The 57,671-nt window shown below is 65.4% G+C and carries 38 protein-coding genes and 1 tRNA gene (2 of these 39 cut by a window edge); 15 read left to right on the top strand and 24 right to left on the bottom strand.

Translation table 11 applies throughout. The annotated features are described in order from the left end of the window. The 4 genes from tolB to DID96_RS20900 all read left to right on the top strand — a co-directional run. Window positions 1-486, top strand: the end of a protein-coding gene (gene tolB / locus DID96_RS20915) for a Tol-Pal system beta propeller repeat protein TolB (RefSeq protein ID WP_124601173.1). 810 nt of this gene lie to the left of the window's left edge; 486 of the gene's 1,296 nt are visible here — the last part of the coding sequence; its start codon lies beyond the left edge, outside the window; the stop codon is at window positions 484-486. Window positions 487-503: 17 nt separating this feature from the next. Then, on the top strand, window positions 504-1,013 hold the full coding sequence (pal, locus tag DID96_RS20910) for a peptidoglycan-associated lipoprotein Pal (RefSeq protein WP_124601172.1): 510 nt from the start codon (window positions 504-506) through the stop codon (window positions 1,011-1,013). Between the two features lie 19 nt (window positions 1,014-1,032). After that, on the top strand, window positions 1,033-1,782 hold the full coding sequence (gene ybgF / locus DID96_RS20905; protein WP_124601171.1) for a tol-pal system protein YbgF: 750 nt from the start codon (window positions 1,033-1,035) through the stop codon (window positions 1,780-1,782). A gap of 55 nt (window positions 1,783-1,837) precedes the next feature. Further along, window positions 1,838-1,913, top strand: a tRNA-Lys gene (locus DID96_RS20900). 339 nt (window positions 1,914-2,252) lie between these two features. On the opposite strand, the gene DID96_RS20895 is transcribed toward DID96_RS20900, so the two are convergent. Beyond that, window positions 2,253-3,194: an AraC family transcriptional regulator gene (locus DID96_RS20895; RefSeq protein WP_124601170.1), complete on the bottom strand. Its 942-nt coding sequence runs from the start codon at window positions 3,192-3,194 to the stop codon at window positions 2,253-2,255. 127 nt (window positions 3,195-3,321) lie between these two features. Between DID96_RS20895 and DID96_RS20890 the strand changes: the two genes are divergently transcribed. Both DID96_RS20890 and DID96_RS20885 read left to right on the top strand, forming a co-directional pair. Continuing rightward, window positions 3,322-3,651 carry a carboxymuconolactone decarboxylase family protein gene (locus DID96_RS20890; RefSeq protein ID WP_124601169.1) on the top strand — a complete coding sequence of 110 codons (330 nt, stop codon included), beginning with the start codon at window positions 3,322-3,324 and terminating at the stop codon, window positions 3,649-3,651. A 243-nt stretch (window positions 3,652-3,894) separates the two neighbouring features. Beyond that, window positions 3,895-4,731 (top strand): class II glutamine amidotransferase, encoded by an 837-nt coding sequence (locus DID96_RS20885; protein ID WP_124601179.1) that lies wholly within the window; start codon window positions 3,895-3,897, stop codon window positions 4,729-4,731. A 47-nt stretch (window positions 4,732-4,778) separates the two neighbouring features. On the opposite strand, the gene DID96_RS20880 is transcribed toward DID96_RS20885, so the two are convergent. The 20 genes from DID96_RS20880 to DID96_RS20785 form a co-directional block, all read right to left on the bottom strand. Beyond that, the gene (locus tag DID96_RS20880) at window positions 4,779-5,402 is read right to left on the bottom strand and encodes an N-acetyltransferase (protein ID WP_124601168.1); all 624 of its coding nucleotides are present in this window, start codon (window positions 5,400-5,402) and stop codon (window positions 4,779-4,781) included. 116 nt (window positions 5,403-5,518) lie between these two features. After that, a complete protein-coding gene (locus DID96_RS20875) occupies window positions 5,519-6,829 on the bottom strand; it encodes an aminotransferase class I/II-fold pyridoxal phosphate-dependent enzyme (protein ID WP_124601167.1) in 1,311 nt (436 codons plus the stop codon). A 73-nt stretch (window positions 6,830-6,902) separates the two neighbouring features. After that, the gene (locus DID96_RS20870; RefSeq protein WP_124601166.1) at window positions 6,903-7,817 is read right to left on the bottom strand and encodes a UDP-3-O-acyl N-acetylglycosamine deacetylase; all 915 of its coding nucleotides are present in this window, start codon (window positions 7,815-7,817) and stop codon (window positions 6,903-6,905) included. Continuing rightward, window positions 7,814-15,484, bottom strand: a complete 7,671-nt coding sequence (locus tag DID96_RS20865; protein ID WP_124601165.1) for a type I polyketide synthase — start codon at window positions 15,482-15,484, stop codon at window positions 7,814-7,816. Before DID96_RS20865 ends, DID96_RS20870 begins: the two co-directional genes overlap by 4 nt. Next, on the bottom strand, window positions 15,481-17,013 hold the full coding sequence (locus DID96_RS20860) for an LTA synthase family protein (RefSeq protein ID WP_124601164.1): 1,533 nt from the start codon (window positions 17,011-17,013) through the stop codon (window positions 15,481-15,483). Before DID96_RS20860 ends, DID96_RS20865 begins: the two co-directional genes overlap by 4 nt. A 1-nt stretch (window position 17,014) precedes the next feature. Next, entirely contained in the window at window positions 17,015-17,800 is a 786-nt protein-coding gene (locus DID96_RS20855) for an SDR family oxidoreductase (protein ID WP_124601163.1), read from the bottom strand. After that, complete coding sequence (locus DID96_RS20850; protein WP_124601162.1) at window positions 17,787-19,013, bottom strand: capsule biosynthesis protein; 1,227 nt, start codon at window positions 19,011-19,013, stop codon at window positions 17,787-17,789. The genes DID96_RS20855 and DID96_RS20850 overlap by 14 nt, the downstream gene beginning before the upstream one ends. Before the next feature lie 270 nt (window positions 19,014-19,283). Continuing rightward, complete coding sequence (locus DID96_RS20845; protein ID WP_124601161.1) at window positions 19,284-21,500, bottom strand: capsular polysaccharide biosynthesis protein; 2,217 nt, start codon at window positions 21,498-21,500, stop codon at window positions 19,284-19,286. Further along, on the bottom strand, window positions 21,497-22,279 hold the full coding sequence (locus tag DID96_RS20840; RefSeq protein ID WP_124601160.1) for an SGNH/GDSL hydrolase family protein: 783 nt from the start codon (window positions 22,277-22,279) through the stop codon (window positions 21,497-21,499). The genes DID96_RS20845 and DID96_RS20840 overlap by 4 nt, the downstream gene beginning before the upstream one ends. Window positions 22,280-22,287: 8 nt before the next feature. Further along, window positions 22,288-23,289: a glycosyltransferase gene (locus tag DID96_RS20835; protein ID WP_124601159.1), complete on the bottom strand. Its 1,002-nt coding sequence runs from the start codon at window positions 23,287-23,289 to the stop codon at window positions 22,288-22,290. 66 nt (window positions 23,290-23,355) lie between these two features. Next, the gene (locus tag DID96_RS20830; protein ID WP_124601158.1) at window positions 23,356-25,875 is read right to left on the bottom strand and encodes a DUF6270 domain-containing protein; all 2,520 of its coding nucleotides are present in this window, start codon (window positions 25,873-25,875) and stop codon (window positions 23,356-23,358) included. 38 nt (window positions 25,876-25,913) lie between these two features. Then, window positions 25,914-29,291, bottom strand: a complete 3,378-nt coding sequence (locus DID96_RS20825) for a heparinase II/III family protein (RefSeq protein ID WP_124601157.1) — start codon at window positions 29,289-29,291, stop codon at window positions 25,914-25,916. Between the two features lie 90 nt (window positions 29,292-29,381). Beyond that, on the bottom strand, window positions 29,382-30,611 hold the full coding sequence (locus DID96_RS20820; protein ID WP_124601156.1) for a hypothetical protein: 1,230 nt from the start codon (window positions 30,609-30,611) through the stop codon (window positions 29,382-29,384). A gap of 564 nt (window positions 30,612-31,175) precedes the next feature. Next, window positions 31,176-36,983 carry an FkbM family methyltransferase gene (locus DID96_RS20815; protein WP_124601155.1) on the bottom strand — a complete coding sequence of 1,936 codons (5,808 nt, stop codon included), beginning with the start codon at window positions 36,981-36,983 and terminating at the stop codon, window positions 31,176-31,178. Window positions 36,984-37,055: 72 nt separating this feature from the next. Then, on the bottom strand, window positions 37,056-38,324 hold the full coding sequence (wecC, locus tag DID96_RS20810; protein ID WP_124601154.1) for a UDP-N-acetyl-D-mannosamine dehydrogenase: 1,269 nt from the start codon (window positions 38,322-38,324) through the stop codon (window positions 37,056-37,058). A gap of 97 nt (window positions 38,325-38,421) precedes the next feature. Then, entirely contained in the window at window positions 38,422-39,603 is a 1,182-nt protein-coding gene (wecB, locus tag DID96_RS20805; protein ID WP_260463966.1) for a non-hydrolyzing UDP-N-acetylglucosamine 2-epimerase, read from the bottom strand. 130 nt (window positions 39,604-39,733) lie between these two features. Beyond that, window positions 39,734-41,488, bottom strand: a complete 1,755-nt coding sequence (locus DID96_RS20800; protein WP_260463965.1) for a polysaccharide biosynthesis/export family protein — start codon at window positions 41,486-41,488, stop codon at window positions 39,734-39,736. Between the two features lie 179 nt (window positions 41,489-41,667). Further along, window positions 41,668-42,774, bottom strand: coding sequence for a lipopolysaccharide biosynthesis protein (locus tag DID96_RS20795; RefSeq protein ID WP_124601152.1), 1,107 nt, complete (start codon window positions 42,772-42,774; stop codon window positions 41,668-41,670). Further along, a complete protein-coding gene (locus DID96_RS20790; RefSeq protein WP_124601151.1) occupies window positions 42,767-43,429 on the bottom strand; it encodes an ABC transporter ATP-binding protein in 663 nt (220 codons plus the stop codon). Before DID96_RS20790 ends, DID96_RS20795 begins: the two co-directional genes overlap by 8 nt. Continuing rightward, entirely contained in the window at window positions 43,426-44,229 is an 804-nt protein-coding gene (locus DID96_RS20785) for an ABC transporter permease (protein WP_124601150.1), read from the bottom strand. Before DID96_RS20785 ends, DID96_RS20790 begins: the two co-directional genes overlap by 4 nt. Before the next feature lie 368 nt (window positions 44,230-44,597). On the opposite strand from DID96_RS20785, the gene DID96_RS20780 reads away from it, so the two are divergent. After that, complete coding sequence (locus DID96_RS20780) at window positions 44,598-45,410, top strand: mechanosensitive ion channel family protein (protein ID WP_124601149.1); 813 nt, start codon at window positions 44,598-44,600, stop codon at window positions 45,408-45,410. Window positions 45,411-45,491: 81 nt separating this feature from the next. Here the strand turns inward: DID96_RS20780 and DID96_RS20775 are convergent, their stop codons facing one another. Continuing rightward, window positions 45,492-46,175, bottom strand: coding sequence for a DedA family protein (locus DID96_RS20775; protein ID WP_124601148.1), 684 nt, complete (start codon window positions 46,173-46,175; stop codon window positions 45,492-45,494). A gap of 172 nt (window positions 46,176-46,347) precedes the next feature. Here DID96_RS20775 and mutL point away from each other — a divergent pair, with 172 nt between their 5' ends. Then, window positions 46,348-48,354 carry a DNA mismatch repair endonuclease MutL gene (mutL, locus tag DID96_RS20770; protein ID WP_124601147.1) on the top strand — a complete coding sequence of 669 codons (2,007 nt, stop codon included), beginning with the start codon at window positions 46,348-46,350 and terminating at the stop codon, window positions 48,352-48,354. Then, window positions 48,351-49,325 carry a tRNA (adenosine(37)-N6)-dimethylallyltransferase MiaA gene (gene miaA / locus DID96_RS20765; protein WP_124601146.1) on the top strand — a complete coding sequence of 325 codons (975 nt, stop codon included), beginning with the start codon at window positions 48,351-48,353 and terminating at the stop codon, window positions 49,323-49,325. Before mutL ends, miaA begins: the two co-directional genes overlap by 4 nt. Window positions 49,326-49,425: 100 nt before the next feature. On the opposite strand, the gene purM is transcribed toward miaA, so the two are convergent. Continuing rightward, complete coding sequence (gene purM / locus DID96_RS20760) at window positions 49,426-50,481, bottom strand: phosphoribosylformylglycinamidine cyclo-ligase (RefSeq protein WP_124601145.1); 1,056 nt, start codon at window positions 50,479-50,481, stop codon at window positions 49,426-49,428. 229 nt (window positions 50,482-50,710) lie between these two features. Here purM and hda point away from each other — a divergent pair, with 229 nt between their 5' ends. Genes hda through panB form a run of 6 tightly spaced genes read left to right on the top strand, consistent with a single transcriptional unit; the run spans window position 50,711 to window position 55,783 of the window. Continuing rightward, a complete protein-coding gene (hda, locus tag DID96_RS20755) occupies window positions 50,711-51,448 on the top strand; it encodes a DnaA regulatory inactivator Hda (protein ID WP_311767760.1) in 738 nt (245 codons plus the stop codon). Between the two features lie 11 nt (window positions 51,449-51,459). Continuing rightward, window positions 51,460-52,137, top strand: a complete 678-nt coding sequence (locus DID96_RS20750; protein ID WP_124601143.1) for an HAD family phosphatase — start codon at window positions 51,460-51,462, stop codon at window positions 52,135-52,137. A gap of 5 nt (window positions 52,138-52,142) precedes the next feature. Beyond that, entirely contained in the window at window positions 52,143-53,672 is a 1,530-nt protein-coding gene (gene pcnB / locus DID96_RS20745; protein ID WP_124601142.1) for a polynucleotide adenylyltransferase PcnB, read from the top strand. A 35-nt stretch (window positions 53,673-53,707) separates the two neighbouring features. Then, on the top strand, window positions 53,708-54,244 hold the full coding sequence (folK, locus tag DID96_RS20740; RefSeq protein WP_124601141.1) for a 2-amino-4-hydroxy-6-hydroxymethyldihydropteridine diphosphokinase: 537 nt from the start codon (window positions 53,708-53,710) through the stop codon (window positions 54,242-54,244). Then, window positions 54,241-54,927, top strand: coding sequence for a deoxynucleoside kinase (locus DID96_RS20735; protein ID WP_124601140.1), 687 nt, complete (start codon window positions 54,241-54,243; stop codon window positions 54,925-54,927). Before folK ends, DID96_RS20735 begins: the two co-directional genes overlap by 4 nt. Window positions 54,928-54,967: 40 nt before the next feature. Further along, window positions 54,968-55,783: a 3-methyl-2-oxobutanoate hydroxymethyltransferase gene (panB, locus tag DID96_RS20730; RefSeq protein WP_124601139.1), complete on the top strand. Its 816-nt coding sequence runs from the start codon at window positions 54,968-54,970 to the stop codon at window positions 55,781-55,783. A 123-nt stretch (window positions 55,784-55,906) separates the two neighbouring features. Here panB and DID96_RS20725 read toward each other — a convergent pair whose 3' ends face one another. Beyond that, window positions 55,907-57,671 carry the 3' portion of a chorismate-binding protein gene (locus DID96_RS20725; protein WP_124601138.1) on the bottom strand. It continues 125 nt past the right edge of the window, so only the last 1,765 of its 1,890 coding nucleotides appear in the window; its start codon lies beyond the right edge, outside the window; it ends in the stop codon at window positions 55,907-55,909.

Raw genomic sequence — 57,671 nt, 5'->3', positions numbered from 1 at the left:
TCGAACGGCGGCGGCCTGCGCCGCCTGACGCAGAGCAGCTCGATCGACACCGAGCCGAATTACTCGCCGGACGGCCGCTGGATCTACTTCACGAGCGACCGCGGCGGCGCGCCGCAGGTGTACCGGATGCCGGCCCAGGGCGAAAGCGCCGGCTCGGCGCAGCGCGTGACGTTCACCGGCAGCTACAACACGAGCCCGCGCGTGAGCCCGGACGGCAAGATGCTCGCTTACATCTCCCGCACGGGCGGGGGCTTCAAGCTGTACGTTCAGGATCTGCAGACGGGCGCGGCGAACGCGATCACGAATACCAGTCATGACGAGTCGCCGAGCTTTGCGGCGAATGGCCAGTACATCCTGTATGCGACGCAGTCGGGTGGTCGCAACGTGCTGGCTGCCGTTCCTTCCGACGGCAGCGCGCCGCCGCAGATCCTGTCCGTCCAGGGCGGCTCCGTACGCGAGCCGTCGTGGGGACCCTTCATGCAATGACCAAAAGGAGAGTAACCATGATGTCGAAAAAAGTTCGTCTGGCCCTGGCCGTGATGATGGTCGGCGCGCTGGCAGCATGCAAGTCGGGCGTGAAGCTCGACGAAAAGGCCAACGCCGGTGCGATGAGCACGCAGCCGAACCCGGAAAACGTCGCGCAAGTGAACGTCGATCCGCTGAACGATCCGAACGGCCCGCTCGCCAAGCGCAGCATCTACTTCGATTTCGACAGCTATTCGGTGAAGGATGAGTACCAGCCGCTGCTGCAGCAACACTCGCAGTACCTGAAGGGCCATCCGCAGCGCCACGTGCTGATCCAGGGCAACACCGACGACCGCGGCACGAGCGAGTACAACCTCGCGCTCGGCCAGAAGCGTGCGGAAGCCGTGCGCCGTGCGATGGCACTGCTCGGCGTGCCCGACTCGCAAATGGAAGCCGTGAGCCTCGGCAAGGAAAAGCCGCAGGCAGCGGGTCACGACGAGGCTTCGTGGGCGCAGAACCGCCGCTCGGATCTCGTCTATCAACAGTAAGTTACGGAAGGGTCGCTGTATGACGCACCGTGTAACCTGGCTGCGCGTAGCCGCAGCCGTCTGCGTTGTCGGCGCGGCGTGGTCGGCCGCGCCGGCGCACGCCGGCATGTTCGACGACAACGAAGCGCGTCGCGCCGTTCTCGACCTGCGCAGCAAGAACGACAGCCTGACGAGTCAGTTGCAGGCTGCGCAGCGCACGATCCTCGATCAAACCGGCCGCCTCGACCAGCTGAACCAGCAGGTCGCGACGCTGCGCGGCGAGAACGAGGATCTGACGAACCGGCTCACGACGCTCGAACGCCAGCAGAAGGAGTACTACACCGATCTCGACACGCGGCTCAAGAAGTTCGAGCCGCAGCAGAAGACGGTGGACGGTGTCGAAGGCACCGTGCAGCCGGGCGAAACGGATGCGTTCAATGCAGCGCAGCAGCAGTTCCGCGACGGCAACTTCAAGGCTGCCGCTGCGTCGTTCCGCAGCTTCATCGCGAAGTATCCCGAGAGCCCCTATCAGCCGACCGCGCAGTACTGGCTCGGCAACGCACAGTACGCACTGCGCGACTACCGGGGTTCGACGGCGACCTGGCAGGGCATCGTGAGCAAGTTTCCGCAGCATCCGCGCGCGGCCGACGCGCTCGTCGCGATCGGCACGAACCAGCTCGAGCAAGGCCAGAAGGCGGCGGCGAAGAAGACCTTCGAACAGGTCGTCTCGCAGTACGGCGGGTCGAGCGCGGCGCAGACGGCTCAAGGCAAGTTGCAGACAATCAAATAATTGTGGCGCAGGTTGTTGACAGGCCTGCAATTCACCATTATAGTTTCGCTTCTTCGGGTCGTTAGCTCAGTTGGTAGAGCAGCGGACTTTTAATCCGTTGGTCGCAGGTTCGAGTCCCGCACGGCCTACCAGATGTAAGAAGGAAGGGCTTCCAGGAAACTGGAAGCCCTTTTTTCTTTGCTGCGCACTTTTGCTCGCACATCCGTGCCCGGCACGAATGGAACGGATGGCGCTGTCCGAACGTGAGCATACGTTAGACATCCGAAGCATTCCGGGACGATTCCGAAATCACGAGAATTCCGATCCGCGCGCCACGACGAAGGCAGGCAGGAAGCGCACCCCGCCTGCCGCTGCATCACTCCTGCGGCGGTTGTACGGGATCGATGTCGGCGAAGCGCGGCTTCGCGTTCTGCAGGTCGCGCGTGTTCTTCTGCACGGTGACCGCGCCAACCGGACAGCGCACGCCCCGCTCACGGCGTGCGTTGCGCGCGCCGCCATCGGCCGGGCGTCGTGCCGAACACGTCGCGAAACGCCTTGCCGAACGCCGCTTCGGACTGGTAGCCGACCGCCTGTCCGATCTCGGCCTGCCCGCGATGCGTGTCCTTCAGCAGCGCGCACGCGCGCATCATCCGGATCTGCGTGACGAACGCCCCGACGCTCATCCCCGCCTTCTCGCGGAAATGCCGCGCATAGGTCGCGCGCGACATCGCCGCTACGTCGCCGAGCGACGCGACCGTCCACGGCTGCGCAGGCGCCTGCAGCACCGCCTGGACCGACGGCCCGAGCCGCGCGTCGGCGGCCAGTGCGAGCCAGCCGGGCGGCACCTGCGCGTGTTGCCCATACGCGCGCAGCGCATACGCGAGTAGCGCCTGCCCGAGCGCGTTCACGATCGCGCCGGCGGCCGGCTGCACGTTCGACGCCTCCGCGCGCAGCACGTCGGTCAGCACCTGCAGCTGCGCCAGCCCCGACGACTCGCGCAACCCGACATGCAGCACGCCCGGCAACGCACGCATCAGCAGCTCGCCGGGGCCGCGCTCGTACACGTAGCGGCCGCAGAGCAGATCCACGCTCGCGCGGTCGGGCGCGTCGATATTGCTCTTGATCGGCAGCACCGCACCGCCCGTCGCGGGCCACTCGCGCACCCGCGCCGACGACGCGCCCGCCGCCGCCGCGGCATCGACGGTATCGTGCGCGTCGCCCCTCGGCAGCAGCACGAAATCGCCCTCCGAAAGATGCAGCGTCCGCCCGCTCGCGGTGCGCAGCCGGCATTGGCCGGCCAGCAGCAGGTGAAACGCCGCTTCGCCGGGCGGCAGCGCGCCGTGCGCGATCGCGAACGGCCCGTCGAGCAGGCAGCGCACGTCCAGCTCGACGTGGCTGTGGCCCAGCAGCAGCAGTTGACTCAATGCATCCATGAGACGATCGCGCTAAAAATTGACGCTTCAGTGTATCGAAACCATCAGCGTGGACGTTCAGAATAACCGTGCATCAACCGAGACCGCGGCACCCGCCGCCGTCACTCAACCCTGAAAAGGACGAGCCATGCTGAACTGGAACGAATATCGCAAGGAACTCTCGACGCGCATCGGCGAAGTGGCGAAGTTGTCGCCTGATACGCTGGCCGGCTACAAGGCACTGTCTGGCGCCGGCGCCAAGACCGGCCATCTGGACGCGAAGACGCGCGAGCTGATCGCGCTCGCGGTGGCGGTCACGACGCGCTGCGACGGCTGTATCGCCGTGCACACGGCCGAGGCGGCCAAGCATGGCGCGACCAAGGAAGAAGTGGCGGAAGCGCTCGGCGTGGCCATCGCGCTGAACGCGGGCGCGGCGCTCGTCTATTCGGCGCGCGTGATGGACGCGATGGGCGACTGAGCGGACGCTACGGTCTCCTCCCGGCGCCGCGGATCGTTCGTGGCGCCGGCTTGCGGGCTTGCGGGCTTGCGGGCTTGCGGGCTTGCGGGCTTGCGGCTACAGGCTTCCGAGCCCCGTGCTTCCCGCCCGCCAGCCTCGCTTTCGTCAGTCCAGACCAACGCGCGCGCCGCCCACCCTGCCCCGTACGCCGCTCCCCGGAAGTCGGCTACCATGCGCAAAGGTCCTATCGCGAAGGAGCGACCCATGTGCCGCTGGCTCGCCTATACCGGCAACCCGATCCATCTCGAGACCGTCCTGTTCCGCGCGAAGCACTCGCTGATCGACCAGAGCCTGCATTCGCAACTCGGTGCGACGACCACCAACGGCGACGGCTTCGGCCTCGGCTGGTACGGCCACCCCGACGAGCTCCCGTTCCGCTATCGGTCGGTGCAACCCGCGTGGAACGACCGCAACCTGCGCGAGGCCGCGCGCGCAATCCGTTCGCGGATGTTCATCGCGCACATCCGCGCGGCGACGGACACGCCCGTGCAGGAAACCAACTGCCACCCGTTCCGTCATGGGCGCTGGCTGTTCGCACACAACGGGCTGATCCGCGATTTCCACAAGCTGCGCCGCGACCTGACGCTGAAGATCGATCCCGCACTGTTCCCGACGCTCGAAGGATCGACGGATTCCGAAGTGATGTTCCGCCTTGCGCTGACCTTCGGTCTCGAACATACGCCGTTGCCTGCGCTCGAGCGGATGGCCGGCGTCGTCGAGGATATCGCCGCGCACCATCGCGTCGCCACGCCGCTGAACATGACCGTATGCGCAACCGACGGCGAACGGATCATCTCGGTGCGATACTCGAGCGAGCAGCAGTCGCGCTCGCTGTTCCACAGCACGTCGTTCAAGCACCTGCACGAACTGTATCCGCACAATCCGCGCATCGCGGAAGCGGGCGACGACGCGTTCATGGTGCTGTCCGAGCCGCTCGTCGACCTGCGCGGCGCGTGGGAGGAGATTCCGGAAAGCACCGCGATCATCGCGCACGGCGCCGACATCGAGCAGTTGCCATTTGCGCCGGCGCGGCGCAGCTAGGGGTCTTTCGCAGCGGACGCAGCACGACGCGCGGCCGGCGCGTCAGGTCAGCTGCGGCGCTCGAGCCGCATCCGGATCGATTCGAGCCCGGCCGGCAACCAGCGCGACGGCTTGCGCGAACGCGCGAGCGCGACGAAGCCGAGCCGTTCGTACAGCGCCTTCGCGCGAACGTTGCTCACCAGCACGTCGAGCACGACGGCCCGGCTACCGTCGGATGGCAGCACGCCGGCGCGCAGCGCATCGTCGAGCAGCGCACTGAAGATGCCGCGGCCGCGATGCGCGTCGCCGGTCGCGCAATGCGCGACCAGGATCTGCGCGCGCTTAGGCGCCGGCAGCTCGGTTTCGAGCACGACGCCGCGCAGCAACCTGCCGAGCGTGCCGCCCAGCCCGAAGAAACGCAGCAGCGCCCAGACCACGTGCACGTCGTCGAGCAGCGTCCGGCTGCCGTCCTGGATCGCCATCACGGCGAGCACGGTACCGTCGTCGGCAACGCCGACCCGATGGCGCCGCCACGAAAAGCGGCCGTGGCGCGACCGGAACGCGTCGTTCAGGAATGCGATGCAGCGCGCTTCCGGCGCGCCGAGAAAGTAGCCGAACTCGCGGATACCGGATGCAAACACGAGCGGCGCGCACGCGGCCGCATCGTCGGGCCCGGCCGCGCGGAACCGCACGCGCGGCTCGCCATAAGGCTCACGATAAGGCTCACGATATGGCTCACCACACGGCTCGCCGGGCGGCGGACCCGCATGACGCGCAGGCGCGTGGACGGCGCGCACGACTGCGCCGCCTAGCGCGCAAGCCGCGACAGCGCGGCGATCGTACGGCTGATCTGTTCGGGCTCGTGCGTCGAACAGATGAAGAAGCGCAGGCGCGCGGCCTTTTCCTCGACGGCCGGATAGAAGATCGGCTGCACGTTGATGCCCTCATCGAACAGCGCGTTCGCCCACTGGGCCGCCTTCAGCGAACTGCCGGTGATGACGGGCACGACCGCGTAACCCGCGCTCGTGCCCGTATTCAACCCGGCCGCGCGCGCTTCGGTCAGGAACTGCCGGCCCCGCGCCTGCAGCTGCGCGACCCGCTCGGGCTCGGCCAGCAGGCACTCCAGCGCCGCGCGCGACGCCTCGGCGAGCGTCGGCGCGAGCCCGACGCTGTACAGGAATCCCGGCGCCAGGTGACGCAGCATGTCGACGAGCGGCTGGCACCCGGCGATGAACCCGCCGCAGCCGGCGAGCGTCTTGCTCATCGTGCCCATCCACAGATCGACGTCGCCGGACGCGACGCCGGCCTGCTCGCGAATGCCCTTGCCGGTCGCGCCGAGCACGCCGAGCGAATGCGCTTCGTCGACCATCAGGAACGCGCCGTGACGTTCCTTCACATCGACGAAGCGCTGCAGGTCCGGGAAATCGCCGTCCATGCTGTACAGGCCTTCGATCGCGATCAGCACGTTCCGGTAGTCGCGGCGCACGCGCGTCAGCAGCTCGTCGAGCGCCTGCCAGTCGTTGTGCGCAAAGCTCAGGCGCTTCGCGCCGCTCAGCTGCGCGCCCTGCACGATGCTGTTGTGCGCGAGCGCGTCGTGGACGATCAGGTCGCCCTGCCCGAACAGCGCGCCGATCACGGTCACGTTGGTCGCATGGCCGCTCACGAACGCAACGCAGTCGTCGGCCTCGTAGAACGACGCGAGCGCTTGCTCGAGCTCGCGCTGCACGGGCCGCTCGCCGGCCACCATCCGGCTCGCCGACGCGGATGTGCCATAGCGGTCGATTGCCGCCTTCGCACGCGCCGACACGACCGGATCGCCGGCAAGGCCGAGATAGTTGTAGTTCGCGAAGTTCACGTATTCGCGCCCGGCGATGCGCGTCGTCGCGCCCGCGACCCCGTCATGCACGCGAAAGAACGGCGAGTCCACCCGCAGTTTCTCGCCCATCTCGCGCATGATCCTGACCTGCTGATAGAGCGGCATCGCCTCGAACCGGCTGCGCGCGGACATCTGCTGCGGCGCGGCGGCAGGCGCCGCAACGACGCCGTCGGCCACGCGGTCCAGCTGCCGCTTCAGCGCCTTCGCGGCCAGTTGCTGCCGAAGATGCTCTCCCAATCCCATCGCTTCGTACGCCTATCTCTAAAAAAACGCCATGTTATGCCGCAAATGCGCGGCGCTCCCGTGCTCGCCGGCATTACGCCGGGAACTCGGCCCACTCCCACGCGCCGGTGTCGGCCAGCAGCGCATCGACGAGCCGGAAATTCATCTCGTGGCTGGGCCGCCATGCGCTGACCCGCGCGAGCAACGGCGCGCCGGCGAGCGCGAGGTCGCCGACGAGATCGAGCACGCGGTGCCGGACAAACTCGTCGGGAAGCCGCATCCCGCCCAGCACGCGGCTGCCGACGATCGACGCGGTACACGACGGCCGCGCGCCGCGCAGGATCGGCACGCCGCGCAGATAGCCGGCGACGATCGCGGGCACCGCCCACTTCACGCGCCCGTACGAGCGTGACGGCGCGATCTCGGCCGCGAACGCGGCAGGTGTCAGCGCGCCGTCCCAATGCATGTCGCCGAAGCCGCGCAGGTCGTTGCGCACGCTCAGCTCGTAGCGCGGCGCAGGCTCGATCCGCATCTCGCGCCGTTCGCCGCCGTCGCCATCCGCGACGACGACGGGCCGCAGCACGCGGATGAAGCGCTTCGGCGCGGGCAGCGCGACGCGCCCGCAGGTGCGGATCGCGTCGACCCACGGCGCGGCGCTGCCGTCGAGAATCGGCACTTCCTCCGCATCGAGCTCGACGATCGCGTGATCGATCTCGCATGCAAGCAGCGACGCCAGCAGATGCTCGACGGTCCGCACGCCGACGCCGTCCGCATTGCGCAGCATCGTGCAGAGCGGCTGGGCGCGGCGCAATGCGGGATCGACCGCTAGCGTCGCGAGCGTGCGGCCGTTCGCGACGCGACGGAACACGATGCCCGTCGCGCCGTCCTCGGGATGGGCCGGCAGGATCCGCACGCCGACCCGCCGGCCCGTGTGCAACCCGTGTCCGGCGATCGTCAGCTCGCGTGCGAGCGTGCCCTGGCTGCCGGTCCAACCGGCCGGCACGCTCACTGGGCGGTCTCCAGCGCAGCCGGCGCCGCGCCGGCTGCCGGCGCAACGTCGAGCAGCGCCTGCGCGTCGCCGTCGAGCGCATGCTTCGCGGCGAGCGCGGCAACGGCATCGTCTGCCGCGCCTTCCGCCGATTCGCCGTCACCATCGACCGACGTCGCGATCGAATCGACGATCCGGCCGGCCAGCGTCGTCACGCTCGCCCCTTCGGCGATCGCCATCACCGACAGCTTCACGTCGAACGCCTCCTCGACCGCGAGCCCGAGCTCCATGCCCATCAGCGAATCCATCCCCATGTCGAGCACCGACTTGTCGAGCGCAATGCGCTCCGGCGTCATGTGCAGGATGCGGGCGATCTGCCCTTGCAGCGTCTCGGCGACGAGCGCAACCGCGTCGCCGCGCGCCAGCGCGAGCACTTCCTCGCGAAGCTGCCCGCCACCGTCGCGCGTGTCGCCGCCGCCCGCATGCGACTGCAGCAGCGCGTAGCGCCGTGCCTTCGCGGCGGGCATCCCGCGCGCGATCGCGTGCCAGTCGAGGCGCACCACCGCTTCGCCTGCCGTGCCCGCCGAGCCCACCGAGCCAACGATAAGCGCGCGCTCGAGCGCGGCCATCGCCTCGTCGGACGTGATCGACGCGCCGCCGATGCGCGCCTGCAACGCCTCGCGCGTGTCCGCGTGGCGCGCGAGGAAACCGACATCCTCGAGCGGCCCCCACGCCATGAACGTGCCGGGCAGGCCCGCCGCGCGCCGGTGCTCGACGAGCGCCTCGACGAAGCTGTTGGCTGCGACGTAGTTCGACTGGCCCGGGTTGCCGAGATACGTCGTCGCCGACGAATAGACGACGAACCAGTCGAGCGCCAGCAGACGCGTCGCCCGATGCAGGTTCCACGCGCCGGCCACCTTCGGCGCGAGCACCGCCGCGAAACGGTCGTCGTCGAGATTGCGCACAAGGCCGTCGTCGATCGACATCGCCGAATGCAGCACGCCCTTGAGCGGCGTGCCGCGCGCGGCGATTGCCGCGACCATCGCGTCGACCGCGGCCGCATCCGTCACGTCGCATGCGACCACGTCGACCGTCACGCCGAGCGTGTCGCGCCAGCGCACGGCCTCGTCCACGGCCGTTGCGGCAAGCGTGCCGGAACGGCTCGCGAGCGTCAGGTGGCGCGCACCGCGCTCGACCATCCGGCGCGCGCTCGCAAACCCGAGCCCGCCCGTGCCGCCGACCACCAGATAGGCGCCATGCGGATCGAGCGCCAGCGGTCGCGGCGCGGCAACGCCGCGCTTCGGCGCCGGCGTGCCGGACGGATAGGTGACGAGCACCTTGCCGATCTGGCGTGCCTGCTGCATGTAGCGGAACGCATCTTCCGCGCGCTCCGCCGGGAACGCGCGATACGGCAGCGGATGCAGCACGCCGGCCGCGAACAGCGCCATCACTTCGCCGAACAGGCGTGCGGTCAGCTCCGGTAGCGCGCCCAGCAGCTGGTCGGCGTCGATGCCGAAATAGCTGATGTTGTTGCGGAACGGCCGCAGCCCGATCGGGCTGTTCTCGTAGAAATCGCGCTTGCCGAGCTCGAGGAATCGGCCGAACGGACGCAACGTGTCGATGCTGCGCACCATCGCCTCGCCCGCGAGCGAATTGAGCACGATATCGATGCCCGCGCCGCCCGTCATCGCGCGGATTTCATCCGCGAACGCCAGGCTGCGCGAATCGAGCACATGATCGGCGCCGAGCAGGCGGACGAACTCGCGCTTCTCGTCGCTGCCGGCCGTCGCGAACACCTCGGCGCCAAAATGACGCGCGAGCTGGATCGCCGCGATCCCGACGCCGCCCGCGCCGCCGTGCACGAGCACCCGCTCGCCGCGGCGCAGGCGTGCCAGCTCGACGAGCGCGTAGTACGCGGTGAAGAACGTGATCGGCGTGGTCGCGGCTTCCTCGAACGACAGCCGCTCGGGCTTGTGCGCCATCGCCGCCGCGCGGGTCGTCACGCGCGTCGCGAACGATGCAGGCGCGAAGCCGAGCACCGCGTCGCCGGGCGCGAAGCCCGTCACGTCCGCGCCGACGCGCACGACCCGGCCGGACAGCTCCATGCCGATCGTCGCGCCCGCGAAGCCGCTCTCGACGGCCTCGTCGGACAGCAGGCCCATTGCGTACATCACGTCGCGGAAGTTCAGCCCGGTCGCCGCCGGCTCGATCTCGATCTCGTCGGCGGCAAGCGCGTGCGCGGGCAGCGCGAACCACTCGAGGTTGCGCAGCGAACCGGGCGCGTCGAACGCGAGCACCGCCGGCTGCGCGGCATCGCGCGCTTCGCGGACCGCCGCATTCGCGGCCGTCAGCATGCGCGGCACCAGCCGACCGCGCGCGGACAGCACGACTTCCTCCTCGAGCGCGGTGCCCGTCATTTCGCGCACCAGCACGTCGAGCGCCACGCCGGCGTGAGGATCGACGTCGATGAGGCGGCAGGCCAGCTCCGGATGTTCGTTCGCGAGCACCCGGCCGAGGCCCCACAGCGTCGCGTGTTCCGGATGCGCGTTCGCCGTGCCGGCGAACGGCGCGCCGCCGCGCGTGACGACGGTCAGCCGCGCCGCCGCACTCGCCTGCGCGTCGAACGCGCGCACGAGCGCCGCGAGCGCGATCGCCCCCGAGCGCTGCGCAGCGAGCAGCTGTGCGCCGGTCGCCGCGTCGTCGAGCGCCGTCTCCGGCGCGCAGAATACGACGTGATACGGCTGCGCGTCGGGCAGCGCGGCGATCGCATCGGCCGCGTGCGCGGTTTCGAGCACGTCGGCTGCGTAACCCGCGCGCACCAGCGCGTCGCCAAGCTGCGCGCCGAACGCACCGGATTCCCGCGCGTGCAGGACGAGCCAGCGCTCGGCGCGCGCGAGCGCATCGAGGCCGTCTGCGTGGTCTGCGTGGTCCGCGGCGACGTTGATGGCGGCGTTCACCGGCTTGCGCGCGATCGCAAACGTCGGTGCGCCTTCGAGGTCGAGCGACTGTTCCGCGTGCCGCGCGACGTCGGCATACCCGGCGCCGGCAAGCGCCGCGCCGAGATCGGCCGGCGTCAGTGCCGTCAGTGGCATCGCCGGCACCGGCCCCGCGCCATCGGCCGACAGCGCCTGCAAGCCGAACACGATGTCCGCGAAGCGGCCGCGGCGCGACTCGGCGAGCAGCAGCAGCCCGCCCGGCACGAGCCACGAATGAATCGCGCGCAGCGCATCGAGCGGATCCTCGCGGCCGCTCAACCCGCGATTGACGACGACCACGTCGTAGGGCCCCGCATCGTCGCCCGCCAGCGCCAGGCGCTCGCCAGGCTGCAACGCGACCGTGCGCACGCCCGCATCCGCATCGGCCTCGAAGCCCGCCAGCTGGCCGGCCGTCGCGGCAATCGCGTAATCGCAGCGCGCGGCCGGCAGATGAAGGCCGAGCGTCTGAAGCACGTCGCCGTCGGTCGCGTTCAGCTCGAGCACGCGCAGACGGCGCGTCGGACGCCACGCGTCGAGCGCCTGTTCGACGCCGGCCTTCAGCAATGCATGCGCGTGGCGCCAGGTCGGCGACGCGGCAAAGAAGTGTTCGACGAGGCTGTGCCCGGTCGGCGACAGCACGCGCGCGGGATCCTGCGTGCCGTTCAGCACGTCGGGCAGCGCCGCGCCGCAATGCGCGAGCAGCGTCAGCTCGGCGACATGCGCGGGCGACTCGGCCAACAGGCCGCGCCACAGCTCGTCGAGCGGCGGCAGCGCCGCGCACGCTTCATCGTCGCGCACGAGACGGCCGCCGTCGCGGTGCGCGAGGCCATCTTCGACCAGCATGTTCGCGAGCCGCCCGGCGAGCGCCGCATGCGCGGGCGCGGGCTGCCACGTGCTGCCGAACACGCCGAGCGTATCGAATGCCCGCAGCGCGTAGAGGCTCGCCAGCACGTCGAGCAGCGGCACGATTTCGGTGAGGTGCCGCGCACGCTCGCCGCCGTTCTCGACCGCGGCAAGCCGGGCCGCCGCCTGCTCCAGCAGCGCGCCGGGCGCCGGCAGGCCCACCGCGTGGACGTCGCCTGGCAGCGGGGTTTCCTCGAGCGTGTAGACAAAGCGTGCCGGCGGATTCTGCCGGCGGCCGACGAGATCCACGCGCCGGAACCGACAGCCGCCGAGCCGCGCGACGATCGCGCCCCGCGCATCGAGAAACGCGAAGGTCGCGACGATCGAGTGCGGACTGCGCCGGTCGATACGCGCCAGCACACGTGCGACCGTGTCGCCGCGCAGGTAGTCGACGCGGCCGATCTGTACCGGCACGTAAGCCGGATGCTCGTCGTCGCGTGCGTGTGCGGCGAGCAGCGCGAACAGCGGATGGAAGCCGCTGTCCATCAGCGCCGGATGCAGCAGGTAGGCAGCGAGCGCCTGCGCGTCGCCGCACGCGGCCGGCGCGGCGACGTCGGCCAGCGCAGCATCGTCGGCGACGCGCACCGCGCTGACCCAGCGGAACGCCGGTCCGTAGCCGAGGCCGATCGCCGCCGTGCTCGCATACAGCGCGTCGCCGCTCATCGCCGGCAGCGCAAGCAGCGCGTCGAGCGTCGCCGGCGGCACCGTGCTGGCCGCGTCGAGCGTGTTGCCGCTGGCCAGCATCCGGCCCGTCACGTTGAGCGTCCACGCGCCTTCGGACATCCGGTCGCGCGTCTCGATCACGAAGGTCGCGGTGCGCGGCTCGATCGCAAGCCGGAACTGCTTCGACTGCTGCGGCTGGAACACGACCGGCGCGCGGATCTCGAGATTCTCGAGCGCCACGTCCGGTGTTTCGAAATACACGCGCGCGGCGGCCAGCGCCATTTCCACGTAGCCCGCGCCCGGGAACGCGACGCCGCCGTCGACGACGTGATCGGCCAGCATCGGCAGCTTCGCGGGATCGAGCTGGTTCTCCCACGCAAACGCATGCTCGTGCAGGCGGTAGCCGAGGAGCGGATGTTCGCGGCGGCGGTTCACGAGGCCATAGCCGTCCGCGGTCGGCGTCAGCCAGTAGCGGTCTCGCTGCCACGGATAGGTCGGCAGCGCTACATGCAACGCATGCGACGCACCCGGTGCGAAGCGATCGGGATCGACGGCGGCGCCGTGCGCGATCGCCGCGAGAATCGCGTGCTGCAGCATCGCCGCGCTGCCGTGGTCGCGCTTGAGCGTCGGCAGCGACACGCCGGCCGTGTTGGCCGCAGCGAGCGTCTGCTTCACGTAGGTGCGCAGGATCGAATGCGGCGACACCTCGACGAACACGCGCACGCCGTCTGCGATCAGATGCGCGATGCCGGCGCCGAAGCGCACCGGCTCGCGGATGTTGCGCCACCAGTAAGCGGCGTCCAGTTCGCTGCCCGACAGCGCGCCGCCCGTCACGGTCGACACGAAGCCGCCGGTGCCCGGCTGCGGCCGGATGCCGGCCAGCTCGGCGCGTACGACAGGCTCGATGCGGTCCATGTGGCTGCTGTGGAACGCGTAGTCGAGGTTCAGCATCTGGAAGAACTTGCCGCTGCCGCGCAGCGACGCCTCGATTGCCTGCAGCCCCTGCAGCGAGCCTGCGAGCGTCACCGATTCCGGGCTGTTCACGCCCGCGATCTCCACGAGCCGCGCGAGTCCGTCACCCGCGATCAGCTCGCGCGCCGCCACCTCGCCGAGGCCCGCGGCCGCCATCCGGCCGCTGCCCTTGGTCAGCGCCTGCGCGCGGCTGCGGATCTTGATCACGCGCACCGCATCCGTGAGCGACAGCGCGCCCGTCACCCACGCGGCGGCGATCTCGCCGACGCTGTGTCCAATCGCCGCGTCATGGCGCATGCCGCGTGCATCGATCACGCGCGTCATCCCGACCTGGATCGCGAACAGCAGCGGCTGCGCGTGCTCGGTCGCCTCGAGCCACTCGGCGCTCGCGCCCTCGCGCATCACGTCGACGAGCGACGGGCTGCCGTCCGCGCACCAGAGCGCATCGACTTCGTCGAGCGCCGTGCGGAACACCGGATCCTCTTCATACAGCTGCTTGCCCATCCCGGCCCACTGGCAGCCGTTGCCGGAGAACACGAGCGCGGTGCGCGCCGCGTCGGCCGGGACGTCGGCCGGCACGTCGCCCGTCACCACGCAGGCGGGCAGCGCGTCCGGCGACGGCTGCGCCAGCGCGGCGAGCGCCGCACGCCCTTCGGCGACATCGGCCGGCGCGACGATCGCGCGATGTTCGAGCCATTGACGGCGGCGCGTGGCGGCCGCGGCCAGCGCCTGCCAGTCGCCGCCGTCGTCGAGCGGCGCCAGATGGCGGCCGGCGAGCGCGGCAAGCGCCGTGGCGCTGCGCGCGGTCAGCACGAGCGGCGACGGCGTGGCGGGCAAGGCTGGCGTGACTGCGGCCGGCGTGGCCGGTTCGGCGGACGGATCGGACGGCGCCTCCATCAACACCACGTGCGCGTTGGTACCGCCGAAGCCGAACGAGTTGACACCCATCGTCAGCGGCGTGCCGTCTTCGTCGAGCGTCGTGTACCGATCGACCACGCGCAGGCGGCCACCGTCGAAATCGATGCCCGGGTTCGGCGTGACGAAGTGCAGCGAGCGCGGCACCGCGCGGTGCTTCAGGCACAGCACGGCCTTCAGCAGGCCGGCCATCCCGGATGCCGTTTCGAGGTGACCGATGTTGGTCTTTACCGAGCCGATCAGGAGCGGCTGGTCCGCCGGACGCTGCCCCGCCACCACGTCGATCAGCGCGCGGGCCTCGATCGGATCGCCGACTGCCGTGCCGGTGCCGTGCGCTTCGAGATACGCGAGTGAGCGCGGATCGATGCCCGCGCGCGCGTAGACGTTGCGCAGCAGCGCCGCCTGCGCCGCCGCGCCCGGCACGCTGATGCCGCCCGGCGAATGGCCGACCGAGTTCACGCCGGAGCCGGCGATCACTGCGTGGATCGTGTCGCCATCGGCGAGCGCGCGGTCGAGCGGCTTCAGCAGCACGAACGCGCCGCCTTCCGAGCGGACGTAGCCGTCGCCCGTCGCATCGAACGCACGGCAGCGGCCGCGCGGCGACAGCATCGACGCCTTCGAGAAGCTGACGAAGCCGAACGGATGCAGCAGCAGGTTGACGCCGCCTGCGAGCGCCAGCTCGGCCTCGCCGGACTGGAGTGCCTGCACGGCCTGGTGCAGCGCGACGAGCGACGAAGAGCATGCGGTGTCGACCGACATGCTCGGGCCACGCAGGTCGAACAGGTAGGACACGCGGTTCGACGCGATGCTGAGCGTGTTGCCGGTGGCCGAATACGGATCGATCACGTTCAGATCGTCCATGTTGCGGTTGCCGTAATCCATGCTCGCGGCACCGACAAAGACACCGCAATTGCTGCCGCGCATCGCGGCCGGGCGCACGCCGGCGTCCTCGAACGCCTCCCACGCGAGCTCGAGCAGCAGGCGCTGCTGCGGATCCATCTGGGCCGCTTCGCGCGGCGAGATGCCGAAGAACGCCGCGTCGAAACCGGCGACGTCGTCGAGGACGCCCGCGGCGAACGTGTAGCTCTTGCCCGGCTCGCGCTTCGACGGGTGCTGATAGAACCCCGTGCCGAAGCGGTCCGGCGGAATGCAGGTCACTGCGTCCCGTTCGTCGCGCAACAGTTGCCAGAAGTCGTCGGGCCCCTCAACCCCACCGGGAAACCGGCATGCCATCCCGATGATCGCTATGTGCTTGTTCATGCTTTTTCTGACTTGGCCAGCGCATCGCATGCGTGCGCGCGCGGCTCGTTCGAATTCGTGATGGCCAGCAGCAGCTGGCCGAGTTCTTCCGCCCCGACGTCACGTGCGGAAGCGGCGGGTGCCGCGGTATTTCGCCAAATGAAATACTCGCTCCGATCTGGCATGACGCCAAGATTACCAAATACTTTCGGCAACGCCGGCACATGATCGCCGTAGAAGCAGACGATCGTGTCGTGCTCGCGCCGCCGCGCATGGTCGAGCAGCCGCTCGATCATCGCGTTCGCGTTGTCGACGTGACGCAGATACGCGGTCAGATCCCGCCACGCAGCGCCTTCGCCGAGCGCATGGAACCGGCCCCCATCGCCGGGCGCTACCGGCTCGAGATGAAGCGGACCATGGTTCTCCATCGTCATCGCGAAGATGAAGGCCGGCTGCTCGCGCGGCGCGTCGAGCGCATCGATGATCGCATCCGCGACCGCCGCGTCCGCGACGTACTGCCCCACCCGCGGCTTGCCGTCGAAGCTGCGGATGTCCATGAACGCGTCGAACTGCATCAGCGGGAACACGCGGTCCCGTCCGAAGAAGTCCGCGTGATACGGATGGATCGCGAGCGTCCGGTAGCCTCCGCGCTTGAACCAGCCGGCGAGCGACGAGCATGCGCGGCGCAGGAATGCATAGGGATAGAAGCGCGCATAACCGAGCGACGCCGGCGCAATGCCCGTCAGCACTGCGAACTCCGTGCGCATCGTATTCGCGCCCCACGCCGGAACGGTCAGTGCGCCATGCGCGACGGCTTCGCGCCGCGCGCGGTCGAACGCCGACATCAGCGTCGGCCTGACCGCGGACGTCGCGCGGCGGATGTCGAAGAACGACTCGCTCTGGATCACGATCACGTCGGGTTGGCGCCGCGGCGCGCCCGCTGCGAACGGGCCGTGCGTGACCGCTGTGTCGAAGGTCCGGAACGTCGTTCTGCGCATCCCGTTGAGCAGGTACGCGACGAACACGGCGAAGAAACCGTGACGGCGCTGGTCGTCGAATGCGTCGAGCGTCAGCGGCATGCGCGCGGCTACCCGGCGCGCGACGACGATGCACGCGAGCGCGCCGAGCGCGGCCGCCGCGCGCGGCGCGGACGCAGGACGATCGACCAGGCATCCGGCCACGAGCAGCGCGACGCCGCTCGCGATCGCCACGACTTTCCCGATACTGAGAAACGGCAGATAGAGCCGCGGATGCGCGAACAACTGGCTGAACAGGCTGAGATCGGTGAACACGAACGGTTCGCGCAGCGACTCGTACTTCGCATTGCTGACCGCCGCGAGCAGCGCGACCAGCGCGGCGGCGACACAGGCCGAAAACACCGGCCGCATCGTGACCGCATACACGCATGCGCCGATACACGACACCGCAACGAGATGCAGCAGCACGGCCCACGGGGATCTGCGCAGCGGCGCACGCGGAACCGCGACGGCATCCAGGCCGAACGACGCGACGAGCGCCGCGGCAAAGACGAGTGCGTGCACGCCAGCCATGCTAGCGCCCCTCGCGCGGCAGATACGAGAGCTTTCCGAGAATGGCGTCCGCCAGCGCGGCGGGCAGCAGCGCCAGCAAGCGCATCCCGAGCACGAGCATGCCCGGAAAGGCGATTTCCGCACGCCCCGCGTCGAGCTTGCGCCGGATAAGGCGCGCGGCACGATCCGCCGACCACATTTGCCGCTTGTCGCCCGGGAACACGTCGCTCATCGAGGTCTTCACGAAGCCGGGCAGGATCACCGACATCCGGACACCGTCACGCGCAAGCACGGGCCGCACCGAGTCGCCGTAAGCCTTGATCGCCGCCTTGCTCGCGCAATAGGCCGGCGAAATCGCCATCCCGCGCAGCGCCGCGATCGAACTGACCATCGCGATATGGCCGTGACGGCGCGTCCGCATGCGCGCGATCACCGGCAGAACCGCGTGCAGCGCGCCATACAGGTTCGTGTCGACGACGGCCGCAGTGCGCGCCAGATCCTCCCAGTCCGCCGCGTGCGCGAGCGTGCTCGCGATGCCCGCATTGGCAATCAGCAGGTCGACCGGATGCGCGTCGTCGAACGCGTCGAGCCAGGCTCGCATCGCGTCGGCATCGCAGACGTCCACCCGCCCCGTCTCGACGACGGCGCCGTGCTCGCGGCACGCGGCCGCGACGTCCGCGAGACGCACGTCATCGCGGCCGATGAGCCCCATCACGACGCCCGGCGACGCGTAGCGCAGCGCAAGCGCGCGCCCGATCCCGGCGCTCGCACCGGTGATCACGATGTGCCGCGGCTCACGTGACGGCATCGGTCACCTCCAGGCGTGTTGCTTCCAGTCGTCGCACGGACCCTGCCACCGCCATGTCGATCCCCTTGCGCGTATAGAAATCCCCGTTGATCTGCGTACGGTAGATCACGTAGTCGAGAAAGGCCTGAAACAGTCTTTCATCCGGCGGTCCCGAATGCCGCCAGAAGGTATCCAGCCCACCTTGCCACGTCAGGCCCGGCATGTCATAGATGGCCGTACCCAGTGCGATGAGCGGGCAATGGTGGTAGAGCGCCGACATCCCGGTCGTGCTGTTGACGAGCACCACGCCGCGCGTATGGTCGAGCAAGGTCGGCAGATGGCCGGCGTCGATGAACATCACGCGATCGGCGATGCCGAGTTCGCGTGCGAGGCGGCCCACATGGCCGCGATAGTCGAACAGCCCCGTGTCGAGCGGATGGTTCTTCACCACGAGATCGTGCCCGCCCGGCGCATGCAGCGCAAACGAGCGCAGCACGACGTCGATCGAATCGCGCACGCTGTCGAACGGCGAGTGATGGACGATCTGCGCATCCGCATTGACCTGGAGCGGCAGCAGGTAATACGGCCGCTTGCCGGCAAACAGCCGGCGCGTGACGCGTTCCGCTTCGCGGTCGTACAGCGGCTGCCGGACCGCGCGCGCCGCGAGTCCCGCGTATTCGACGAAGCCATTGCGCGGACGGTGGCTGCGATAGTTCGGAAAGCGCGCCTGGTGCAGCGTGTTCGCGGCGCGATAGCGGATGTCGTGAAACGCGCGGACCGACAGCTTGTAGCCGGTCGCACGCCCCAGGTCGCGCGGCGGGGTCGAGTCGCGCTGCGACAGGTACCACGCCGGATCGCGCGACAGCAGCGACCGGCCGTTGACGCCATGCCGTTCGAGCGTGAGCCAGTGCGGCCGGACGTAGCCTTCCTCGAACACGTGCACGGTGGCGCCGTGATCACGGGCAACGGGGTGCACGGGGCGATGGATCGCCCGACAGTCGCCGAACAGGATCACGTCGGTCACGCCGTCGGCGCGCAACGCACCCGCGTACCAGTCGGCCAGCTCGTCCGCGGACCCTGTGTAGTCGCAAGACAGCTCCTTTCCGGCATAGATCAGGTCCCCTCCGCAGAAATTCACTCTGCGAATGCGATGCCCACGGCTGAGCAAGACATCGGCCAGCCGGCTAAAGAACGGCGATGCCGTGCCTTGCAGCACGAGGAAAGAGCGTCGCATTATTAATGTGATTAATCATTTTCAATATTTTTACGCATTCGCCCGGAATTACGCCCCGAATGCGCCGACCGCCGACATAAGTCAGCGCGCTGCCTGTATTTTCGACCCCGGATTTATAGGTGAAAGATTGTATCGTTTCCCGATACCCCCCTACAACCGCCAATACGCGAAAAATGTGACGCTCGAATGGCCGCGGTGGGATCTCCCGCTGCCGCCCGCCAGGCCGGCCGAAGCCGAAAACCGGCAGGCGCTGGAACCGGCGCCGATTCGCTAAAGCTTCGCGAGCCAGCGCTGAAGACCCATATAGATCGATTTTCCGGCCGTCACCCGATATTCAGCATAGGTCGTGAGCAGCCACATTTTCATTTTTCCGAACTGTTGCACCGCCCAATTGCGCTTCATTCGTCCCTGCCCCGTCGCCTGCCGCTGCGCATGAAGCAGCGCAATTGCGCGTTGCGCGTCGATCGCGATCCGCGAAACCGGGTGGACATATCGCGGATAGCGCAGCAACGTGCCCGCGACCAGTTCGTCCAGCGCGAGGCGACGGCGGCGCCTGGACCAGACCGGATGCGTGTCCGGCACGTCGCCGGCGGCGTGCGCGTGCACGCGCGGCGACGGCGTGCCCGGCGCCGGTATGCCGGCAAACACATCGCGTGTGAGCCCCCACCCCGCATAGAACGGCGCGCCATAGCAGACGACGCGCTTGCCGCGCAGCAGCGCCTCGAAACCGGCCAGCGACGTCATCGTGTGCACCTCGTCCACCTGCTCGAGACATGCGATGACGTCCGCATCGGGCGCCACGACGTCGGCAAGCCGTTGCGCGTCATGCAGCGGGACCGCGCCCGCCCGGTTGCCGCTCACCACGTCCGGGTGCGGCTTGAAGACGATGAATGCATCGGGGTGCGCCCCGCGCACGGCCGCGAGCAGTTCGAGATTCGTGGAAATCCACGGCGATCCCGTGCGGATCGACGCATCGTCCTCGACCTGGCCCGGCACCAGGATCACGGAGGCAGGCCGGGGCTCCGGCAGCACGACGCCACCCTCGCCGACGTTGTACTTGCCGAGGCGGGCATCGACCAGCGCAGTGCGCACGGTGCGCGCCTCGCGCAGTTCAGCGTCGTCGAACTCCGCGTGCTCGAGAATCGATTCCAGCCGCGACGGCGTGCGCGGATCGAAATAGATGCCGAGATCGTCGATCACGAGCGACAGCGGCGCGATCAGGTTCGAGCCGAGACCGACCGACCGGATGAAGCCATCCTCCATGCGCAGCACCGGCAGGTTCAGCTCGCGGGCGATAGCCGCGACCTCGGGATGCCGCGCGCCCCACAGCACCACGCATCGTGACGGGTCAGGCGGAAGGCGCCGCAACGCCTCCGGGCTCGCGACGCAGCGCACGCGCGCACCGCCCTGCCGCAGGAACGGCGCGACGACGCTGCGTTTCCACAGGCTCAGGCTGACGCACACCAGTTCGCCGTGCGAAACGGCGTTCATGCGGCGCTGCTTCGCGAGATGGGCGATCACGTCGAAGATCGTGCCGCGCTTGCCGGTTTCGGGATTCACGTAACGGCAGTACTGCAGGTACGCGGCATCGAACAGCTGAACCAGCGTCGCGCCGCCGCGGCGGGCCGCCAGCGCGGGCGCGGCCGGATGCCGGTCGTCGGTCAGGCCCCAGCCCGCATACCATGGCAGCCCGAATGTCGCGACCGGCTTGCCGCACAGCAACGCCTCGAATCCCATCTGCGACGACACCGCGTAGACCTTGCTGACCCGCTTCAGCAGCGACGGCGGGCTGACATCGAGCGGCAGCAGCCGCACCCGTGGATCGACGAGTGCATCGTCGACGAGGTAGCCGGTTTTCTTGCCGCACATCACGTCGGGGTGCGTCTTGACCCAGACGGGTTTGTCCGGGTTTTCGGCGAGCGCGGCGGCCAGCATCGCGCGGAACGACGATTCGTCGGCGCCGCCCAGGCGCACCGCGACGTCGCCGCGCGTCTGGTCGACGACGAGGACGGCGTCGTCGCGCCAGCCTTCCGGCGGCACGAAGTCGGGCGCGTGGTTGTATTTGGACAGGCCGTGGCGGACGATCAGGGACATCGCGCGTTGGGCGGCGGAGCCGGTGTTCGCGGACGCGTCGCCGGCCGCGGCTGCTTCCTTGACAAGCGCCTCGAGGCGGGACGGGCGGGTTGCGTCGTAGTAGATGCCGAGGTCGTCGATGACGACGGAGAGGGCGTTGTCGCCCAGCACGCCGAGTGACACCGAACGCAGGAAGCCGTCCTCGATGCGCAGCACGTCGACACCAGCGCGTTCCGCCCACGCCTGCGCGCGCCGGCCGCTTTCGCGAAGGCCCCAGCCGAGCACGCCGGTTACGCCGGACAGTTGCCACGGCAGGCAGCAGCGCACGACGCCGTCGAGCCACGGGTTCGTGCCGAGCCACGACCACAGGCCGACGCTCTGGAATGGGACGGCCCAGCGCTTCGGCCGGCTCACGGGTGCACCTCGTCACGCTCAGTGGCCGTCGGTCCGGCGCGGCGCGCGGCCGGCTTTCGGAACAACGCTTTCAGCTGCTTTGCGAGACACCGCGCGTACGGCGCGCGCGCGTAATGATGGTCGAAGCGGCGACGATGGCGCCAGGACTGCTTCACGAGGCCGTCCGGGCCGAGCGCGTATGGGCTCGAGTCGAGGTACGGCACGTCGTGCGCTTCGCAGAACGCCCTGACGCGGGCGTTGAATTCGAGCGCGAGTTCGGTTCGTTCCCGCTGGGAAGCTGAGACCTGCTGGCGCACGGCGGCCGTTTCGTCGCATGGCGCGGCCTGATCGGCGAGGGTTGGCAACGGTGCGCTCAGCACTGCCACGCGATGCGACGCGGCGACTTCGGTGATGAAGTCGCAATAGTTGCGGATGGCCTCGTCGAGCAATTCCGGAATCGGGCATGATCGGAACTCGACCAGCTTCCACAGCGAGTACGCGGTATCGACCTCTCCGAGGTTGAGCAATACCCAGTCGTGACGCGACAACGCCAGGCGATCCGTGAAACGGAGCAAGGCCGACGTGATCGAATTCCGGTTTTCGATGCCGATCGCCGTTGCACCCGGCACGTATTCGATGTCGAAGCGCACGCGCGGAAGCGAGATGGCAAACCAGACGTGCTCGAAGACGCGGACGTGCGAGTCGCCAAGCACCAGTACCCGGGCGCGGTAGCCCGGGTGCGTGGGCAGCGCGAGCCGCCGCCATACGCGCAGCGACAGCGCCTCGTGCGCGTCTCGCATGATCGCGCTCACCTTCCCAGTACCTCCGCGATCTGCTGCAGGCGATGCTGCCACGTGTGATGTTTCGCCACATGCTCCGCGCCGGCGCGCGCGCGCTCGAGGTCGCGATCGGACGGCCCGTTTCGCAGACGCGCAAACAGCTCGCGTGCTTCGTCGTCGTTCCGGACAACGTGGCAGAAGTCGGCAAACATGGCGTCGACTGACATCGCCGGCGTCGTTACCGCAATCCCGCCGCAGCCGAGGATTTCGACGAACCGTCGGGAAAACATCGTCGGCGAATCCTCGACCGTATTCACGTTCAGGGACACCACATAGTCGCGATACATCTGCGCCGTCTGCTCGTGTTTGACGGCATGCCGCACGTCGAGCCCCTCGAGCGCGGGAAAGCGGTAATGCGACGCCTTGCGCCCCGAATTGCGATCGACCACGGTAAGACCGAGGCCGCTGCGGCACGCGGCACCGAACAGCGTGTCCTGCCAGGCGCGACGACGCACGTGATTTTCGCTGCTGTAGCTGCCGACGAAATTCGCCCGCCGGTGCTTGAAGTTGAAGCCCGTAAAGCCGTGCGTGCGCGGCTGGATCGCGAACATCAGCGTGTGCACCGACGCGTTTTCGCCCATGACGGCCTTGTAGCGTTGCACCGCGTTGGCGTCGACCGTGAAGACGTGGTCGAACAGCTTCGCGCTTTCCACGAATCGCTCGAAATGAACCGAGTCCTCCTTGTTCCAGAACACAGTGGGAATGCCGCGATCCTTCGCCGCCTGGACGAGCCTGACCAGCGCGCGATTGGTTCGCTCCGGATGCCCCGGATAAGCGGCAATCTTGTATTTCCACCGATCGCGCAGGCCGGACCACGCCGACTCGACGAGCAGATAGTCGGGACGCGCGAATGCCAGCCGCCACCGGTAATCGCAAGGCCCCACCGGGATGACGCGACCGTCGAATACGAGACTCGACGATGTCAATCCGTCCGCTACCAGCGCGATGGTCGGATACGTTTCAATGCTCAATCTTGGCTACCACTAACGAACGGATACAGGAAATCGAGGCCTCGTCACACGGGCCGTGGCGCCGGGTCACGCCACTTTCTCCAGCACCAATACACCATCGAACAAACTGCCGGAATCCTCTTCGATTCCGAAGTACGCGAGCGCACGCAGGTTCCCGCCGCGGAATGCGACCGAAAACCCGTCGTCCGGGATCGGGTTGCCCTTGAATCTGCGGGCAAGATAGCGGGCCACGTCCGGATGACGATGCTCCTCGGCCCGGCTGGGAAACGGGACCAGAAAGCACGCGCCCACCGGGTGAGACTCGGTCGCCTCGCCGAGGCCGGTCGAGCAGAACTTCGCGAACTCCGAATCGGACGGATGTGGCAAGGCGGTCCACGGCCGTTCGAGCAGCGATTCGACCTTCGATGCCAGCGACGCACGTTGCACCGACTCCCGCACGAATTGCCATTTCGTGAGTTTCACGCGCGGCTTCTGACTTTCGCTCGGTTCGGCGCGCGGGGCGACGTCATGTTTGGCACCGTCATCCACCGGAGCGGGCTGAAGCGCGTCCAGTGTGCTGTCGTACGCGATGAATCGTTCCGATTTGAAGCCGACGCTGCGCTTGAACAGGTTGATGCCGAGACCGTCGTCGTTGACGTACAGGTAGTTGATCGCCTTGACCCACGGGAATTTCTCGATCAGTTCCTTCACGACACTGAACACGTTGAGGTTCATCACCCCGTTCTTCACGTGTTCCTTGTGGCAGAGGATGTGATTGATCTGCGCGAGTTCCCCGAACATGAATAGCGTGATGTACGAAACGAGATGCCCGTCATGCACGATGCCGAAGAATCGTTCGGTATGGTATTCGCACCCGACGGCGCTCGGACTCATCACGTATACCGGCGGGTTGGAATAATAGTATTGGGGAATCGGGCGCCCCTGCCGCATCGGATCAGACGTACGGATCTCGTAGATATCCTGCTCGAAGCCCGCAGGGCCCGCGTCGAGGAATTCGTATCCGAGCTTGGTCGCCTTCTGAATCATGTTCCGGGACTTGTCGCCAATTGACCGGAGATACGCGTCCACCGATTCGGGAATCGTCAGGAACGCCGGATTCGACTTTTGCAGGCTTGCCGGCATCAATTCACCGCTGCCAGCCTCGATGAAAACGGGATCCCGACCGTATTTCTCGACATTGTGCCGAGACGCGAACGCATCCATCGACGAGAACCATTTGTCGCAGTGAACGATACACTCGGGCCCGCAGCGGTGCTTCTTGAGCAGCATGTTGGCCCGAATTGCCGGTTCACGGACGATATTGACGGAATGCCCGTCGTCCCGGCGCTTCTCCGTCAGCATCGAGCCGCTGAGCGTCGCGTCGCTGGATTCGAAGTTCAGGTCGAAAAGCAGAACGGGGCCATCGAAATTCCACGTCATGATCCTGAACGACGTGACCTTGGCATTGATCGCGATCTCGGCGCGAAGCTGACCGTCCCGAATATCTTTCCTGAGATAACGGAAGTAGCCAACCCATGACTTCGCGTAGCCCATCGCATGCATTTCTGCGTCGGTCAGACCGTCGCCGCTGACTACCAGCAGCAGGTTTCTGTTCCCCGACAGATCTCCGTTGACGATCGCGCTCATCCTGATACGCGTATCGCCCGTCGCGCGCACGCTGACCTCCACGCCAGGCCCCGCCTTCTGCAGCGTCACCCTGTCGCTGTGCCATGCAGTCACGCGCTCCACTTCCTCATGGCGAAACTTGATTCCGGCCAGCCGCAGCTTGTCCTGAAAATATTTTACGAAACCCACGCTGCCCCCCTGCTTGCCAGACGTCCCCGCGCTGTTCGACCGGGGTTGCGTCGTGTACCGTTCGAGGCTGTCGAGCAAATTGGTGTAATACGCATTCACGAAATGAAACGGACTCTTCCCCCATTGATGATCGACAGCGCCGACCAGCAGCGAAGCGTCAAAATGCAGGAATTGGTCCTCGTCGAGATCCTTGCGCATCCGCGCATACTGCCTGCACAGAAATGCGTTTGCCTGGTCGATGTCGTCGCCCGAATATGACGGCATGAAGTCCGTGCCGTCAGAGCAAGCCTTGCTCCAGTACACTTCGTTGACAACCAGCGCCCTGAGACGGCCGTGCGCATCCAGCGCCGCCACGATCGCACGCCAGCCCTCTTCCCACAGGTCGAAGAATGCGTCGGTAAACGGCTTGATCACCTGTCCACGGCGTGCCCCCGGCTCGAAACCCGAGGACTGCAATTCACCCGAGACCGTACACCGCGCACCGAACTCGTCCACGAACAGGTTGAACCGTTCGTCGATCAGATCCACCAGCAGCAGATCAAAGCCTCCGCTGGCGAGCATTGCGCTCAGCCCATGCGAAACGTCCGATTGCACCATCCTGCGTTGAAACGGTGACGCGATCGCGTCAAAGTCGATGCCCTCGACCTCGCCGTGAGAAAACGCAGTCGCCAATGAGCTGCGCGCCAGATAGCCGACCAGCTCGTATCGCGATGATTGCGGATATCGATCGGTAAAGGCGTCTCGACTGACGCAACTCCCATGGATCAGAAGCTTCGGATTACTGCACGCCATCCATTTTTCCTCGTGTGGCTTTTGTTTTGGTCATGCAATCACACGGTTGCCGCTGCAAAGAACGGGTCCGCGCGTCTTGCGAAATTCATTGCCGCTGTGGAACACTTACCCGATCCATCGTCGGCGAGCCTGATAATCGTCGAAAATTCCCGTTCCGTATTGCCGGTGCGCAGATCGATACCCGTCGTCGGCACCACCTTTCCGAATTCGAATGCGCTCCAGCCGCGTATCTTGTCCTCGGACTGGCCTTGGTAAATATCGGCAACCGCCTGATGGACGATCGCACCGGCAAATGACGGCGCCGTCAGCCGGATTACCCCGTCCCCGGCGGCCACTTCCAGCCCCGGGCCGAGAATGAAACGCTGCACCGTATCGGCCGACTCGGGGGCGTCGAACGTATCGACCACCACCACCTCGTCGGCATGCCCCACATAGATGTAGCGTTTGTACGTTGCGTCACATCCCTTCACGGCGTACGAACACGCGATCCTGACGCCATCGTCCGATTCCTCGAATCTCTCGATCCGTCCTGACACGGGGCCGAACTTCGACTGGACCTCATGCCGCGGCAGGCCATCGAGCGACGCAGGGACAATGCCGCTATGTCCGGTGGTCGACGTAATGCATCGAGTATACGGGTTGCTCTGATCGTACGAGTAACTCCCCGCATCAATGACGACGTCTACCCCCTTGTATTGCAGATAGATCGACGAATCGTCCATCTGCTTATGCCATTCCGTCCGTCCTCCGCATACCAGCGAAAAATAAAAATCGTCCCGCTTCACCACCGCGAAGCCCGATTCGAAAAAGCAGAACGCGCCGTTCCTGGACGGCAACCCGAGTTCGTATCGAGGCGAATCGCCGATCGGCGGAATCGTCCCGCCCGGAAGCACGCACAGTTCGAGCGCCCCGCCCGCCCGGTCGATCAGAGTGTCGATTTTCCCTCGCAATTCGTCGGCCATGTCGAGCGAGGAAAGCACGGTTCGAAGTTTCCGGTAGAGCGACAGATTGAAATTGTGATATCCGATCGTGTTTTCATTGCACAGTCCATCCCGGTCGAACGAATCGTCGGCCAGCGCAAGAACACGGTCCGCGGCAATCCTGATGTAACCGCGGCCCGCATTATCCGACAAAAGCGCGCTCAAGTAGATAAGCGACGTTGCACCCATCAGCTTGTGATTGCCGACGCCAAGATTGCGGTCGTCCGCGAGCCATTCCGCCCACAAGTGGATTTCGCGCAGCAGTGGCGCTCGAAGCTTCGCAAGTTCCGGAGCCTCGCTTTCTTCTAGCAATTGATGACACGTCAGCAGCACCTTCAGCCGCTCGCTTGCCGAATGATCTGCGGACGGGATGGAGCCCACCATCTGCCGGTTCTCCGGCGACGCATTGAACTCCATGAAGTCGCTGATCAGATCGATCGCCATCCTGCGCGCGGATTCGTCGTTCCGACTCGTCCAGGTCGCGAGCAGACGACCGACATAGGCGAGCGAGAAATACCACATGCGATCGGCGTTCAACGTGAACGTGTGGTTCCACGGAAAGCGCGCCCCGAGGGTGACGCCGATACGCGTCGCTCCCGCCATGAACGACATCTGCGCGACACCGTCCTGCAACCAGTCCGGCGGCAGCGCGTGATAGTCGGTCACCAGACGAACGCGGTCGAGGCTAGACGGACGAGGACTCACCGAGCGCAAGAAATCGTCGGCACTCAGCACCTGTACCTCTGCTGCCTCGGCGTCCGCGAGCGACGCACCGGCAGTCTCACTCACTTTCTCGAGCACGAGGAACCCGTCGCAAAACTCTGCGCTCCACTCGGCCACATCAAAGAACGCCAGCGCACGAAACGCCCCGCCCTTGAAGCCATCCTGGAAGCCGCTGTTTTCGACCGGGCACCCCTTGAAACGTTTGCTCAAATATTCAGCAATGCCATGACCGGTTTCCTCGCTGACCCGGCTCGGAAACGGAACGCCAATAACGGCACCAACCGGCTGCTCAGCCATTGAATTCGTCAGTCCGCGCGACACGAAGTCCACGAATCGCTCGGGAACCGGTGCCTCTATCACCGGGACCGGACGCCCGATCTTGCTCGTCATGTGCTCGAGGGCTCCGTCGATGCCGATCTGTTCGCGCACGAACGACCACTCCGAGAGCCGCAGCTTTTCCTTCTTCCGGCCCTTCTCTTGCGCCGTCGACGCAACAGGGGCATCCGCGGACTCGTCTTGCTGTGCACCATCAATCAGTGCGGGTATCACGCCATCGTAGGCAAGAAAATTCCGCGGGGAAAAGCCGACGCTGCGCCTGAACGTATCAATTCCGCTGTTGGGATCGGCGATGTACATGTAATTCACCGCCTTCACGTGGCGATGATGCTTGATCAGTTCATCGACCACGTGCATCACGTTGAGATTCATCACGCCGTTCGCGATGTGCTCCTTGTGACACAGGATGTGATTGATTTGCGCGATTTCCCCAAACAGGAAGAGGGTGACGTACGACACCAGACGGTCCCCCTGGAATATGCCGACGAACTTTTCGGTATGTATGCCGCAATCCACCGGGCTGCGCGAAATCACGTACTTCGGCGGATTCGAATGGAAATACTCGGGTATCGGCCGCCCTTGCCGCATCGGATCGGACGTCCTGATCTCATAGATATCCTGCCCGAATGCGTCCGGGTCGACGTCCCGGAACTCATAGGCGAGCCGCTGCGCCTTGCGAATCATGTTCCTGGATTTGTCGCCGATCGACTTCAGATACTGATCGAGGGACGCTGGAACGTCGAGAAATGCCGGCTTTGCGCGCTGCAACGATGCAGGAATCAGTTCTCCGGAGCGGGTTTCGACATAGATGTCGTCGCGGCCAAACGCCTCGGTCTGCGAGCGCAGGCTGAAATCGTCCATCGACTCGAACCAGCGATTGCAATGCGCGACGCAGTTGAAACCGCATCCCGATTTCCGTACCAGTAAATTCGCCGACAGCGGGCGTGTTCCATCGGCAGTCAATGCGTGCCATTTTTTCATGACCTTCCTGGCTGCTCCAGGAAACTCGGGCACGGCGGCGTCGCTCATCAGAACCACGTCCTGAAGCACGACCGGCGTGGTCATGTTCCACGGCCGAATCTGGAAGCTGGTGATCTCCGGCACCGCGTCGAACTCGAATTCGATCCGGTCGCCGTTGATGAATGGCAACAGGTACTTGTAATAGCCTGTCGTCGTCTTGATGAAGCCGATCTCTGCTGCCTTGACCTCGGTCAGTTGCTCGCCGGTGATCACGAAGAGCAGGTTCGCTTTTTCCGGTGGCTCCCAGCCGATCGTGGCGGACAAGCGCACCGACGTCTTGCGCTCGATGCTGAGCCCGCCGCTCAGGACCCCGTGCCCGCGATTCAATACAACCTGATCAATCCATGCTTCATTCATAGCGAAACCACGCCGTATTTGTCGATCGCAGGCTCGCACGCCTGCTTCGTATCCATGAGATTTCCATTGGTCATTGCACTCGGATACCGATCAATGCCCGGACACCTTTACCGTTTCGATTTCGTCCGGCCCAGACTGCGCCAACTTGACCAGAAACGCATTGATCGCCTCCTTTGGGGGCGGCTCGTGGCCTTGTGCAAGACTGCCGAGATGCAGAAAGAACCTGTCCTCCAGCCAGCCCCAGTATTCACTTCCCGTGAATGACGGAAGGCTGGCTTTCTCCAGAAACGGTTTCAGATGATGGTCGGTGTGCCAATCCGTGAAATTCTGAAGATAAATCACCCGATTTCCGATGCCTTTGTACGCGTCCCCCAGATCGGCCACGGCGACGCCATCGAGTCTCTTCTGAAGCTCCGCGAGATCGTCGGTGCCAAAACAAACGCGCCCGAAGTTCCGTACGGCCATTTCCTCGAATGCCAGAATCGACGTCTGCGGATTCCATACGAAGGCCGTCGAGTCCGCAAACTTCGTCGACAGATAAAGCGAAGCGAAGCCTCCCCCCGATCCGCCCCAGAACACGAGCCGCTCCGGAGCGAGAACCGAACGGACCTTTCTCGTAATCAGCTCGTACACGTACTGCAGCGGCGTTGTCGACGTACCGACGTGCCATGCGATCGTCAGGCTCGGGTCCAGCAGCAGCGCCGGATCGGAGAATATGAGGATCGAGCTGTTTACGTTGCTCATCATCGATACGCCGCTGAACACCGGCAACTTGAATACTTCGGAACGCGGAGCGTTGCCGTGCAGAAAGCAAAAGAGCGCGGGGCTGCCGCGGTCGACGACCAAAAACTCCAGCAGCAGATCATTGACCGGGACGATATGGGCAGAGCTTTCAAGCATCGGTGCAGCCAGGAACTCGCTAATGCTCGGCCAGATCTTTGGCGGATACCGGCCGGCGTCACGCGAATCCGCGTAACGTTCCGACAGGCCCGCCACTGACGGGCTAGTAAGCGCAACAAAGGATTTGAGTCTCACGAGATCGCTCGCCCCCCAGGTCTGCACATTGAAGTGCACGACACCTGCAAACGCTTCGGCCTGCGAGAACTCCCAATCGATCGAAACGGTTCCCGCCGTCGTGGGGATGTACCTATACCACCATCCGTGATGCGAATGCACGAATCCCATTTGCTTGAGGTCCTCGGGCGGCTCCTCGAACTCCACCCGGACCAGCGCCTGATTGAGTCCTGTTAGCGGTCCGCAATGCAGGTCGAAGCAGAGGGTGAATCGATTCGCCCCCGTGATATCGAGCGAAAATTGCACTCCCGTGTCGGAGAGCAGAATGCCATCCAAGGAGTGATGGCAATTCGGGCTATGTTGCATCATTGTCATTGTTCAGGGCAGCAGATACGTCCACAGACGATCCGAAAACGGCGAGCGATGAGCTCGATCCCGGCAGCGATCCCGAGTTTCCCTGGAGCGTCGTAAATCCGGGACCAGACGCCCCTCGCGCATCCGATCCGGGGTTCGAATCGCGCGATTGTCGCGCGCTGTTCGACCGTCGCTCTCCCGTTCAAGCGCGCGACGCAGCATACCGTCGGCTGGCGCTTGCCGGACACGACACGATCCAAGTATTGTTGGTCCATCTTTCCCCTGCCACGATCACGATCGACAGCGCAGCTCGGTATGTTGCTCGAGCTGCGCGCCGCTGGTTTTCAAGGTCTTGCTACCACCTACACGATCACCAGCACAGGCCACGTCATGTGCATCCAAGCGCCACAGTCAGCAGAAAACCGGTCGTGAAGACAGTTTCGCGACCGGCCCGAATGCGCGTGCCACACTTACCGTCGAGCATGGCCGCACGACTCGTCGGACACGGCGCCCCGATCAATCCCGAAAGCAGGCGATCTCGCGCTCGATCACCAGCTCGTGACCGCTTTGCCGCCGTACGCGGCGCGCCGCTTCGACGCTCATCGCCGCAAACCTGTGCGGGTTTTCGGCCAGGGCCAGCATGCCGTCGGCAATCGCATCCGCATCCTCCTCCGGCGCGAGCACGCCGCAGGATTCGTCAACGAACTCCGGAATCGCCGCAACGCTGTTCGTGACCGGCACGAGGCCCGACGCCATCGCCTCGTCGCGCGAAACGCCTTGCGTGTCCATTCGCGACGGACACAGGAAAATTCCGTATTCCTTATGCAGGTCGGCAATCTCGCCTTGCGTCAGGAAGCGTCGCTCGATCCTGACGTTCGGGAATGCACGAAGCGGCTCGACCGTCTCGTCGAACAGGACGCCATCGCCGACCAGATGGAACTGCATCCCGTCGAAGCCCGGTTTGCCCGAGAGCGCGAGAATCGCCCGCACGCTCAGATCGTTGCCATACACCTTCGACGCATACGGCCGGATCGAAAGCACCTTCTTTCTCAGTTCGACATCCTTCTCGACGTAGTTGAACCGTCTGGTGTCGATCGGATTGTGGATGACGCTGTACGCGTCGTTCGGCAGCACGACCCCGAGATCCTCCATCGCCGTCGTCGCAAGATATTGCGAAACGAAGACGAGATGCAGCGACGCCGGCCGTTCATTCAACACGTCTCGCCAGAATGCGAGACGCTTTTCGCTCTTTGCCGCTGCCGCCGTGCGCTGCTCGGCATCGTCATAGAGGAACGCCCGTCGCTCGAAGCTTTGAATATCGGCACCATGAGCCCACACGACGATCTTCATGCGGTCCGCGTACTGCTTCAGCACCTCCCACATTGCCTCGTCGAGGAAATGGACGAGCACGGAACGGTATCGACCCGTCTCCAGCAATCGGTTCAGGACATCGGCGCCGCCCGTCATGACGTCGATGTTCTCGAACTCCTGGTACTCCGCCATCTGTTCGGCGCGGAAACGGAACACGTCGCTACGCACGCCGCGGTCCCGATAGCCGCGCACCCGGCTGTGCACGAATCCGTTGCGATAGAGATCGTCATACGACGGGTAGTGATTCGTCAGCACGAGGTGCTGCCCTTGCGCGAACACGTCAGCCGGCAGAAGCGACCGGTGGCCGAGCAGCAACGATTGAACGCGCGCGGAGCCGCCCGCATATACGCGCAGACCAAGCCGCAGGTACGCGGTGTTCGCGGGCAGTTCGACATCGTGGTTGCGGTTGGCAGCTTTGACGACGTGGCCGATTCGCGCCTTCGCGCCATCGAGAAACAGCACGGCGATCTGAAGATTCAGGCCGGGCGTGGTTTCCAGATGGAACCGCAAGTGACCATTGTCGACCGAAAGCGCCGACGGCTCGAAATCCCGGTCTGCATACCAGTATTCATGCGTGCCGTCCGGCAGTGCTGAATCGACCTGCAGGCATCCACCGCGCTCGACCATCGACACACGGCTGTTGGCGGGCGCCTTCGTCAGCATTGATGCGAGGTCGCCTCCACGCAGTTGCGGAAGCGCGGCGCTGTCGACCTTCTCCGGCTCGATCGCTTCCGCCCGCTTCTGGATTTCGGCCAGCGTCAAACCCTGGTCGGCCATGACCGCATCGTCGACGGCTGCACGACCGGCGTCATCGAGTGCGACACCGCTGCGGCAGTAGTTGAATTCGTCGACGGCGAAGCCTGCATCGCTCTCGAACTGCGCGGTGTACGGTTCCCTCATCCATTCGCGCAGCGTGACGCTCGGCAACGTATCGAGGCGCGCGATACCGGCTCGTGCCGGCACGCTCTGAACGTGCGTGTACGCCGCTTCGCTGCGGATCAGCGACATGCCCTTGCTGCCCGACCACACATACTGCGCGACCTTGCCGATCGCAAGTGCATTCGAGTAACGCGTGGCCAGTGCGAGGTCGGTCAGGTAGTGCTCACCGTAATGATCGTCCGCGACCATGACCGACAGCCACGCGGCCGGCGACGCGAGCGTCGGCAGCGTCACGGTGTCCGATTCGAGCGCAGACAGTACGCGCACCGTGTCCCCGTTCGGGATCCCCGTCGGGCTGAACTGCTCGGGCACGATGAGCACCAGCGTCTTCGATTCGTATCGCTGTCGCGCGAACGACTGCAGGATGCGATCCGTCTGTACCTGATCCTTTGCATAACCGATCACGACGATCTGCGGCAGCAACGACGGCAAGTTCTCCTCGCTGACCTTCGAGATCACGTAAGCGAGCCGATCCTGATAGGTATGCTCGCGCATCACCTTGCGCAACGCGGCGAGGCGAAGCTTCCGCGTGCCGGCTTCGTCTCCGCCAAGTGCGTCGAGACGCCGCCGGATTTCCGATCCACTATCGCTCGTTACGACCAGGTCGCCGAACATCAGGCGTACACCCCGCGAGAAATTGCTGACCGTGATCGTGTTCGATGCCAGCAACTCGAACACGCGGCGCGCAAACATCGATTGCGACTGCTTGATCGAGTTCAGATTGATCGCGTATTTGTAGCCCTTGTACGCCTTGTCGATTTCCGAATACGGAAGATTGCCGACGATGAACGGCTGATACTCTTCCGGGAACTGGTAACTCGAATCGTTCTTTCCGTAGTTTCTGTCGTAGATCTCGAGCGGTCGATACTCGGGCAGATTCACGATGAAATTGCCGAGATCGCGCGTCCGCTCCGGGTACCGGACGTAATAGGCGCCTGCAAAGCAGAACGCGTCTTTCCGCTCGTACTTCTCGATCGGGTTGTTGACGAAAGGCTGCGCGGCGAACGGCAGCAGATAGACACGCTCGTGTCCAAGCGCGGACTTGTATCGATGAATGCAGTCGATATCCGTCGTGAAGACAAAATCGAACAGCTTCGCAGTCGAGAGGAACGTCTCGAAGTGGACGGGATCTTCCTTGTTCCAGAAGATCGTCGGGATCTTGTGATCGCGGCACCACTGGACGATACCCACGACCTCCTGGCTCATGTGGCCAACCTTGCTGCCCCACAGGTCGTCCTTGCCCCGCCATGCCGATTCGATGAACAGCATGTCCGGGTTGAACGCGCTCAGTTCGGTCTGCCAATGCGTCGGCGTCAGTTGCAGCAAATTGCATTCGGGATCGTACGAACCGAACGTAAACTCGTCCATGATCGCCGCCACCTTGAGCTGCTTCATCCGATGCGCAAGCTGCTGCCCGTTGTCGTCATGCAGCCCCTGCAATCGTGCGCGTGCAGCATCGGCAACATGCTCGACGATTTCGCTTCGCCGCGGGCCGGAAACGCCGGGCACGGCGGGCTTCGCATGCACCGTCTTTTGTCCCTTCAGGCTTTTCTCGTGGCGACGCTGCCTGGACAATTTGTGAATCGCCAACAGCTTGCCCGGCAGCGCGAAAAAGCCGCCCCATGACTTGGTGCCGAATATCAGCGCGTGTCCCAGCTGGAACGACAGCGTGTTCTTGGTGCGCAACACCTGCTGATTTGCGGCGATCACCTGCTGGCGCAGGCGCTCGACATGCGCGTTCGCTTCCGTCAACGCAACCTTGTGACGGACGGCGTCCAGCTTGATGCGCTCGAGATTGGAGACGCCGGCCTTGCTTTCCGACCGCAGGACCGAGAGCGTCGACCTGAGCTCTTGCCGCTCCGCCTCGCGGCTGCCGCGCTCTGCTTGCAGCGCGTCGATTTTTTCCTGAAGCGACGCAAGTCCGTCGGCGTGCAGTTGTTCTTGCTTCTTCGACAGCTCGCTTGCCGCGTCGATGTCTGCGGTCAACTGCCCGATCGTCTCGCTGCGCCGGACGAGTTCGCTCTCGAGCGCGTCGAGCTCGCCAGTCAGACGGCCGATCCGCTCCGTGTGCTCGCGCGCCGTCGATTCGAGCGCGTCGATCGTGATTTCGGTGTCGGCGCGATATTGCTCGAAATCCGTGATTTCGCGCTCGTGCAACGCATTCAATGCGTCGTATGTCGAAGCAAGCTCGGCAATCTTGTGGTTCTGCCGGACGTCGTCCTCCAACCGGCGCGCGAGCTGCTGTTCGAGTTCTGCAGTGTTGCGGCGTGCAGCCTCTTCGACGTCGCGCAGCCTTTGAATCTCCGCGTCCAATTGCGCGATCGTCTCGTCCTGGTTCGAGCGCTCCGCTCGCAAGGCCGCACATTGCTCCGCAAACTGGTCGCATTCCTGTCTCAATGCGGCCGACTCCCGGATTCGCCGGTCCTCGAGATCCGCCAGGGACGTTTTCAGCGCGTCGATTTCCGCGTTGAGCCGAATGATGTCGTTCGACTGATTTCCGCTCAGATTCCGCAGCGTCTCGATCTCTGCCGTCAGATGCGCGCGCTCGCGCCCGGCCTCCGCTTCGGCAGCAAGCTGCGCGACCCGCTGTTTGTTCAGATCGGCTGACAGCTTCTCGGCACGCGACACGAGATTGGCCTGCTTCGCGTTCAGTGATGTCAGTTGTTTCTGTACACGTTCCCGCTCGGCCTGGACACGCCCCAGATCCGCGTCGAGCGTCGATGCACGCAATTCGAGGAGGCGGTTGTCGCCGACCGCGCGCTGGAATTTCGCCTGCGCCTCTTCCAGTTGATGCCGAACTGACGCGGTTTCTTCATGCACTCTTGCCAGCTCCGCCGAAGTGCGCGATTCCAGTTCGGCTGCCCACCGTTGCCAGTCGTCGAGACGCTCCTTGTTGGTCGCATCGGCCTGCTCGGACAACGCTTGCCGAACCGTCAATTCATGTTCGCTCTCTGCCAGGCGCCGTCCATATTCCGACGCTGCGTCCCGCGCTTCGTTCAGCTCGTGGCGCGCGGCGTCCAGTGCGGCCAGATTCTTCTCCATCTGCGCCCTGAGCGCGGCAACGCGGTCCGCCGCACTACGGTGATCGGCGCTCGTCGCGTCGAAACGCTGCTTGATCGCCGCCAGATCCGTTTCGAGCGCGAGCTTGTCGGCGGCCAGATCGGTGACCTGCGACTTGTACAGCGCGACCAGCTCGGTCGCCGAGCGGTACTTGTGGTTGGCGTCGCCAAGCCTCTGCTGCGCCTCGTGCAATTGAAACCCCGTGTGGTAAATACCTTGCGCAACTGCATGACTCAAGCGGGAATGAAACTGCTCGGGCGTCGCATGTTCGTTCGGAACGAACAGATGCGTCGGCGTCGCGTTGAAGGTTTCCCAATACCCGTAGCCGAGCGCTGCGAGATGGTCGGAGACGGCAAAGAACTGACCTTCGTCGAGACACTCGACGTAGATCAGCGGACGGTCCTTTTCCAGGAGGTTCGACGCGCCACGCAGCACGTCCAGCTCCATTCCCTCGACGTCGATCTTGACCAGCTTGACAGGCGCATCGAACGCAAGCGAGTCGAGGGTGATGACATCGATATCACCCTCTCCTACTTTCACGGACTGCGCGCCCAGATTGTCGACGTGAATTTCGGCGAACCGGCCTTTCCCGTTCACCGCACCGACCGCACATTGCCGTACGGTCATGCGCTCGCCGGCCCCGTTCTCGTCGATGCTTCGGCGCAGCGCGTCGCAGAGCTCCGCATTCGGTTCGAATGCGATGACCTCGCTGCCGGACACCATGGCCATGTACAGCGCGTGGTTGCCGATATTCGCGCCGACATCGAGAATCAGTTGCCCGCGCTGCACTCGCGAAGCCATGTCCTCGAGCATCACGTGTTCGTAGGGTCGGCCCTCGCTGTTGATCCTGCCCTGGATATAGTCGGTCGTCGCGTGAGGAAGCAGTATTTTGTAATACGTGCTTCCGACATGCAGATCACAGTAGCTGTCGTCCGATTCGACCTTCACGCTCATACCGACTTCCTTGCCTCGTTATCGTTCGAATTCGCCCGTCCGCCGGCTCGGCCGACGGGCGCTGAAGCCCTCTCAGGCCCAAATACCCTTTGCATCGACGAGCCGCTGGTCCGCACGCAGCTCGGGCTTGATTTCCTTGAAGTGCGCATGGTCCACGAGCATGACGAGCACGTCCGCCTGCTTCACTGCGTCATCCCGCTCCGTCAACTGCGCGCCGAACGCGCCCAGCTCGTTCGGAATCGCTTCGATGTGGGGTTCGACGGCCATGACCTGCCCCGGATAGGCCGCGGCGAGCTTGTGTGCAATGTCGAGCGACGGGCTTTCGCGCAGATCGTCGATATTGGGCTTGAATGCGAGCCCGAGGCACGCGATGCGGATGTCCGACGGCGTCTTGCCGGCCTCGCAGAGCGACTCGATCTGCGCGCGAACCTTGTTGATCACCCAATGCGGTTTCGAATCGTTCACTTCACGCGCTTGTCGGATCAGCCGCGCCTGCTCCGGCGTCTTGTTGACGATGAACCACGGATCGACCGCGATGCAGTGTCCGCCGACGCCCGGGCCGGGTTGCAGGATGTTGACCCGCGGATGGTGATTCGCGATGCCGATCAGTTCCCAGACATTGATGCCGAGCTTGTCGCAGATCAGCGAGAGCTCATTCGCAAACGCAATGTTGACGTCTCGGAACGCATTTTCCGTGAGCTTCGACATCTCGGCGGTACGAGCATCGGTGACCAGCAGTTGCCCCTCGACGAACGTACGGTAGACCTCTTGTGCACGCAGGGCTGACGCATGGTTGACGCCGCCGATCACTCGATCGTTCTCGATCAGCTCCCGGATGACCTGGCCAGGCAGTACCCGCTCCGGGCAGTAGGCAACCCACACGTCGCATTCGTCCCGGTCCTTGCTCGGGAACGTGAGGTCCGGACGCGCGTTCGCCAGCCATTCGACCATTTGTTCGGTCGTGCCGACCGGCGACGTCGATTCGAGAATCACGACGTCGCCTTTCTTCAGAACCGGCGCGATCGATTCGCTCGCGGCCTTCACGTACGACAGATCGGGTTCGTAATTGCCGTGGAAAGGGGTCGGCACGGCGATCATGAAAGCATCGGCGGCTTCCGGACGCGTCGTTGCGCGCAGCCACCCTTCCTTGACGGCGGCATGGACGACGATATCGAGTTCCGGCTCGACGATGTGAATGTCGCCGCGGTTGATCGTGTCGACCGCATGCTGGTCGATATCGACACCGATCACCTTGATCTTGCGCGACGCGAGAACGGCTGCCGTCGGCAAGCCGATGTAACCCAGCCCGATGACGGAGATAGACTGAATGGAATGTTTCACGGGACGTCCTTGATGATGTGATGGCTCGCGGCAAGTCGTCGACTTGCCGCCTGTGTCGGGTCTGCGGACAAGCGGTACGCTTGTTCCGAACGCGGAATTACTCGGCGAACGCCTGCGTGGTATCGGAGGCGACGGCCGTAAGCTGCACGTCGCTGCGGTCACCACCGCCTGCGAGCTGATCGACGATGCGCTTGCACGCGAGCCCATCCCCATACGGGTTGTGCGCGCGCGCCATTTCCTCGTAGCGCACCGGATCGTCGAGCAATTCGCGACAGGCCGTGACAATTCGACTGCTGTCGGAGCCGACCAGACGAACCGTGCCGGCGGCGACTGCTTCGGGCCGTTCCGTCGTGTCACGCATCACAAGCACGGGCTTGCCGAGCGACGGCGCTTCCTCCTGGATCCCGCCCGAATCGGTAAGAATCAGCGTGGAGCGCGACATCAGATAGACGAACGGCAAATAGTCCTGGGGATCCAGCAGGTGAACGTTCGAAATGCCGGAGAGAATCTCTTCGGCCGGCAGCTTGACCTGCGGATTCAGGTGAACCGGATAGACGAAATCGACGTCCGGATAATGTGCCGCGAGCTCGCGGATCGCCTGGCAGATGTTCCGGATGCCGTCGCCGAAGTTCTCGCGCCGGTGAGCCGTAACGAGCACCATGCGACGCCCGTCGCGCAGTGCCGGAAACGCGCTGCGCATCTGGCTCTGCAACGCGTCGTCGCGCTCGAGGCGCCGGGTCACCCTCAGTAGCGCGTCGATGACAGTATTGCCCGTCACGATGATGTCTTCGTCGCGCACGCGCTCCGCGAGGAGGTTTTCCCGCGACGCCACGGTCGGCGCGAAATGGATGTCGGCGAGTTGCCCCGTCAGCTTGCGATTGCCCTCTTCCGGCCACGGCGAATACATGTCGCCGCTACGCAGCCCCGCTTCGACGTGTCCGACCTTGATCTTCAGGTAGAACGCGGCGAGCGCGCTGGCAAACGTCGTGGTCGTATCGCCATGCACGAGCATGTAGTCCGGTCGAAACGATTCGAGAACGGGTGTGATCTCGTTCACGATATCGCACGTGATCGACTGCAGCGTCTGCCCCGCCTTCATCAGATTCAGGTCGTAGTCCGGCCTTATCTCAAAAAGTTCAAGGACTTGGTCCAGCATTTGCCGGTGTTGAGCGGTCACGCATACGCGACAGTCCACACCCGGCTTCCCCCTCAGCGCATGCACCAGTGGCGCCATCTTGATCGCCTCTGGCCGCGTGCCAAACACGGTCAGAATTTTCATGAGTATTTATTGCTTTTGTGTTCGCCCCGGTCGGGGCAATTCGCCGGGATGCGCTCGTGCCAAGACGCGCCGCGGCCCTCTTTTTGTTACGTTACGCCGTCAGGATTGCGTAACGTAACGTCCTGCCAAATCACCAGAAGATCACCTTCGCGGCCACCGCCATCTGATACAGGATCTGCGAGATCCCGCGCACGATTTCGATGCTCTTCGATTTCACCTTAGGCAACACCATCAGCTCGTCACCTGCAGCAATCTTCGTACCACCTTCGACAAGCTCAGCCTTGCCGTTCTGGTGAATCACGACGATCTTGCTGTTGTCGGCCTTCTGCGTGTAGCCGCCAACATGCGAGATGTAGTCGTTCGTCGTCATGCCCGACTGCCATTCGACGGCATTCGGGAAAAGCACCTCTCCATGCACCATGACAACGCTGGTTCGTTCGGGGATATTGACGACGTCACCGTCCTCGAGAATCACGCTCCCCATCGTCTGCTCGTTAAGAACGACTTGCCCCTTGAACTCGGTCTTGCTGGCAAGCGCGGCAAACTTCGTGATGTTCTCCGCTTCCTTCGAACGCAGGTTCGCTTCCTCGCTCGTTGCGGATGGCGCCGACAGCGCCGCTTCCTGGAGCTTCTGCAGTTCGACGGCGAGCATTTCCTTCTGCCGATCCGCCACCGACTTGCGGAACAGCTGGGCTTCGTCGACGCGCGACAACGGATTCGTCCTGACCTGCGCCAGCACCTGGGCCATCGTCGAGCCGTACGGCAGCACGAGTGCGTGCTCGCCGGAATGCGCGCCTTCGACACGGACCTGAATCGTGCCGGCGTAGCGGTCCGACGTGACGAACAACTGGTCGCCGTCGTTGAGCTTGATATTCGCCGCTTGGGAAATCGGGTAGTACTCGCTCGTCCGCTCCGTGCCCTGACGGCGCACGATGCTGACGTGCGTTGCACCCGGCTTCGGGCGCGCCACGGCCAATGCCTGCTGCATCGAGATCACGGGCGCCGCGAATTCGAAGTCGTACGCGTTGTACACCTCGCCGCGAACCGTGAAGATGTGCTCACGCGGCCCCACGACGATCACGTCGCCGTCGGCCAGCTGCAGCTGGTCGATCGTGCCGTTCAGCAGGAAGTCATAGAGGTTGAAGTGCTTGCGCACAACGCCGCCACGCTTGACCGTCACATCGACGTAGCTGCCCCGGTCGACGTCGACGCCGCCGGCCTTGTCGATATAGGACAGAATGCTTTCCGACGCGATGCCGCCATACATGCCCGGCTGCTTCACGTACCCCGTGACGTACACCTTCACCGGCTGCGCAACGTCGAGGCTCGCATAGACATTCACGTTCGCCTTGTAGACCTTGCGCACTTCAGCAAGCACGCGGCCGTTCAGGTCGGCGTTGCGGACACCTGAAACCGTGACCGGCCCGACGTTCGGCACGAAGATATTGCCTTGCGGATCGACGACCAGTTGCCCGTCGAATGCGAATGCGCCCCACATGCGCAGCGTCACGGTGTCGCCGATGCTGACCTGGTAACCCGGATTGAAGCCGGTGCCGCGGCTGTTGTGAAAGGTTCCGCCGAACAGCTGCGAGCCGAACATGTTGTTCGGCGCCTGCGGCGCGACGGTGACGTCGACAGGGCTCGGGGCTGCTCCGCCCGGGCCGCCCTGCTGACGAGAAAGCTTGCCGCCTTGAAGCGCGAGCGATGCCCCCGCCACGGCGTCGGGGTTATAGCTGAAGCCAGTCGAGGTCGCGCCGCGCTGGCTGCCATCGGACGCGCCTTTCGCCGAAGTCGAGCCACTGTCGCTCTCGGTCGTCGACAGTCCGAACAGCGCGTCGCTGATTCCCGCGAAAGCACTCGTGCTTGCGGCAGTCAGGACGAGCACCGCCAATGCCTTCCGGCTTCTTGATAAATTGGTCATCTCAAATTTTGCGTCCCCATCGACGCCGCACGATTTCAATCAACCAGTCCGCGGCAACGACGGTTACAGCACCCGGTTTTCTTATTTAGCGGAACGTGGCGCCACCTGATATTGGCAACACCCGATCCTCATACGGACGTGTATCAGGTCCGGTGATCCTCGATGATCGCCTGCGTCAGCCTGATAACACCGAACAACAGCAACAGACCCACTGCGAGCGACATCAGAATGTGAAGCTTGCGCGGATACTCGGCCTCTTCCGGTAGGTTCGGCGTCACGATCACCGAAAGACTCTTGGCCTTGTGAGCTGACTCGATACGCGCCTTTTCGAACGTCGACAGCGACACCTTGTAGATATCCGTTGCAAACTGCAGGCGAGCCTTGAGTTCCGCATACTGCGCGGCCGTGCGGTTCATCTTGCCGTCGCCGGGCGCACTAAGCTTGGCCTTCTCGACCGCAATCTGCGCGGTCAGCGCCGACAGCGCATTGCGTTTGGCAACGACGGGCGGCGCATCGTCATTCATGTAAGTCAGCAGATTGCGCAGTTCCGCCTCGAGCTCAGCCTGCTTCGACTGCATCTCCACCACCATCCGGCCGCCCGCCTCGGCGCTTGCGGTCGGATCCAGCATTCCGGTCTTGTTCTCGAACGCGATCACCGCATCGCGCGCAACCTTCACTTCGTCGTACGAGCGGTCGATTTCCTCTCGCGCGAACTGCATGTCGTTTCGGGAAATGCGATGCGACAGTTCATTCAGGAACGTCTCGCTCTCGCTGACGAGCGCCCGATTGAACGTCCGGGCAAACTCCGGCGTCAGCCCCTGCGTGCGGATCGTCATCATCCCGGTCTTGTCATCGACGTCCACGCTGACGCGGCGCAGGTAGTACTTCAACATTTCTTCGCGCGTCGCACTCGGCGAAAGCCGGTTGGGCAAGTCGAGGCCGACATGGCCGAACACCTGCTTCAGCTTCAGCCGCGCATCGATCTTCGCAAGCATGTCCGGCGACTCGATGTACTCCTTGAGCACGATCGCATCGTCGCGCGCCGAAGCATCGCCGCCACCGCCCAGCAAGGCCTGGATGTTCAGCCCCGAGCCAACGGATCGCCCCGAATCCTTCACCTGCACCATCGATTCGCTGACGTAGCGGTCCCGGGAAATCAGCCCGAGATACAGACCGCATGCGACGAGCGGTACCGCAATAAGCGAAACCTGCAGCGGATGCTTGCGCAGCTTAACCAACCAATCAGACATTGTTCTCTTGTTTGTAGACTTCGATCGCTTCGTTCACGTCCGGGTAGTACGTAACTTTCCCGTTGCCGATCAGCAACCCGACATCGCAGATACGGCGCACTTCTTCGAGACCGTGCGAAACGAAAATAAACTGGCTGACGGCCCGCCTTGCCTCCATCAGCGCTTCACTCTTCTTTCTGAAAACGGCATCCCCGACCGCGGTCACCTCGTCGATCACGTAATAGTCGAAATCAAAGGCCATCGACAGCCCGAAGCCCAGCCGCGCCCGCATACCGGTCGAATAGCTGCGAATCGGCATGTCGAAGAACTTGCCGAGATCGCAGAAATCGGCGACGAAGCGCACCTTATCCGCCAACTCATGCTTGCCCGCGTACAGGCGCGCGACAAACTTGACGTTCTCGCGCCCTGTCATGCTGCTCTGAAACCCGTTCGCGAGACCGACCGGCCACGATATGCGCTTGTTCGTCACCACCCGGCCGCGATCAGGCCTGTCGATGCCTCCGATGATGCTGAGCAACGTACTCTTGCCCGCACCATTGCGCCCAATCAAGCCAATACTCTTGCCCGACGGCACTTCAACATTGACATCCTTGAAGACGTAATGCCGGCCGGATGGGGTTTTATACGACTTCGTGAGATTCTCGAGACGGATCATGATCGCAGCAGGGACGGTTCGCGCGCCTTATACAATGCAAGGCCGACGAACAGGACAACGAGCGCGCTGAACGTCATATATACAAGACTGACGTTTTCGACCGCATACGCCGGCACAACCGTATGCCGCAATAGTTCGAGCGCGTGAACGAGCGGATTCCACAATACCCATCCCCGGTACTCGGCTGGAATGGTCGTCAGCGGATACATCACCGCACTCATGAAGTACAGCGGCCGCATGAACAACGGAATAATTTTCTCGCTGACCGGAAATTCATGACCGATCACCATGAAAATAATTCCGAGCCCCAATCCAAAAAGCACCAACACACCCCAGATCGCCGCCAACTCCGGAATATCGCTCAACTGAACTGACTGCCCGCTCAGATCGAGAATCACCAGCAATACGACCAATACGACGGCACTGATAATGCATTCGAGGCCCGCGCGCGCAATCAGCGTATCCAGCGGATGCACCGGGCGATAGCTGAGCAGGCCGAGATTCGCCTCGAGCGCATTCAGCGATCGCAAGGCAATATTGACAAACATGAAATACGGCACGAGGCCGCAGATCAGAAATACCGGAAAGGGAATACCGGGCATCGTGTGCTTCGCAATCAACCCCAGAATCGCGAACAACACGAGCATATGAACAACCGGCTCCAAAAATACCCACAGATACCCGAGCCGATGCTTGCCGAACCGGGTCTTCAGTTCGCGCAAGAACAATGCGTATATGACTCTCCGCTGAATGGAGAACGCCTCGCCCAGCCTGGAACCCCCGTTTGGCGGTTCTCCCATATGCAACCCCGGTTCCTTTTATCACTTATGCCTTACGCGCTATGGACATGCGTCAATGCCCGGCGCAACCCGAAAAATTAATTTCGCTTGCCTCTTCCAAACTACCGAGGCGCCGCATTGTACCAGTTTACAGGTGCGAAAACTTGCTTACTTTTAAAACTTTAACGGTTTTATACATGCTTGCGACATGCCGACTGTCAAGACTGTCAATCATGACAGGAAGCAAAACCACCACTCGCTCCAGCCCCTTCCGCCGGGGCTCCGCCGCCCCTACGCTCAATTCTCGAAACCATGTTTCGTAAAATTACGTAATAAAATGGGAGCGCTTCCCACCGAAACTCTTTCCTTACAGTCACCACGGAGCCCCCATGCTGAACCTCGACACTGCCCAGCAATTCCTGATGACCCGCGGCCTGGATTTCGGCCTCAACCTCCTCGCAGCCATCGTCCTGTGGTTCGTCGGCCGCTGGGCGATCCGCATCGCCACGCGGCTGCTCGGCAAGATCGTGCAGCGCAGCGGCAAGGTCGACTCGACCCTCGCCGACTACCTGACTTCCGTCGTCGGCGTGCTGCTGACGATCCTGCTGATCCTCGCGATCCTGCAGATTTTCGGCGTGCAGACCACGTCGTTCGCCGCGCTGCTCGCCGGCCTCGGCCTCGCGATCGGCACGGCCTGGGGCGGCCTGCTCGCGCACTTCGCAGCCGGCGTGTTCATGCAGGTGCTGCGGCCGTTCAAGATCGGCGACGTGATCAACGCGGGCGGTGTCACCGGCACGGTGAAGGAGCTCGGCCTGTTCGGCACGACGATCATCACTGCGGACAACATCGTGACCATCGTCGGCAACAACAAGATCTTCTCGGACAACATCGCGAACTACAGCGCGACGCCATACCGCCGAGTCGACCTCACCGCGAAGATCGCGAACGGCGTCGACGCGGTCGACGCGATCAACCGCCTGAAGGAAGCGGTCCAGAAGGTCCCGAACGTGCTGACCAGCCCGGCGCCGGACGTCGGCGTGCTGCAGTTCACGCCAGAAGGCCCGCTGCTGTTCGTGCGCCCGTCCACGCAGCCGGCGAACTACTGGCAGGTGTACTGCGACACCAACCGCGCGATCCTCGACACGTTCCGCGACGCGCAATACCCGACGCCGGTAACGCCGATCTCGAACCGTACGACCTGACGCCGCCGCACGTCGGTCACAGACGAAAAAAAAGCGTGGCCCGCTGCCACGCTTTTCCCTTGCCTCGACAACCAACGGGCATCAACGCCCGCCCGTCTTCTGCGCATCGCTCGACTGACGCCCGCGCACGATCTTCCACAGCGCACCGAGCGCAACCGGCACGACCGCCGCGCCGATCCCGGCCAGCACGATCACGTTCAGGTACTGGCGGATGAACGGGATGTTGCCGAAGAAGTAACCGAGCAGCACGAGCAGCAGCACCCACAGCAGCGCGCCGAGCACGTTGAACAGCTGAAAGCGCGCAGCACTCATCGCCGACGCGCCCGCGACGAACGGCGCGAACGTCCGCACGACGGGAATGAAGCGCGCAAGCACGATAGTCTTGCCGCCGTGCTTGTCGTAGAACGTGTGGGTCTTCTGCAGCGCCGCGCGGTCGAGGAAGCGCTCGAGCACCGGAATATGCGTGTTGAACACCTTCGGGCCGATCCAGCGGCCGATCAGATAGTTGACGGTATTGCCGCTAATCGCCGCGACGAGCAGCAGCACGATCAGCGCACCGACGCTCATTTCGCCGGTCGCCGCGAATGCGCCGCCGATGAACAGCAGCGAATCGCCCGGCAGGAACGGAAACACGACGAGCCCCGTCTCGCAGAACACGATCAGGAACAGCACCAGATACACCCAGGCGCCGTACTGCCGAATGAAATCGCCGAGGAATGCGTCGATGTGCAGGACGAGATTGACGAAATGAAGCAGCGTATCCAAGTGCGGTTCCTTCAGGGCAAGCAGGCTGGGAGGCCAAAAGGGCGGAATCGCCCGCCCGGCAAGGGCGGCGCGTGAAACGCAGTCATCATACCCAATCTACCTTAAGGCTCCGTGAAAAAACGTAACGGATCGCCGGCCCGGCGCGCGCCGGCCGCCTCGCTATAATTCGGCCATGTCCGAATTCACCGAAACGGCCGCGGGCGCCGTGCCCGCCCCCGATCCGCACTCGCCGCGCCCGCTGCGTGCGATCCAGCCCCTGCCCGACCAGCTGATCAGCCAGATCGCCGCGGGCGAGGTTGTCGAGCGCCCGGCGTCGGTCGTCAAGGAGCTGCTCGAAAACGCCCTCGACGCCGGCGCGAGCACGTTGCGCATCGTGCTCGACGAAGGCGGCGTCAAGCGCATCTCGATCACCGACGACGGCTGCGGGATCCCGCCCGGCGAGCTGCCGCTCGCACTGATGCGCCACGCGACGAGCAAGATCCGCTCGCTCGAGGAGCTCGAAGCGGTCGCAACGCTCGGGTTTCGCGGGGAAGCGCTCGCGTCGATCGCGTCGGTCGCCGAGATGGCCATCACGAGCCGCACCGCCGACGCGGCACACGCGACGCGCATCGACGCGCAGACGGGCGTGCTCGCGCCCGCCGCCGGCGCCGTCGGCACGACGATCGAGGTGCGCGAGCTGTACTTCAACACGCCCGCGCGCCGCAAGTTCCTGAAGAGCGAGCAGACGGAGTTCGGCCATTGCATCGAAATGATCCGCCGCGCAGCGCTCGCGCGGCCTGACGTCGCGATCTCGGTGCTGCACAACGGCAAGGCGGTCGAACACTGGAACGCGACCGAGCCCGCGCAGCGCGTCGCAAAGATTCTCGGCGACAGCTTCGCGACCGCGCACCTGCCGCTCGACGAACGCGCGGGGCCGCTTGCCGTCTACGGCTGCGCGGGCCTGCCGACCGCGAGCCGCGGCCGCGCCGACCAGCAGTACTTCTTCGTGAACGGCCGTTTCGTGCGCGACAAGCTGCTGACGCACGCGGTGCGCGCAGCCTACGAAGACGTGCTGCACGGCGACCGCTACCCGTCGTACGTGCTGTTCCTCGACCTGCCGCCAGAAGGGGTCGACGTGAACGTGCACCCGTCGAAGATCGAGGTGCGGTTCCGCGATTCGCGTTCGATCCACCAGTACGTGTTCCACGCGGTGCAGCGCGCGCTGGCACGCCATGCGGGTGCATCGCCGGAAACCACCGCGGGCGGCCATGCCGCGCAGATCGGCCCCGTGCCGGGCCCGGCGTCGTTCCAGAGCACGCCGCTCGGTCAGGCCGGTAGCGGTGGCATCAGCGGCAGCGGTTTCTCGCCGTTGCAGTCGCCCTCGCCGTCCTCGCCCCCGTCGCAAGGCAGCACGTGGCTGCGCCAGTCGCGCATGACGCAGGGCACGCTGCCCGTCGCGCAGCCGCTTGCGCTCTACGATGCGCTGTTCGGCCGCAAGGACAGCGGAGCGGGCACGCCGGCCGGCGCAACGACGGTCGCGCACGATGCAGCCGACGCGCCAGTCGCGCCACCGTCGGGCTTCGCGGCGCCATCGCTCGCAGGCACCACGCACGACGACCAGCCGCTCGGCTTCGCGCTCGGCCAGATCCACGGCATCTACGTGCTTGCGCAGAATGCGCACGGGCTCGTGATCGTCGACATGCATGCCGCGCACGAGCGGATCCTGTACGAACAGTTCAAGAACGCGCTCGCCGATCGCTCGGTCGCGGTGCAGGCGCTGCTGCTGCCGGTATCGATGACCGCGACGCCGGTCGAGATCGGCACCGTCGAAGAGGAACGCGACACGCTCGAGTCGCTCGGCTTCGACCTCGCGGTGCTGTCGCCGACGTCGCTCGCAATCCGCGCGGTGCCGGCGCTGCTGAAGGATGCGGACCTTCAGGCACTCGCACGCGCCGTGCTCGCCGACCTGCATGCATTCGGCGGCTCGCGCGTGCTCACCGAGCGCCAGCACGAACTGCTCGGCACGCTCGCATGCCATCACGCCGTGCGCGCGAACCGGCGCCTCACGCTCGACGAGATGAACGCGCTACTGCGCCAGATGGAAGCGACCGAACGCGCGGACCAGTGCAATCACGGCCGGCCGACGTGGTATCAGCTCACGCTCGCCGATCTCGACCGTCTGTTCATGCGCGGCCAATGAGCGTGTCCCAGCCTTCCCGCCCGACGACGATCGCGTGCCTGCTCGGCCCCACCGCTTCCGGCAAGACGGCCGCGGCGCTGGCGCTCGCAGAGCGCCGGCCGATCGAGATCGTCAGCGTCGATTCGGCGCTCGTCTATCGCGACATGGATATCGGTACCGCGAAGCCGACCCGCGACGAGCGCGCGCGCGTGCCGCATCACCTGATCGACCTGATCGACCCGGCCGATGCGTACTCGGCCGCCGAATTCCGCGCGGACGCGCTGCGCCTGATCGGTGAGATCGCCGCGCGCGGACGCACGCCGCTGCTCGCCGGCGGCACGATGCTGTACTACAAGGCGTTGACGCAGGGGCTGAACGACCTGCCGTCGGCGGATCCGGCCGTGCGCGCGGAACTCGACGCACAAGCCGCGCGCGACGGCTGGCCGGCGCTCCACGCGCGGCTCGCGCAGGTCGACCAGGAGACGGCCGCGCGCCTCGCGCCGAACGATTCGCAGCGCATCCAGCGCGCGCTCGAGGTGTTCCTGCTGAGCGGCCGGCCAATGTCGGCGCTGCTCGCCGCGCCACGGCGCGCGGACGACGAAGCGGCCCGCTACCGCTTCGTGCCGGTCGCGCTCGAGCCGTCCGACCGCGCGGTACTGCACGCGCGCATTGCGCAGCGCTTCGACGCGATGCTCGATGCGGGCTTCATCGACGAGGTCGAACGGCTGCGCCGCCGCGACGATCTCCATCTCGGCCTGCCGTCGATGCGCTGTGTCGGCTACCGGCAGGCATGGGAATTCCTCGACGGCGTCACCGACTATCCGACGATGCGCGACAAGGGTATCTTCGCGACGCGCCAGCTGTGCAAGCGCCAGATCACGTGGCTGCGCGCGATGCCGGAGCGGATCGTCGTCGATTGTGTCGCGGCCGACGCGACCGCGCAGGCGGTCGACGCGCTGGAGCGCGTGCTCGACGGCCGCCCGCCGGCCTGACGCGCGAACCGCGTCGCCGCGCGCGGCACGTACAGCCGAAAAAAAACCGCCCGGATCATCTCCGGGCGGCTTCCTGTGACATCGTCCTGCGGACAGCGCGTCAGACCACGACCGTCTGCGCCTCACCTTCGCGGCTCGCGCGCACGGTGCCGATCTTCCACACCTGCTCGCCGGCTGCCGTCAGCTGACGCAGCGCCTCATCGGCATCCGCCGCCGACACGATCACGGCCATGCCGATCCCGCAGTTGAACACGCGGTGCATTTCCGCATCGGCGACACCGCCGTGCTCCTGCAGCCACTGGAACAGCGGCGGCAGCGGCCATGCGCTCTGGTCGAGTTCAGCGGTCAGGCCTTCGCGCAGCACGCGCGGAATGTTCTCGACGAGGCCGCCGCCCGTGATGTGCGCCATGCCCTTCACGGCGATCGTTTCCATCAGCGCGAGGAGCGGCTTCACGTAGATGCGGGTCGGCGCCATCAGCGCGTCGGCGAGCGAGCGGCCGTGGAAATCGGCCGACAGGTCCGGGTTCGCGCGCTCGATGATCTTGCGCACGAGCGAGAAGCCGTTCGAGTGGATGCCGCTCGACGCAAGGCCCAGCACCACGTCGCCCTCGGCGATCGTGCTGCCGTCGATGATCTTGCTCTTCTCGACCGCGCCGACCGCGAAGCCGGCCAGGTCGTATTCGCCGTCCGGGTACATGCCCGGCATCTCGGCGGTCTCGCCGCCGATCAGCGCGCAGCCCGACAGCTCGCAGCCCGTCGCGATGCCCTTGACGACGGTTGCGGCCGTGTCGACGTCGAGCTTGCCGCACGCGAAGTAATCGAGGAAGAACAGCGGCTCTGCGCCCTGCACGAGGATGTCGTTCACGCTCATCGCGACGAGATCCTGGCCGACCGTATCGTGTTTGTTCAGATGAAAGGCAAGCTTGAGCTTGGTGCCGACGCCGTCGGTGCCCGACACGAGCACCGGCTCGCGGTACTTCTTCGGCACTTCGAACAGCGCGCCGAACCCGCCGATGCCGCCGAGCACGCCGTCGCGCAGGGTTTTCTTCGCAAAGGGCTTGATCTTGTCGATGAGCGCGTCGCCCGCGTCGATGTCGACGCCCGCGTCACGATAGGACAGACCTTGAGCTTCAGGAGCGGATTTCGGAGGATTCATGGGGGAATGCGAGAAGGTCGGTAAAATGCGATTTTACCCGAAGCCGGCCGCGCAGCCGGAATTCCCCGCATCGAATCGTCAGGGATTGCATCTTGGCCAACACGTCCCCGTTTTCATCGCCACGCGAGCCGCGCCGGAGCCGGCGCGCGGCCGTGCGCGCGGACGGCGTGGCAGCCCTCCCCGGCACGGGCCCGGCCTTCGGTACGCTCGACTCCAACCGATCCGCATTGTGACTGCTTCCCGTCAACTGACGCTCGATCTCGGTACGCCGCCACCCGCCACGTTCGACAATTTCATCACGGGCGAGAACGGCGAGCTCGTCACGCGGCTGCAGAAGCTCGACCTCGCGCTGGCCGCGGGTCCGCTGGCGGACCGGTCGTTCTACATCTGGGGCGAGCCCGGCAGCGGGCGCAGTCACCTGCTGCAGGCGCTCGTCTGCGACGCGTCGTACGGCTATGCGCGCTACCTGACGCCGCAAAGCCCGCTCGGCGCGTTCACGTTCGACCCGCGCGTCGCGATCTACGCGATCGACGACTGCGACGCGATGAACGATACGCAGCAGGTCGCGCTGTTCAACCTGTTCAACGAGGTGCGCGCGCACCCGTCGAGCGCGTTCGTCGCGGCCGGCCCCGCGGCGCCGCTCGCGCTCGACGTCCGCGAAGATCTGCGCACACGCCTCGGCTGGGGCCTCGTGTTCCACCTGACGCCGCTGTCCGACGCCGGCAAGATCGCCGTGCTGAAGCTCGCGGCGAAGGAGCGCGGCATCGCGCTCACCGACGACATCGCGGCTTACCTGCTCACCCATTTCCGCCGCGACATGCCCAGCCTGATGGCGCTGCTCGATGCGCTCGACCGCTTCTCGCTCGAGCAGAAGCGCGCCGTCACGCTGCCGCTGCTGCGCCGGATGCTGGCCCGCCCCGGCGACGACATCGTGCCGCCGGGCACGGGCTCAAACCGCTTCGAGTAAAATGCGCACCCATGACTAATCTGGCACTCTTTGACCTCGATCACACGCTGATCCCGACCGATAGCGACCACGAATGGGGTCGCTTCATGGTGAAGCTCGGCATCGTCGACGCGGAAAGCTTCTCGCGTCAGAACGACCAGTTCTTCGCCGACTACAAGGCCGGCCAGCTCGACATTCACGCGTACCTGACCGCGATGCTCACGCCGATCGCGAAGTATTCGCGCGCGCAGCTCGCGCAATGGCACGAGCAGTTCATGCACGAGGTGATCCGGCCCGCGATGCTGCCCGCCGCGCTCGAACTCGTGCGCGAGCACGTCGATGCGGGCGACCTGTGCTGCATCGTCACCGCGACCAACGAGTTCATCACCCGGCCGATCGCGAGCGCGTTCGGCGTCGACACGCTGATCGCCTGCGAGGTCGAGACGACCGACGGCCACCCCGATTCGCCTTACACGGGCCGGCCGACCGGCACGCCGAGCTATCGCGAAGGCAAGATCGTCCGCACCGAAACGTGGCTCGCATCGCTCGGCAAGCACTGGGACGACTTCGAGCACAGCTACTTCTACAGCGATTCGCACAACGACATCCCGCTGCTCGAGAAGGTCACCGACCCGATCGCGACCAACCCTGACGACACGCTGCGCGCGCATGCACGCAACCGCGGCTGGCGCATCCTCGATCTCTTCTGAACGTCGTGATCAAAAAATTCATCCGCAAGCTGCTCGGCCAGGACGACGCCGTGCAACCCCAGGCCGAAGCAACGGCCGTTCCGCACACCCCGGCCACCCCGCGCGGCAAGAAAGGCGCACGCGCCGCCGCCAAAAAGACGCACAACCACGAGCCGACCGTCGTGCCCGTGAGCGTGCACGGCATCGATCCCGCGCTGATCTCGAAGAACGCCGTGCGCGTGACCGACACGCTGCAGCAGGCGGGCTTCCGCGCATTCATCGTCGGCGGCGCGGTCCGCGACCTGCTGCTCGGCATCGCGCCGAAGGACTTCGACGTCGCGACCGACGCGACGCCGACCGAGGTGCAGCGCCTGTTCCGCCGCGCGCGCGTGATCGGCCGCCGCTTCCAGATCGTCCACGTGCAGTTCGGCCAGGAGCTGATCGAGGTGTCGACGTTCCGCGCGCTCGTCGACGCGCCGCCCGCCGAGGACGAACCGCCGAAGCGCCTGAAGCGCGACGAGCTCGACCGGCGCACGCACGCAGTCGACGCGAGCGGCCGCGTGCTGCGCGACAACGTGTGGGGCGATCAGCATGAAGACGCCGCGCGCCGCGACTTCACGATCAACGCGATGTACTACGACCCGTCGACGCAGACGGTGCTCGACTACCACGACGGGATGGCCGACGTGCGCGCCCGCCTGCTGCGGATGATCGGCGATCCGGCCACCCGCTATCGCGAAGACCCGGTGCGGATGCTGCGCGTCGTGCGCTTCGCGGCGAAGCTCGGCTTCGACATCGAGCCGCATACGCGCGAGCCGATCAACGCGCTCGCCGACCTGATCAACAACGTGCCGGCCGCGCGCCTGTTCGACGAGATGCTGAAGCTGCTGCTGTCGGGCCATGCGCTCGCGTGCCTGAAGCAGCTGCGCAAGGAAGGCCTGCATCACGGCCTGCTGCCGCTCCTCGACGTCGTGCTCGAGCAGCCGCAGGGCGAGAAATTCATCACGCTCGCGCTGAACAACACCGACGCGCGCGTGCGCGCCGGCAAGCCGGTGTCGCCGGGCTTCCTGTTCGCGACGCTGCTGTGGCACGACATGCGCCAGCGCTTCGAGCAGTACACGGCCGACGGCGAATTCCCGGTGCCCGCGCTGCATCGCGCGATGGACGACGTGCTCGACATGCAGACCGAGAAGCTCGCGATCCACAAGCGCTACTCGGCCGACATGCGCGAGATCTGGGGGCTGCAGCTGCGCCTCGAGAAGCGCTCCGGCCGCAGCGCGATGCGCCTGCTGGAACACCAAAGATTTAGAGCGGGGTATGATTTCCTCCTGTTACGCTGCGAATCCGGCGAGCTGGACCCGGTCGTCGGGCAGTGGTGGACGGATTTCATCGAAGGCGACGCGGCCGCCCGCGAGGCATTGCTCACGCAGGGCGCGGCCAAGGAAAAATCGCCCCGCAAGCGGCGCCGCCGCGGCGGTGCGAGGAATCGCAAGCCGGGCGAAGGCGTCGAGCAGGCGCCGGGCGGCCCGGACGATTCGGGCGATTCGGAAGACTGACGCGCTCGCCGGCGAACGACGTAGGAAGTGATGCCATGACGGTTGCATATCTCGGCCTGGGGGCGAATCTCGGCGATGCACGCCAGACCCTGAAGGACGCGGTGGTGTGTCTCGCCCAGCAGCGCACGATCGCCGTGCTCGACAAGTCGAGCCTGTATCGCACGGCCCCGGTCGACGCCGGGGGCGACGACTACTACAACTGCGCGGTGAAGATCGACACGACGCTCGTCGCGCGCGAGCTGCTCGCCCTCTGCCAGAAGATCGAGCATCACTTCGGGCGCGAGCGCCCGTACCGCAACGCGCCGCGCACGCTCGACATCGACATCCTGCTGTTCGGCACCGACTCGATCGACGAACCCGACCTGATCGTGCCGCACCCGCGCCTGACCGATCGCGCGTTCGCGCTCGTGCCGCTCGTCGAGATCGAGCCGGCGCTCGACATCCCGGCACGCGGCCGCGCCGACGCGTTCCTCGCGGCGGTCGCGAGCCAGCGCATCGAGAAGGTCCAGACCTGTCAGTGCCTGCTGCAGAAGGTGCTGGCCGACAGCGCGGACAAGGACCGCTGCCAATGAACCCGACACCGCTGACCGTCACCGCGCCCGATCTGCGCGCGCCGCACCGCTATCTCGTGATCGAAGGCCCGATCGGGGTCGGCAAGACGACGCTCGCGAGCCTGCTCGCGGAACGCTGGTCGATGCAGACGCTGCTCGAACGCCCGCAGGACAACCCGTTTCTCGAACGCTTCTATCGCGATACCGCGCGCTATGCGCTGCCGACGCAGCTGTCGTTCGCGCTGCAACGCGCGCAGCAGGCGCGCGAACTGATCGGCGCACTGGAAACGGGCCGGCCGGTCGTCGCCGATTTCATGCCGCAGAAGAACGAGATCTTCGCGCGGCTAAACCTGCCCGACGATGAATGGCAGCTGTATCGTGCGCTGTCGGCGCACCTGGACGTGCGCGAGGCGCCCACGCCCGATCTCGTCGTGTACCTGCAGGCGAGCCCCGAGGTGCTGTTCGCGCGGATCCAGAAGCGCGGCCTGCCAATGGAATTGCAGATCGGCGACACCTATCTGCGCGCGCTCGTCGACGCGTACAACGAATTCTTCTATCACTACGACCGCACACCGGTGCTGACGGTCGCCGCGGAACATCTGAACCCGCTGGAATCCCCGGAAGACCTCGCATTGCTGGTCGAGCGCATCGAAACGATGCGTGGCCGCAAGGAGTTCTTCGTCAAGGGCGAGACGACGCGCTGACGCGTCTCGCCGCTTTTTCACCCATCGAACCGGATTTTCCATGACCTATCTCCAGGAATCGAGTCGGCCTGCCGTGACGGTGCCCAAGCTGCAGGCAATGCGCGACGCCGGCGAGAAGATTGCGATGCTGACCTGCTACGACGCGAGCTTCGCCGCGCTGCTCGACCGCGCGGGCGCGGACGTGCTGCTGATCGGCGACTCGCTCGGCAACGTGCTGCAGGGCCACACGACCACGCTGCCCGTCACGCTCGACGACATCGCGTACCACACCGCATGCGTCGCGCGCGCGCAACCGGGTGCGCTGGTCGTCGCGGACCTGCCGTTCGGCACGTACGGCACGCCGGCCGACGCGTTCGCGAGCGCCGTCAAGCTGATGCGCGCAGGCGCGCAGATGGTGAAGCTCGAAGGCGGCGAATGGCTCGCCGACACCGTGCGCTTCCTCGTCGAGCGTTCGGTGCCCGTGTGTGCGCACGTCGGCCTCACGCCGCAGTCGGTGCATGCGTTCGGCGGCTTCAAGGTGCAGGGCAAGACCGAATCCGGCGCCGCACAGCTGCTGCGCGACGCACGCGCGATCGAGGACGCGGGCGCGCAGCTCGTGGTGATCGAGGCGGTGCCGACGCTCGTCGCGTCGGAAGTCACGCACATGCTGAAGATCCCGACGATCGGCATCGGCGCGGGCGCGGACTGCTCGGGCCAGGTGCTCGTGCTGCACGACATGCTCGGCATCTTCCCCGGCAAGCGGCCGCGTTTCGTGAAGGATTTCATGCAAGGCCAGCCGAACATCCATGCGGCCGTCGAAGCCTATGTGCGTGCGGTGAAGGACGGCACGTTCCCCGGCCCGGAACATTCGTTCTGACGTGCGGGCGGCGATCTGCCGCCGGCCGACGGACATGAAAAAAAGCGCGGCGCCCCGTTACAGGGGCGCCGCGCTTTTCGTTGTGCACGGAGACGACGACAGTCTAGCGCCGCATCGCACACGTCATTTCAGCACCGCATCGACCGCGCCGCGCAACGCGTTCGTCAGCAGCAACGCTTCCGCGCGCGCGAGGTCGTCGCGCGTCACGACCCGCTCGGTCGCGCCGAACGACGGGTCGTCGAGCAGCACGCCGCGCATCACGCCCGGCAGCACGCCGCACGACAACGGCGGCGTCACCCATTGACCGTCGAGCTTCACGAACAGGTTCGAGCGACCGCCCTCCGTCACTTCACCACGCTCGTTGACGAACAGCATGTCGAAACAGCCGAGTGCCTCGGCGGCCTGCCATGCGTGATCGTAATCGGCGCGGCGGGTCGTCTTGTGCAGCAGCAGCGCGTCGTCGGCATGCGTCGGCGCGAAGCCATGGTCGGCGGCGAACAGCACGCCAATGGGGCCCGCAGGCAGCGGCTTCAGCGGCGCTGCGATGATCTCGACCGTGCCGTCCTTCGCCAGCGCCAGTTTCATCCGGTACGGACCGTCGCCGTCGAGTGCCGCGCAACGTGCGTCGATCTCGCGCCTCAGCGCCGCCGCATCGAAGCGGAAGCCGAGCGCGTCCGCGCTGCGTTGCAGCCGGGCGAGATGGCGGTCGACATGACGTATGCCGTCCGCACGCGTCGCGCAAGTCGTTTCGAACAGCTGGAAGCCGGGATCGGCATCGGTCAGGAATCGCGCTTTCAATTCGCACTCCGCATATTCGTCGGCGGCGACGCTGTCGAGGACGATCCCCGCGCCGACCCCCATCGTGCCGGTGCGCCGGCCGCGTGCGACGGTCGACTTTTCACCGGCCGGATCTCCGCTGGCCACGCCGCTGCCGATCGCATCGAGCGTCAGCGTGCGGATCGCGACCGACAGGCAGAAATCGCCGCAGCCGACGCCTTCCTTCGGCGCGTCGAGCCAACCGATCGTACCCGTGTAGAGGCCGCGCGGCGTCGATTCGATCGCGTCGATCAACTGCATCGTCTTGTGCTTCGGCGCGCCGGTGATCGAGCCGCATGGGAACAGCGCGCGCAGCATGCCGGCAAACGTGGTGCCGGCGCGCCATCCGGCCTCGACGGTCGACGTCATCTGCCACACCGACGCATACGGCTCGACCGAGAACAGCGCGGGCACCTTGACCGTGCCCGTGCGCGCGATCCGCGACACGTCGTTGCGCAGCAGGTCGACGATCATCACGTTCTCCGCGCGGTTCTTCGGGTCGCTCGCGAGGAACACGGCCGCGTCGGCATCGCGCTGCGGGTCATCCGAACGCGGTGCGGTGCCCTTCATCGGCCGTGCGCGCAGCACGTCGCCGTGCTTCTCGACGAACAGCTCAGGCGAACACGACACGACCCACGCGCGCTCCGGCAGCGCGATCAGCGCGCCATAGCGCACGGGCTGGCGCGCGCGCAGCCGCCGGTACAGCGCGAGCGGCGTGCCGAACACGTCGAAATGGAGCCGGTACGTGTAATTGACCTGGTACGAGTCGCCCGCGCGCAATGCCTCGTGCACGGCGGCGATCGCCGTATCGAATTCGTCGCGCGTCACGCTCTTCGTCACATGCGCGACGCCCGCGATCGACGGCGTGGCCGCACCGCCGTCGCGTTCCGCGAGCCACGCGCCGACTTCGTCGCGCGACAGGCGCTCGCAGCGCGCAAACAGCAAAAAGCGCAGCGGGGCCTTGCCCGGCTGCGCCCATTGCAGGTTGCGTCCGAATTCGTAATCGCCGACCACGACCGCATGCAGCCCGTCACGCAGGTCCTGCGCGAGCGCCGCATCGACCGCGTCGAGC

It is taken from the genome of Burkholderia sp. Bp8963 (assembly GCF_003854275.1).
Classification (GTDB): domain Bacteria; phylum Pseudomonadota; class Gammaproteobacteria; order Burkholderiales; family Burkholderiaceae; genus Burkholderia.
This window is presented reverse-complemented; position numbering and strand designations above follow the sequence as displayed.

Coding starts and splice junctions, on each gene's coding strand:
- pal (WP_124601172.1), top strand. CDS start 504: ATGATGTCGAAAAAAGTTCGTCTGGCCCTGGCCGTGATGATGGTCGGC.
- ybgF (WP_124601171.1), top strand. CDS start 1,033: ATGACGCACCGTGTAACCTGGCTGCGCGTAGCCGCAGCCGTCTGCGTT.
- DID96_RS20895 (WP_124601170.1), bottom strand. CDS start 3,194: ATGGATGCATTGAGTCAACTGCTGCTGCTGGGCCACAGCCACGTCGAG.
- DID96_RS20890 (WP_124601169.1), top strand. CDS start 3,322: ATGCTGAACTGGAACGAATATCGCAAGGAACTCTCGACGCGCATCGGC.
- DID96_RS20885 (WP_124601179.1), top strand. CDS start 3,895: ATGTGCCGCTGGCTCGCCTATACCGGCAACCCGATCCATCTCGAGACC.
- DID96_RS20875 (WP_124601167.1), bottom strand. CDS start 6,829: ATGGGATTGGGAGAGCATCTTCGGCAGCAACTGGCCGCGAAGGCGCTG.
- DID96_RS20865 (WP_124601165.1), bottom strand. CDS start 15,484: ATGAACAAGCACATAGCGATCATCGGGATGGCATGCCGGTTTCCCGGT.
- DID96_RS20860 (WP_124601164.1), bottom strand. CDS start 17,013: ATGGCTGGCGTGCACGCACTCGTCTTTGCCGCGGCGCTCGTCGCGTCG.
- DID96_RS20855 (WP_124601163.1), bottom strand. CDS start 17,800: ATGCCGTCACGTGAGCCGCGGCACATCGTGATCACCGGTGCGAGCGCC.
- DID96_RS20850 (WP_124601162.1), bottom strand. CDS start 19,013: ATGCGACGCTCTTTCCTCGTGCTGCAAGGCACGGCATCGCCGTTCTTT.
- DID96_RS20840 (WP_124601160.1), bottom strand. CDS start 22,279: ATGCGAGACGCGCACGAGGCGCTGTCGCTGCGCGTATGGCGGCGGCTC.
- DID96_RS20830 (WP_124601158.1), bottom strand. CDS start 25,875: ATGGCGTGCAGTAATCCGAAGCTTCTGATCCATGGGAGTTGCGTCAGT.
- DID96_RS20825 (WP_124601157.1), bottom strand. CDS start 29,291: ATGAATGAAGCATGGATTGATCAGGTTGTATTGAATCGCGGGCACGGG.
- DID96_RS20815 (WP_124601155.1), bottom strand. CDS start 36,983: ATGAGCGTGAAGGTCGAATCGGACGACAGCTACTGTGATCTGCATGTC.
- wecB (WP_260463966.1), bottom strand. CDS start 39,603: ATGAAAATTCTGACCGTGTTTGGCACGCGGCCAGAGGCGATCAAGATG.
- DID96_RS20795 (WP_124601152.1), bottom strand. CDS start 42,774: ATGTCTGATTGGTTGGTTAAGCTGCGCAAGCATCCGCTGCAGGTTTCG.
- DID96_RS20790 (WP_124601151.1), bottom strand. CDS start 43,429: ATGATCCGTCTCGAGAATCTCACGAAGTCGTATAAAACCCCATCCGGC.
- DID96_RS20785 (WP_124601150.1), bottom strand. CDS start 44,229: ATGGGAGAACCGCCAAACGGGGGTTCCAGGCTGGGCGAGGCGTTCTCC.
- DID96_RS20780 (WP_124601149.1), top strand. CDS start 44,598: ATGCTGAACCTCGACACTGCCCAGCAATTCCTGATGACCCGCGGCCTG.
- mutL (WP_124601147.1), top strand. CDS start 46,348: ATGTCCGAATTCACCGAAACGGCCGCGGGCGCCGTGCCCGCCCCCGAT.
- miaA (WP_124601146.1), top strand. CDS start 48,351: ATGAGCGTGTCCCAGCCTTCCCGCCCGACGACGATCGCGTGCCTGCTC.
- purM (WP_124601145.1), bottom strand. CDS start 50,481: ATGAATCCTCCGAAATCCGCTCCTGAAGCTCAAGGTCTGTCCTATCGT.
- DID96_RS20750 (WP_124601143.1), top strand. CDS start 51,460: ATGACTAATCTGGCACTCTTTGACCTCGATCACACGCTGATCCCGACC.
- folK (WP_124601141.1), top strand. CDS start 53,708: ATGACGGTTGCATATCTCGGCCTGGGGGCGAATCTCGGCGATGCACGC.
- DID96_RS20735 (WP_124601140.1), top strand. CDS start 54,241: ATGAACCCGACACCGCTGACCGTCACCGCGCCCGATCTGCGCGCGCCG.
- panB (WP_124601139.1), top strand. CDS start 54,968: ATGACCTATCTCCAGGAATCGAGTCGGCCTGCCGTGACGGTGCCCAAG.